Origin of the sequence: Micromonospora sp. NPDC049900, assembly GCF_044461025.1 — a bacterium.
Lineage (GTDB): Bacteria > Actinomycetota > Actinomycetes > Mycobacteriales > Micromonosporaceae > Micromonospora.
Map to the genome: position 1 here is coordinate 271,408 of NZ_JBITKM010000007.1, position 57,671 is coordinate 329,078.

The window sequence follows — 57,671 nt, forward strand, 5'->3', positions numbered from 1 at the left end:
CTGACCGGTCTGCTGGCCGCCGCCTCGCTCGGCCTGTGGGGCGCGATCACCTGTGTCGGCGCGCTCCTGCTGGTCTGGGTGCTGTGGGCGCTGAACGCCCGGGTCTCCCGCGACTGGTTCGGTCGACGCGGGCGACTGCGTTGAGCACGACGCGCCGCCCGCTGCCATCGGCGAGGGCGCGCCGCGTCACCACGGGGGCGGGTCGTCCCGCCCACGCCGGTCACGGCGGCCCTCCCCGACCGGGATCGGCGTGCCGTCAGGCGGTCGCCGAGGACTCCGTCTCCGGCTCCTCGTCCGCCTCGGTCGCCGCCGCCTTCTCGGCGTCGGTCTTCTCCGCGTCGGCCTTCAACTTCTCCGCCTCGGCGGCCGGGTTGACCCAGGAGAACTCGATCTCGATCGAGTACTCGTCCTTGCCCTCCTGCTCGATCTCCAGCTCGCAGCGCACCTGGTCGGCGACGGCGATGGTGCCGGCGGCACCGTAGAAGACCTGCCCGCTCTCCACCTGGCTCGCCACCTGCCGCAGCCATGCGGCCAGGTCCGCCCGCGACACGGTCCGCTCGTCCTCGTAGATATCCATGCCGTCATGCTGGCATTGCGGTGTCGACCGACCACGCCCAGGGTTACCCGGTCGGCGGGACCGCAGGTGGCGTCGCCGGAGCGTCGGGCGGGCGGGGTTCAGGCGGCCGGACCGGCAGCCGCCGCGGCGGCGATCTCCCGGCGGCGGACCGCCGCGATCATCGCCGTGCCGACCGCCATGACCACACCGGCGGTCAGCAGCGCCCAGGATCCGTCGACCCGCAGGGTCAGGAGCGCCGCGACCAGGGCACCGAGGCCCATCGCGACGACCGCGGCGCACCGCCGGGCCCACGCCGCGCCGTCCCCCCCGGCGGCCCGGCTGTCCGCCGAGAGGTTGACCATCGCCATCGTCACCACCACCGTGGACAGGTCGCGGACACCGGTGTGGCGGACCGCTGCGGCCTGGGCGCCGAGCACCAGCGCCAGCAACCCGGTGACGACGAACATCGCGATCCCGTCCGGCGCCCCGGCGCCGGACCAGAGCGCGGCCAGCGTCAGCGTCACCGCGCTGCCGACGACCAGCACGAGCAGGCCCGACCGGGGCAGCTTCGCCGGGCCGGCCGCCCGGCGGGTCAGCCGGGCGGCGAGCAGCGCGCCGAGCATGAACGCCAGCAGCGCCAGCAGGTTGTTGAGCACCGGCAGACCGGAGACCCCGGCCAGGCCGAAGCCGATGAAGAGCACGTTGCCGGTCATGTTGCCGGTGAAGACCCGGTCCAGGGCGAGGTAGCTGACGCCGTCGATCGCCCCGGTCGCCACGGTGAGCACCAGCAGCGGTACGTCGTACGTCTTGGTCATGGGCCTCTTCCGCAGCTCGCCGGCACCGCTGTGCGGCACGTCGAGAGCGGCCGTGAGCAGGGCGATCGTCCGGATCGGAGTCTACGCACCGCCCACGACCGCGCCCGACGCAGCCGCGTCACGGCCCGGCGGCGGCCTCCAGCAGGTCGTCGTAGTACTGCAACCCGCGATCCGGCGACACGTCCGCGATGGACCAGCTCTGGTAGCCGGTCTTCGTCCTGGGCAGTTCCACGGCGTTCGCCCCGTGGGTGAGGGCGAGTTCCAGGGTCTGGTTCCAGGTCGACGCCGGGCAGGGGTCCTGGTCGGCGCAGACCAGGTCGGCGGTCGCGGTCTGGTAGCTGATCGGGCCGCCCTTGCCCGCGATGTACGCCCACATCGCGTAGTAGTTGTTCGGGCGGCCGGGGTACATCGAGTTGTTGCCCAGCACACACCGGGCGCCCAGCGAGGTCCGGCAGTAGTCGATCATCTGCCGGGTGTACGGCATGTCCACCGACCCGGTCCAGGTCACCTCGTCGATCCGCTGGTACGGGTTGAACGCCAGGTAGGAGCGGGTCTGCTCCCACACGTCGTGCGCGTCGATCTCGTCACGGTGGCACTGGTCGTCGGCCGCCCCGGTGTAGCCGGCCGCCTCCAGGCCGGGCCGGTTCAGGCTGAGCTGCCCGGTCTGCCGGATGTACGGCTCGGCGAACTCGGTGGTGCAGCGGGCGATCACCACGTCCCGGATCCGTGGCTCGTCGTCGTAGCGGGCGGCGAGCCGGTCCTGGAGGTTCTGGTACGCGGTGCCGTACGCGCTGCTCCAGAAGCGGCCGATCGTGCCGGTCAGGCTGCCGGTGGTGTACCACGGGATCGGACTGGTCCCGCCGAGCGACTTCACCCAGTCCGGCGCGTGGATACCGCCGACGACCCGCAGCCGGGCGTACATCCCGGCCGCGTTCGCGGCGGCGACCGCCTGGTCGATCGCGGTGGTGTCGAGCGCGCCGCCGTGGTCGGTGCCGGGCTGCTGCTGCGGTTGCAGGTCGCTCCAGTTGACCCGGATGACGAAGCTGTCCACCACCGGGGCGTACGCGCCGGTGGCCGGCTCGGCCCGGTCGACCAGGCCGCTCAGCGGCGGTTTGAGGGTGACCGCCGTCGGGGTCGACGTCTGCGCCTGTGCCGGTACGGCGACCGCCGTGGCCGCCGTCAACGCGGTGACGATTACCGCGAACCTTCTCACCCGGGAACCTCCTCGTCGCAGGGGGAGCCCGCGTGTCCGGAGGGACCCGCCTCGGGCGGCACCGCCCGGACACCCGGGCACGAAGCGCCAGAATAGGGCCCGCCCCGCCGGACGTCACCGGCCGAGATCGGCGGCGGCATCCGGGCCGGCGCGATTCTCCGCTGGTCACCGTGTCGGTGCGTGCCCCGACCCGTTACGGTGTACCGACCGATCTTCACCTGGGGGTTCCCTTGAGCCGGTTCGAGCAGCTACGGCAACGACTGCGCCGGGCGTACGACGGGGGACGCGAGTCGGTGCGCGCGGCCCGGGACCGGGACCGGACCCGACGGGCCGACCGCGCGGAGGAGTTCGTCCCCCCCATTCCCGAGCCCCGCTCCGGCGACTCCGACGAGGGCGGCCACCCCTCGACGATCAGCCGGGACGACGCCGGGGTGCCGCACTCGTTGCGGATCGCCGCCGCCTGGTCGTGGCGGATCATCGTCATCGGCATCGTCGGCTGGGCGATGCTGCGGTTCATGGGCACCATCCGCGTCGTGATCGTGCCGCTGCTGGTGGCGCTGCTGCTCTCCGCCCTGCTGGCGCCCGCCGTCGGCTGGCTCTTGCGGGCCCGCTTCCCCCGTACGCTGGCCACCGCCGTGGTGCTGATCGGTGGACTGGCCGCCGTGGTCGGCACGCTGACCATGGTGGTCAACGAGTTCATCACCGGTCTGCCCGACCTCAGCCGCAACGCGGCCGACGGCATCGGCCAGATCCAGGACTGGCTGCGCGACGGGCCGCTGAACCTCTCCGACGGGACGTTGGACCAGTACATCCAGGCCGGACAGAACTGGATCAACGAGAACACCCAGGCGCTGACCACCGGGGCGCTCTCCACCGCCGGCACGGTGGTGGAGATCTTCACCGGCGCGCTGCTGGTCCTCTTCGCCATGTTCTTCTTCCTCCGCGACGGGCAGCGCATCTGGCGGTTCATCGTCGGGATGTTCCCGGCCGCCGCCCGCTGGCGGCTCGACGACGCGGGCAACGCCTCGTGGCAGACGCTGGTCGCCTACGTGCGGGCCACCGTGCTGGTGGCGTTCATCGACGCGGTCGGCATCGGCATCGCGCTGGTGCTGTTCGACGTGCCGTTCGCGTTCGCCCTGGCCGCGCTGGTATTCCTCGGCGCGTTCATCCCGATCGTCGGTGCCACGCTCTCCGGCGCGGTGGCGGTGCTGGTCGCGCTGGTCGACGGCGGCTGGGTCACCGCGCTGTGCATCCTCGGCGCGGTGATCGTGGTGCAGCAGGTCGAGGGGAACGTCCTCCAACCGTGGATCATGGGCAAGGCGGTGGCGCTGCACCCGCTGCCGGTGGTGCTGGCGGTCACCGCCGGTGTGGTGCTCGACGGCATCTTCGGCGCACTCATCGCGGTACCGCTGATCGCCGTGCTCAACACCGCGGTCCGGCGGTTGGCCCGGCGCATTCCGCCGACCGAACAGCCACCGCCCCCGGAGGCGGTCGTGGTCAAGGCCACCGCGCCCTGACGCTCCGGGCCCCGGCGAGAATCTATGTCGGGTCTCCGGCGCCGTCGAGCAGGGCCCGCCGCAACGTGAGTCGGTGCTCGCGTCGGATCTCCGCCTCGCGGTAGCGTCCCCGGTCGCCGTCGGTCTCCAGCAGCAGCGGGGGCACCGCACGCGGCTGCCCGGCGTCGTCGACGGCGACCATCACCAGGTGCGCGGTGGCCACCGTGGTCGGTGGCACGGCCCGGTCCCACCGGTCGGCGGTCACCTTCACCGCCACCTCCATCGAGCTGCGACCGGCCCAGGTGATCCGGGCGTCGACGTGCACCACGTCGCCGACGCGTACGGCGCGGAGGAAGGCGGTCTCGTCGATGGCGGCGGTGACCGCCGGGCCGTCGGAGTGCCGGGCGGCGACCACCCCGGCCACCGAGTCGATGAGGTTGAGGATCCGGCCGCCGTGGACCGTACCCATGAGGTTGGTGTGGTGCTGGTCCATGATCTGCGACAGGGTCAGGTGGGACGCCGACGGCGTCCGACCGGGGGCGGAAAGTGTGTCCTGCATGGCGGTTCGTCCGTCCTCGCGCGCGGTCTCGGTGGTGCGGTCTGCCGACGGCGTCCGCCGGCGGGAGGTCCCCACCGGCGGACGTCACCGGGTCAGGAGTCGCTCGTCGACCCGTCGGCGGCGGCCAGTTCGGCGCGGACCGAGGCGGCGGCGCGGACCAGCGCGGTCAGGGCCGGACGGACCTCGTCGTAGCCCCGGGTCTTGAGCCCGCAGTCCGGGTTGACCCAGAGCCGCTCCGGCCCGACGACCGCCGCCGCCCGGCGCAGCGCGGTGACCACCTCGGCCGCGTCGGGCACCCGGGGCGAGTGGATGTCGTAGACACCCGGCCCGATCCCCCGGGTGTAGCCGACGGTGGCCAGGTCGTCGAGGATCTCCATCCGGGAACGGGACGCCTCGATGCTGGTCACGTCGGCGTCCAGGGCGTCGATGGCGGGCAGCACCTCGCCGAACTCCGAGTAGCACAGGTGGGTGTGGATCGCCGTGGCGTCGGCGACGCCGCTGGTCGCCAACCGGAACGACGCCACCGACCAGTCCAGGTAGGCGGCGTGGTCCCGGCGGCGCGGCGGCAGCAGTTCCCGCAACGCGGGTTCGTCGACCTGGATGATCCGGATGCCCGCCGCCTCCAGGTCCCGCGCCTCGTCGCGCAGGGCCAGCGCGACCTGGCGGGCGGTCTCCGCCAGCGGCTGGTCCACCCGGACGAACGACCAGGCCAGGATGGTCACCGGGCCGGTGAGCATGCCCTTGACCGGCCGGTCGGTGAGCGACTGGGCGTAGCGGGACCAGGCCACCGTGATGGGTTCCCGCCGGGTCACGTCGCCGTACAGGATCGGCGGACGCACACACCGGGAGCCGTACGACTGGACCCATCCGTGGGCGGTGGCGGCGAAGCCGTCCAGGTGCTCGGCGAAGTACTGCACCATGTCGTTGCGCTCCGGCTCGCCGTGCACCAGCACGTCCAGTCCGAGCCGCTCCTGCTCGGCCACCACCTCGGCGATCTCGGCCCGCATCCGCTCGGCGTAGCCGGCCGCGTCGAGGCGACCGGCGCGGTGCTCGGCCCGGGCCCGGCGCAGCGCCTCGGTCTGCGGGAACGACCCGATGGTGGTGGTCGCCAGCGCGGGCAGCCCGAGGCGGCGCCGCTGGGCGTCGGCGCGCTGCGGATACGGCCCGCGCCGGGTGTGCTCGGGCCGCAGCGCCTCCAGTCGGGCGCGGACCGGGTCGTCGCGCCACTGCGCCGGGACCGGCGGGGGCGCGGTGGGCAGCTCGCCCACCCCGTCGCGCAGCACCCGGCCGAGTGCGACCACCTCGTCGACCTTCTGCCGGGCGAACGCCAACCGTTCCCGCAGTAGCGGGTCGAGGTCGGTCTCGGCGGCCAGGTCGACGGGCACGTGCAGCAGCGAGCAGGAGGTCGACACGGCGACGGTGTCGGCGAGCCCGGTGAGGGTGGCGCCGACGGCTGCGGCAGCCCGCAGGTCGGTCCGCCACACGTTGCGGCCGTCGACCAGCCCGGCGACCACGGTCCGGCCCGGTTGCGCGCCGTGGCCGGCGAGTCGGCCGAGATCGCCCGGCCCGGCCACCAGGTCCAGCCCGATCGCCTCGATCGGCGTGTCCAGCAGCGCGGGTAGCGCGTCGCCCAGTTCCCCGAAGTACGCGGCGACGAACAGGCGGGGTCGGTGGGTCAGCGCGCCGAGCCTGGCGTACGCGGCACCGAGGGCGCGGATCTCGGCGTCGGACCGGTCGCCGACGTACGCCGGTTCGTCGAGCTGCACCCACGGCACCCCGACGTCGGCGAGTGCGGACAGCAGGTCGGCGTAGACGTCGACCAGGTCGGCGAGCCGGTCGAACGGGCGGAACCCGTCGGGCGCGTCGGCGGTGGGCTTGGCGAGCAGCAGCAGGGTCGCCGGGCCGACCAGGACCGGACGGGTGGTGATGCCGAGCTGCCGCGCCCGCCCGTACTCGGCCAGCGGCTTGTCGGGGCGGGCGGCGAAGGCGGTGTCCGGACCGATCTCGGGCACCAGGTAGTGGTAGTTGGTGTCGAACCACTTCGTCATCTCCAGCGGCGGCTCCTGCGCGGTGCCGCGTGCCATGGCGAAGTAGGTGTCCAGCTCACCGAGGCCCAGCCGGCGGAACCGGTCGGGCACGGCGTCGACCGTGACGGCCGCGTCGAGCACGTGGTCGTAGAGCGAGAACGTGTTGGACGGTACGGCGGACAGGCCGGCGTCGTGCAACGTACGCCAGGTCTGCTCGCGCACCTGCGCGGCGGCGGCCCGCAGGGTCGGCTCGTCGATGCGGCCGGCCCAGTAGCCCTCGACCGCGGTCTTGAGCTCACGACGCGGGCCGATGCGCGGGTAGCCGAGCACGGTGCTCGTGCCGAACGGAGTGGTCATGTCGCCAGGGTTCCCTTCCCTCGAGGTCCGGCGGTACGGCTCCGGAGGAGGGCTGGGGAGGGCACGGTGCGACGACCGACCTCGCCCTGGCCCTCCCGCGGGGCCGACGGCGGCGTGCGCGGTTGCGCACGCGGCACGGGCAGGTCTTCGGACTCGTGGGCGCGACCGGCTGGGCCGGTCCCCTACTGGCCGTCGCTTCCCGGACAGGTGTCCAGTGCGTGTGACGGCGGTCGTTCCCACTCACCGCTGCGGGGCAGTCCCGGATTCACACCGGGTTCCCTCTTACGACGCTCCGACCGAACGGCCGGGGCGAACCAGTACCGCCACGGATCCTAGCGTCCGGATCACGCGCGGCGACCGTCGCGCGGGTGTGATGTCCGCACCGCCACGGCGTGTCGGGCGGTGGGTGAACAACGACTCATCCGGCTTCCGCTCGCATGATCATGGTGTTAGTTTTTGCAAAGACTTGGCAAGAACAACGACTTTGCGTGGGAGTGCGGTGAGCGTCACCACCCTGCCGACGAGCCGGACGGACGTGCTCGGCGTGGCGGCGCAGCGTCGCCGCACCGGCCTCTGGCTGCTCGCGCTGACCCTCGGGCTGGTCCTGACCGGGCTGGTCGCGGTCGGGGCCGGGGCGATCGGCATCCCCCCGCTGACGGTGGCCCGGATCATCGGGCACCACCTCGTCGGGCTGCCGGGCGAGGTCACCTGGACCGGGCCGCAGCAGGCGATCGTCTGGCAGGTCCGACTGCCCCGCGTCCTGCTCGGCATGCTGGTCGGCGCCGGCCTGGCGGTCTGCGGCGTGGCGTTGCAGGCCATGGTCCGCAACGTGCTCGCCGACCCGTACCTGCTCGGCATCAACTCCGGCGCCTCCAGCGGCGCGGCTGCCGCGATCCTGTTCGGCGCCGGTGCCGGCTTCGGCCAGTACGCGCTCTCCACCAGCGCGTTCGTCGGCGCGCTCGGCGCGTCGCTGCTGGTCTTCCTGATCGCGCGCAGCGGCGGCCGGGTCACCTCCCTCCGGCTGCTGCTGGCCGGCGTCGCCGTCGGGTACGCGCTGTACGCCACCACCAGCTTCCTGATCTTCGCCTCCGGGTCGGCCGAGGGCGCCCGCTCGGTGATGTTCTGGCTCCTCGGGTCGCTGGGCCTGGCCCGCTGGAACGCCCTGCTGCTGATCGCCGCGGTGGTGCTGATCGGCACCATCGCCTACCTGACCGTCGTCGGGCGGCGGCTCGACGTGCTGGCCATCGGCGACGAGACCGCGCACACGCTGGGCGTCTCGCCGGACCGGTTCCGACTCCGGCTGCTGGTGCTGGTCTCGCTGAGCGTCGGCATCCTGGTCTCCGCCGCCGGCAGCATCGGGTTCGTCGGTCTGGTCGTGCCACACCTGGCCCGGCGCATCGTCGGCGCACCGCACGTCCGCGTGGTGCCGGTGGCCGCGCTGCTCGGGGCGATCCTGCTGGTCTGGGCCGACGTGCTGGCCCGGGTGCTGCTGGCCCCCCAGGAGATCCCGATCGGCATCATCACCTCCCTGCTCGGCGCGCCCTTCCTGCTGGTCCTGATCCGCCGCCTGCACGCCTCCGGCGCCTGAACGCCCACCCGTCAAGGAGAACCGATGTTGAAGGCAACCCGCCTCGCCACCGCCGCCGCCTCCGCGTGCGTGCTGCTCGTCGCCGGGTGCGGCGGCGGCGCCGACGGGCCGGCCGAGGCCGGTCCCGGTTACCCGGTCACCGTGACCAACTGCGGCGTGGACGTCACCTTCGACGCCGCTCCGGAGCGGGTCGTGCTGCTCAAGAGCGCCGCCGTGCCGTACCTGCACGCGCTCGGCGTCCTGGACCGGGTCACCGCCCGCGCCGGGCAGTACCCGAAGGAGTACTACGACGCGCCGACCCAGGCCGGGTTGGACCGGATCCCGCTGCTGACCGACAGGACCGACACCAGCGGGCACCTGCAGATCTCCAAGGAGGTGGTGATCAGCCAGGAGCCCGACCTGGTCCTCGGCGAGGTCGACAACCTCTCCCGCGACACCCTCGCGGCGGTGGACATCCCGCTGCTGGAGGAGCCGGCGATGTGCCCGGACAGCACCGCCGTGCCGAGCTTCGACGACATCTACGCGCAGATGGAGACGTACGGCCGGGTGTTCGGCCGCCAGACCGAGGCGGCAGGTGCGGTCACCGCGCTCAGGGAGCGGATGACGAAGGTACGGGCCGAGTCGGGCGACGCGTCCGGACGCACCGCGGCGGTGCTCTACCCCACCGTGGGCGGCGGCACCACGTACGCGTACGGCACCGGCAGCATGGCCCACCCGCAGTTGGAGGCCGCCGGCTTCCGCAACGTCTTCGGTGACGTCAAGGACCGGGTCTTCGAGGTCACCGTCGAGGAGTTGCTCGGCCGCAACCCGGACGTGCTGATCCTGCTCTACGGCGACGGCGACCCCCGCGCCGTCGAGCAGGGGCTGACCGGGCTGCCGGGCGCGCAGCAGCTCGACGCGGTCCGCAACGGCCAGGTCATGACACAACTGTTCAACTTCACCGAGCCGCCGACGCCGCTGTCGATCGACGGTCTGGAGCGGATCGTGCAGCGGTTCCGGGAGCAACCGTGATCGAGGCCACCGGTGTCACCTGGCACTACGGCGTCAACCCGGTCATCGACGGGGTCAGTGTCACCGCCCGACCGGGACGGGTCCTCGGCCTGATCGGGCCCAACGGCAGCGGCAAGACCACGCTGCTGCGGTTGCTCTACGGCGCGCTGCGCAGCCGCAGTGGACAGGTCGAGGTGGACGGCGATGCGCTGTCCGCCCTACCCGCCCGGGAGGCCGCGCGGCGGCTGGCCGTGGTCGTGCAGGAGACCGGCGGGGAGACCGCCCTGACCGTGGCGGAGTTGGTGCTGCTCGGCCGGGGGCCGCACCTGTCGACGTTCCAGCGGGCCGGGCGGGCCGACCACGAGATCGCCGCCCGCTGCCTGAGTCGGGTCGGTGCCACGCACCTGAGTGGTCGGGCGTTCGCCCAGCTCTCCGGTGGGGAACGGCAACGGGTGCTGATCGCCCGCGCGCTCGCCCAGCAGGCCACCCACCTGCTGCTCGACGAGCCCACCAACCACCTCGACATCCGCTACCAGCACGAGATCCTGCATCTGGTCCGCACGCTGGACACCTGCTCCGTCGTCGTGCTGCACGACCTCAATCTGGCCGCCCGGTACTGCGACGACCTGGTGCTGCTCGGCGCGGGTGGGGTGGCCGCCGCCGGCACCGTCGACGAGGTCCTCGACCCCGCCGTGCTGGAGCCGGTCTACGGCATCGGCATCCGACGCCTGGACCTCGACGGCGCCGTCCACCTGCTGTTCCACCCGATCCACCAGAGCACCGACGAGAGGACCGCCGCATGACCACGCAGGAACGCATCAACGCCTACTGGACCGGTCGCGCGCCTGACTACGACGCGTACCAGCAGCGCCCGGACCGGCTCGCCGACGACCAGCGGGCCTGGTCGGAGATCTGGTCGAAGGCTCTGCCCCCGGCACCGGTGGACGTGCTCGACGTCGGCACCGGCACCGGCCAGGTCGCGATGATCCTGGCCGGTCTCGGGCACCGGGTCACCGGTGTCGACCTGTCCGAGGGCATGCTCGCCGAGGCCCGACGGCACGCCGCCGCCGTCCCCGGCGGTCCGGTCATCCAGCTCGGCGACGCCGTGGCCCCGGACTTCCCGGCGGGCAGCTTCGACGCCGTGACCAGCCGGTACCTGATGTGGACGCTGCGCGAGCCGCAGACCGCCGTGGCCAACTGGATCCGCCTGCTGCGTCCCGGCGGCGTCGTCGCGGTGGTGGACAGCACCTGGTTCCCGGACGGTCTCGACAACGCCTCGGAGAACTTCACCGGCCACTACGACAGCCAGGTGCAGGCCGAGTTGCCGCTGGCCACCGCGACCTCGATCGACAAGACCGTGGCGGTGCTGGAGGAGGCGGGCCTGGCCGACGTCACGGCCGTCCCGCTGACGTCGATCTACGAGCTGGACCGCCGGTACGGCGTGGCACCGAACCACGAGCACCAGATGCAGTACCTGGTCACCGGCCGGGTCTGAGACCGGCCGGGACCGCCTCCGGTCGCGTCCGCAGCAACCAGTCACGCTCCGTGCAGCTCTCCGTGGACAGCGGGGAGCTACACGGCGTTGGGATAGGCGCTAATACGCATTAGCGATGTCGGGTTCTTGAATACTGTGCCCCCGGGACCACGCTGTCAAGACCCGACGGCGAGGGCACCCCCAGCGCTCCACGTCGCCTGCACGAGTCCGCTGTAGGCACTTGATAATCCGCATTAGTTCAGGCAGTTCATCGGCCGGAAATCTGGCGTCACCCTCTTGACATCGATCGGGCTCAACCGCGAAGCTCCTTCCCAACCCGAACGCTAATACGCATTAGCGGCAGTGGAAGGACTCCCCCGTGCCCCCTGCACCCCGACGAGTCACGCAACGTGACATCGCCCGGATGGCCGGTGTCAGCCAGGCGACCGTGTCGCTGGTGCTCAACAACCGCGTCGACGCGGAGGTACGCATCGCACCGGAGACCCGGGAGCGGGTGCTGCGGGTGATCGCCGAGACCGGGTACGCCGCCGACCCGGTCGCCCGCCGGCTCGCGTCCCGGTTCAACCGGATCATCGGCGTCTTCACCTACGAGCCCGCGTTCCCCAGCGGCAGCCGGGACTTCTTCCACCCCTTCCTGCTCGGCATCGAGGAGTACGCCGAACGGGTCGGCTGCGACCTGCTGCTGTTCACCAGCGCCCCGGTGGTCGACGGGCGTCGGCGGATCTTCCACCGGGACAACCGGCTGCGCCTGGCCGACGGCTGCATCCTGCTCGGCCGCGAGATCGACGCCGCCGAGTTGCTCCGACTCAACCGCGACGGATACCCGTACGTCGCGGTGGGCCGCCGCGACGACGCCGGTGGACCGGTCCCCTACGTCGGCACCGACTACGCCGCGGCGGTACGCCAACTCGTCGAGCTGGCCCTCGGACACGGTCACCGGCGCCTGGCCTACCTGGGTGTGGACGCCACCGCCGAGTCGTCGGCCGACCGCTGGCGCGGGTTCGACGCCGCCGCACCGGCCGCCGAGGCGGCCCGTCGCCTGACCGGCCCGACCCACGACGCCGAGGCCGTCCTGGACGACCTCGTCGCCGACGGCAGCACCGTCGTCTTCGTCGAGGACTTCGCCACCGCCGTGGCGCTGGAGTCCGCCGCCCGCCGACGCGGCCTGCGTGTCCCCGGTGACCTGTCGATCCTGACCCTCGGCGACCCGACGGTGCCGGTGCCCACCGACACCGCCTTCACCGGATTCCACATCCCCCGCGAGGAGATGGGCCGGCAGTCGGTCGAGGTGCTGACCTCGGTCATCGACGGCAGCGCCGACGGCGTCCAGCAACGACTCCTGGCCTGCGAGTTCGTCGAGGGCGACACCCTCGGCGCCCCCGATCCGGCGGTCGACCGCCGATAGGCGGCCCGCACGACTGGAAGGATGCAAGTGGCACAGATGCGTGCGGACGTGCTCATCGTCGGCGGCGGGCTGGGCGGGGTCGCCGCCGCGCTCGCCGCGGCCCGGGCCGGCCGGTCGGTGATCCTGACCGAGGAGTTCGACTGGCTCGGCGGGCAGCTCACCAGCCAGGCCGTCCCGCCCGACGAGCATTCCTGGATCGAGCAGTTCGGGACCACCGCCAGCTACCGGGCGCTGCGCACCGGCATCCGCGACTACTACCGACGGCACTACCCGCTGACCGAACGGTCCCGCTCCTGGACCGACCTCAACCCGGGCGCGGGCTGGGTCAGCCGGCTCTGCCACGAGCCACGGGTGGCGGTCGCCGTGCTGGAACAGATGCTCGCGCCGTACCGGGGCTCGGGTCGGTTGACCGTGCTCCAGCCGTACCGGCCGGTGGCGGCGGACACCGACGGGGACCGGGTCACCGGGGTCACGCTGGCGCACCGGGACCGCGAGGACCGGATCGACGTCACCGCGCCGTACGTGCTGGACGCCACCGAGACCGGGGAGCTGCTGCCGCTGACCGGCACCGAGTACGTCACCGGCTTCGAGTCGCGGGAGCAGACCGGCGAGCCGAGCGCCCCGGCCGAGGCGCAGCCGATGAACATGCAGGCCGTGTCGGTCTGCTTCGCCATCGACCACGTCGACGGGGACCACACCATCGACCGGCCCGCCGGGTACGACTTCTGGCGCGACTACAAGCCCGACTTCTGGGGTGACCGGCTGCTGTCCTGGCGCTCGCCGAACCCGCGCACCCTGGAGCCCCTGGAGCGCAGCTTCACCCCGAACCCGGACGACGAGCCGTGGCTGGTCGACGCCGACCAGCGCGTCAACCCCGGTGACGGCAACCTCTGGACGTTCCGCCGGATCGCCGCCCGGCGCAACTTCGTCGACGGCGCGTACGCCAGCGACATCACCCTGGTCAACTGGCCGATGATCGACTACTTCGAGGGACCGGTCATCGACGTGCCCAACGCGTCGTGGCACCTGGCCAAGGCGCGCGAGCTGTCGTACTCGCTCTTCTACTGGATGCAGACCGAGGCTCCGCGGCCCGACGGCGGCACCGGTTTCCCCGGGCTGCGGCTGCGCGGCGACGTGACCGGCAACCCGGCCGGGCTGGCCCAGGCGCCCTACATCCGGGAGTCGCGCCGGATCCGGGCCGAGTACACCGTGGTGGAGCAGGACCTCTCCCTCGCGGTACGCGGCGAGCACGGCGCCGTGCGGTACCCCGACTCGATCGGGGTCGGGATGTACCGGATCGACCTGCACCCGTCGACCGGCGGCGACAACTACATCGACGTCGGGTCCTGCCCGTTCGAGATCCCCCTCGGCGCGCTGATCCCGCAGCGGATGGAGAACCTGCTGCCGGCCGGCAAGAACATCGGCACCACGCACATCACCAACGGCAGCTACCGGCTGCACCCGGTCGAGTGGAACGTCGGCGAGGTCGCCGGTCTGCTCGCCGACTTCTGTCTGGCGCGGGGCGAGTCCCCGCGCGCGGTCCGCGGCACCCCCCGGCTGCTGGCCGAGTTCACCGACCGCGTCACGGCCGCCGGCGTCGAACGCCGGTGGCCGGAGATCGCGGGCTACTGACCCCCCGGTGAGGAGAGACGATGAGATCAGGAAAGGGAATACGCGTAGTCGCCACGGCGCTGACCGGCGTTCTCGCCATGTCCGCCTGCGGCGGCGGTGAGGCGCAGGACAGCGGCCCGGCCACCCTGCGGGTCACCGTCTGGTCGGCCAACGAGGCGCATCTGGCCCTGTTCAACGAGATCGCCGACGAGTACCGCCAGAACAACCCCGACGTCACGCAGATCACCTTCGATCCGCTGCCGTTCGACACGTACACCACGGCGCTGACCACGCAGATCGCCGGTGGCAACGCGCCCGACCTGGCCTGGGTGTTCGAAAGCTCGGCACCGGACTTCGTCGCCTCCGGCGCGCTGCTGCCGCTCGACGAGACCCTCGGCAAGGCCGACGGCTACCAGTACGACGACATCCTGCCGGCCACGCTCAAGCTCTGGCAGGACGACGGCAAGCTGTACGCCTACCCCTTCTCCACCTCGCCGTTCGGCGTCTTCGTCAACACCGACCTGCTCAAGCAGGCAAACCAGCGGACCCCGGCCGAGCTGATCGAGGCGGGGCAGTGGACCTGGGAGAACGCCTTCGCCGCGGCCGGTGCCACCCAGGCCGCGACCGGCAAGGCCGGGCTGGTGGTCCGCGACTTCGACTACAAGGACTGGAGCAACCTGTCCACCGTCTGGACCGGGTGGGGCGCCCGGGCGTGGAGCGAGGACGGCAGGACCTGCGGCTTCGCCGAACCCGAGATGGTCGAGGCGATGACGCGGCTGCACCGCGCCGTCTTCACCGACAAGGCGTTGCCCGGCCCGGGCACCACCGCGGACTTCTTCGCCGGTGACGCCGCCATGACCATCACCCAGATCTCCCGCGCCTCGCTGCTCGAGGACGACGGGTTCGCCTGGGACCTGGTCCCGCTGCCCGCCGGGCCGAAGGGGCCGTACGCGGTGGTCGGGCAGGCCGGCATCGGGGTGCTCAAGCGCAGCCCGAACGCCGAGGCCGCCGCCGACTTCCTCGCCTTCCTCACCAACCCCACCAACTCCGCCAAGCTCGCCCAGTTCTTCCCGCCGCCGCGCCAGTCCCAGTTGACCGCCGACACGCTGGCCAAGACGAACCCGAAGCTCAAGCCGGAGCAGTTGCAGAAGGTCGTCATCGACGGGATCACCAACGGTGTCGTCAAGCCCAGCCACGCCGGGCAGGCCGAGATCAGCCAGCAGGTCCGGGCCGGTCTGGACCCGCTGTGGAAGGCCGACGCGGACGTCAAGGCCGTCCTGGACGGGGTCTGCGGCAAGATCCAGCCGTTGCTGGCGAAGTAAGGCGACCGATGACCCGTACGGACACCAGGGTGGACCCGGCCACGGCCGGGTCCACCCCGGACCGGGCCCGGCCGTTCTGGACCGGCCGCCGCCGTGACCACCTCACCGGCTACCTGTTCATCGCCCCGCAGTTGCTCGGCAGCGCCGTCTTCGTGATCCTGCCGCTGGTCCTCGTCGTCTGGTACAGCCTGCACGAGTGGAACGTGCTCGCCGGTACGTTCGACTTCGTCGGCACCGACAACTACGCGGCGCTCGCCGACGACCCGAACCTCGGCTCGGTGCTGCGGGCCACCGGGCTGTTCTCCGTCGGCCTGGTGGTGTTCAACCTGGCCCTGGCGTTGCTGTTGGCCGTTCTGCTCAACCAGAGGCTGCGCGGCACGATCGTGTTCCGCACGCTGTTCTTCTCCCCCGTGGTGGTGTCGCTGGTCGCCTGGACGATCGTCTGGGGCTTCCTGTTGCAGGACAACGGCGGCGTCAACGGCCTGTTGGACACGATCGGCGTGGACGGACCGAACTGGCTGCGCGGCGAGGCCACCGCCATGCTCTCGGTCGTCGTCGTGCAGGTGTTCAAGAACGTCGGCCTGAACATGGTGCTGTTCCTGGCCGCGCTCCAGGGCGTACCCGCCGAGCTGTACGAGGCGGCCGAGGTGGACGGCGCCAGCCGGCTGCGTCAGTTCTGGCGGATCACCGTGCCACTGATCAGCCCGACGATCCTGCTCACCTCGATCATCACGGTGGTCGGCTCGCTCCAGGTCTTCGCGCAGATCGCGGTGCTCACCCAGGGCGGTCCGGGAACCTCGACCACGGTGCTCGTCTACTACCTGTACCAGCAGGCGTTCCAGTTCCACCACTTCGGCTACGGCGCCACCCTGTCGATCGTGCTGTTCGGCATCGTCCTCGCGCTGACCGTGGCGCAGTGGCAGATGCGCAAGAGGTGGGTCTTCCATGAGTCGTGACCTGTCGCCCCGGACCAAGCTCGTGCTCTACGGGGCGCTGCTGGTGCTGGCCGTACCCTTCGTCTTCCCGACCTGGTGGATGGTCACCTCGTCGCTGAAGCCGGTGGCGGACATCTTCGCCTTCCCGCCGCAGTTGCTGCCGGTCGATCCCCGGCTGGACGCCTACCAGCGGGTGTTCGATCTGCAACCGTTCGGCCAGCAGTACCTCAACAGCCTCTACATCGCGCTGGTGGTCACCGTCGGCACGCTGGCGGTGGCGGCCCTGGCCGGGTACGCCTTCGCGCGGATCCGGTTCCGTGGCCAGAACGTGCTGTTCCTGGTCGTCCTCGCCGGATTGCTCATCCCGAGCGAGGTGACCATCGTGCCGCTGTTCCAGATGTTCTTCCGGCTCGGGCTGATCGACACGCACTGGCCGCTGATCCTGGTGCCGATCCTCGGTGCGCCCAGCGTGCTGGCGACGTTCATCATGCGGCAGTTCTTCCTCGCCCTGCCCGGGGAGTTGGAGGAGGCGGCCCGGGTCGACGGGCTGGGCCGGTTCGCCACGTTCTGGCGGATCGCGCTGCCGCTGTCCCGGCCCGCGCTGGGCGCGGTCGCCATCTTCACCTTCCTGCACAGTTGGAACCTCTACCTGGAACCGATCGTGTTCCTGTCCACCCCGGAGAAGTTCACGCTGCCGCAGGCGTTGACGCAGTTCGTCGACGCGTACGGCGGTCCGATGTGGGACGTGCAGCTCGCGGCGGCGTCGATGACGGCGCTGCCGGTGCTGGTGGTCTTCGTGATCGCGCAGAAGCAGTTCGTCGAGGGTCTGGCGCACACCGGCCTCAAGGGCTGACGGAGGCGTCGCCCGGTCCGGTCCCCGCACCGGACCGGGCGACGCCGTGCCTAGACCGCGCGGGCCACGCAGATGCGGGCGTTCAGCCGGGGACCGGCCTCGTAGAGCATGTACGACACACCGCCGTCGGTGCCGAACGCCGGTGACGCCACCCGGCCGTTGTCCGAGGCGATCGGCCGGTGGAAGACGCCGAGGTGCACCTCGCGGTCGAAGTTGTTGCCGACCTCGGTGAGGTACATGTTGCCGTTGTTGCCGTGGTAGGCCAGGTATGCGGTGCCGTTGCGCTTGAGCAGGTGCGGCGCGGAGATGTCGGTGAGGCCGTCACCGGCGGGCGACACCAGCGGGTTCGGCGCGAACTGCCATCCGCTCCAGCCGTTCGGCGACCAGCCCCAGAAGATCTTCCGGGTGCCGGGTCCGATGGTGTGGGCGCCCATGAAGACCATCACGTAGCGGTTGCCCTTGCCGGCCACCGAGTGCTCGAAGACGCGCGCGTACGAGGTCTCGGTGGTGTTCGGGACCAGCCGGGTGGACAGGATCGGGGTCTCGTCGGTGAACCGGACTCCGTCGGTGGAGCGGGCCACCCGGGTGGTGAAGTTCTCGCCGTGGAAGTACAGGTAGAACTGCCGCGTCGGGGCGTCCCAGACGACGTGCGGCGACGACACGTGGCTCACCGTCGTGGTCGGCAGCACCCGGTCGACGACCGGGTTGCCGGAGTACTCGGTGTAGGGGCCTTCGAGCCGGTTGGCGTAGGCGAGGCAGATGCCGCCCGGCGCGTCGTGCGGCGCGTAGTAGAGGTAGTAGCGGCCGAGGTAGTTGCTGACCTTGTCGTAGACGCCACGGACACACGGGAAGATGAACTCGCGGGTCGGGTTGTAGCGCAGCGACGACGGCAGCGCGTCCCGGACGTACCGGTAGTTGGGGAAGCCGGCGGGGGCGGCGGTGGCCGGTGCGGACGTGACGGCGAGGCCGACGCCGGTGGTCGCGGTCGCGACTCCGGCCGCCGCCACACCGCGCAGCAGCGTGCGTCGGGTGAAGGGGCTCTCGGGGGTACGGGTCATCGTTCCCTCCGTTCAGGATGGACGACGGGGGCAGGGGGACGGGACCGGGCGGGACGGGTCAGCGGACGCCAGTCACCCACGGCGAGCAGCCGTTACGCTGCGAACACTCGCCCCGAAACCGGTTCATTTGATCGATGAGTCTGCGCGTGTGGCCGCCCGACGGTCAAGACGCTAATACGAATTAGCACAGCGAACCCACCCTCCACCCGCCCTCTCGGCCACCCACCCGCCGCGCCGCTCTGCGCCCACCCACGCCACGACCGTCCTGCACCCCTGGCCCACTGCCCCCATTACAGCTTTTCTGCTGTTTTGTCCATTTTGGGGAGGATAATTACTGGCGGAGCGGTCCGTTCACGGGCAGCCGCCGGGAAGGTCGGCCGACGGTCGAGCACCCGCCCGGCGTGCGCCCCGGACCAGAGACGAGAGAGCGCTGATCGACATGACCAACGACATCGCACCGACGAGCATCCGACGACGGCTGGCGGGGTGGCAGAAGGCCACCATCGCCCTGGTCGCGCTGCTCGGCGTCGCCTGCGCCGGCCTGGTGACGCTCGGCGTCGGCCTCAAGCACCGGTACGAGGGCCGGGTGCAGCGGGAGGACATCCTCGGCCGGGGCACCGCGCCCCGCGACGACGAGCGGTGGGCCGACGGGCCGTTGAACCTGCTGCTGCTCGGCTCGGACTCCCGGGAGGGCGAACCGGACCAGGGCCTCTACCCGGGCCAGCGGTCGGACACCATCATGCTGGTGCACCTGAACGCCGCGCGGGACGCCGCCACGGTGGTGTCGATCCCCCGGGACAGCTACGTGGACGTGCCGGCGCGCGAGGGAAGCTGGGCCGGAGGCAAGAACAAGATCAATGCGGCGCTGGCGTTCGGTGGGGCCTCGCTGGCCGCCGAGACCGTGCACCGGCTCACCGGCGTGACGATCGACGGCGTCCTGGTGGCCAACTTCGCCGCCGTGCGGCAGATCGTCGACGCGATCGGCGGCATCACCGTCTGCCTGCCGTACGAGGTGCTCTCCACCGACACCGGGACCCGGTGGCCGATCGGCTGCCACCCACTCGACGGGCGCCACACCGACGACCTGATGCGGCAGCGGCACCACGTGCCCGGCGGCGACTTCGGTCGGATCCAGAACCAGCAGTTCGTGGTGCGGGCCATCGTGGAGAAGGTCACCTCGGAGAACCTGCTCACCGACCCGGCCCGACTGGACCGGGTGCTGACCACCACGGCGGAGTCGTTGACCGTGGACCAGGAACTCGACCTCACCGAGCTGGTGCTGGCGGTCCGGCGGATCTCGGCGGAGTCGCTGCGGTTCGTCACGGTTCCCGCCGCCGACACCGACCTGACCACCCCGGCGGGCTCGTCGGTGCTGCTGGACGAGGAGTTGTCCGCCGCCCTGTTCACGGCGGTACGCGAGGACCGGCTCGACGAATGGTTCGCGAGCCGGTCCACCACGTCAGTGCCGAACTGAGCGGGTCACCTCGTCCGCTGCCAGTACCGGCAGGTCCAGTCGACCTGGTGCAGTTCGTCGGTGATGCCGTGCTCGGCCCGGAAGTCGTCGACCGCCTGCTTGCAGCCGCGGACCGCGTGGTAGTCGTCCACGATGACGTACCCGCCGACGGAGAGCTTCGGGTAGAGGCTGCGGAGCGCGTCCATGGTCGAGTCGTACAGGTCGCCGTCGAGCCGGATCAGCGACAGCCGCTCGACCGGGGCGGTGGGCAGGGTGTCCTTGAACCATCCGGGCAGGAAGTGCACCCGGTCGTCGAGGAGCCCGTACCGGCGGAAGTTGTTCTTGACCTGGTCGAGCGAGACGGCGAGGAACGGCTGCGCCCAGAGCGCGTCCTCGACGTCCTCGGTGCGGTGCGCCTCCGGCTTGGGCAGGCCACGGAACGAGTCCGCCACCCAGACCGAGCGGCTCTGGTCGCCGTACGCCTGCAACATGCCGCGCATGAAGATCACCGCGCCGCCGCGCCACACCCCGGTCTCGATCAGGTCACCCGGGACGTCCTGTGCCAGCACGTCGCGCAGGCACCGCTCCAGGTTGTCGAGCCGACGCAGGCCGATCATCGTGTCCGCCTCCGGCGGCCAGTCCCGGCCGTTGGCCCGCGCGTCGGCGTCGAACGGGAACTTCAACACCAGTTCCAGGCCGCGCCGTTGCAGCAGGTGCTTGTACCGGGCGTAGACCCGGCCGTGCAACGACCTCGCCCGTGGCTGGTACGGCATCCACGTCTCCTGGAAGACGTACCGGGTCAGCGCCTTCTTCAGCAGGTCGCAGTACATCGCCCGCGGGTCGCTGAGAGTGGACGGCAGGTGGTGGGTGAGCGTCTCGCTCATCGGTTACTCCTTGATCGGTACTCGGTGCGGTTCAGTTGGACGGCCAACGGGGACCGTCGGGTGTGGTGTGTCGGTGCTGGTCGAAGTCGGTGACCGGCTCACCACGGACGTACTGCGGGGCGACCGGTGCGTCCGCCGGGCGACGCAGCGGCGCCGGCTCGATCGGGGCCGCCGAGGCGGACCGGTGGACCCGTCCGGACGCCTCCGCGCGCGGTGCCAACGGGCGGCCCAGGGCCGAACCCACCGCCTCGCGACCACCCGCGACCAGCGGGGTGGACCAGGGCTTCACGTCGTCGATCGGCGAGGGCGGCCCCGACCGCCAGCGGGCCGTGACCTTGACGTCCTGGTGGGACTGCCGGGGCGGCGCCGGGGTGAGGTGGTCCACCCGGGGCGGCGCGGGCGTGAGGTGGTCGACGCGGGCGGGCGTCGGCCGCACGTCGGCGACCACCTCGACCGGTACGGTCTGGTCGCCGGTGGACGTCGGTCCGGGCCGGGCCGGTTCGGGCGCGGCCGGCGGAGCGGCCGGCGACACCGGCGGTAGTTCCCGGGCCCGGTGCAGCCCGCCCGAGCCCACCTCGCGGACCCGGTGCACGCCCGACGGCACCCGCCGCGGCGGTCGCACGCTCGTGCCGCCCGGCAGGCCCGCGGCCGGCACCTCGTCGGCACCGTGCTGCCCGGCCCGGTCGATCGCGCCGACCGCGACGATGCCGGCCAGCGGCAGGTTCAGCCGGCGCACCAGCCGCGCCGCCCGGGTCGCCTCGGTCAGGTTGGTGAGCCCCGCCGCCACCACGAGCAGCACCCCGTCGACGTGTTCGGCCAGGGTCGCGGTGTCGCATCCGGCCAGCACCGGTGGCGCGTGCACGATCACGCAGTCCTCGGTGTCGGCCAGGGCGTCGAGCAACTGGCCGAGTTCCCGCGCGTGCACGGTGGTCAGGCTCTCCCGGGGCTCGGTCGGCAGCACGGTCAGCGTCGGCAGGTCGGGCAGCGGCGCCGGGGAGTGCTGCCCGGTGCGCACCTGCTGCCAGGTGAACGAGGCGTCCGGGAAGTGCCCGGCCAGGGCGGGGTCCCGGACCGCCGCGTCGATGACGGTGACCTTGCGCCGCTCCGCCGCCATGGCCAGCCCGAGCAGGGCACTGACCAGAGTGGCCCCGTCGTCGCCGTGCACGCTGGTGACCAGCAGCCGACGCCGGGACGAGCTGGTGAGCACACTGAGCGCCGAGACGGTGGACCGGGTCGACGTCGCGATCTCCCGCCGGGCGAACAACGCGGCGCCGTGGTGCCGGGCGAACCGCTTCGGCAGGTGCGGGAGGGTGCCGACGACCGGCAGGCCGAGGCGGGACTCCATCTGCCCGATGTCGCGCAGGCGGCGGTCGAAACGGTCGCGGAGCACCGTCGCACCCCAGCCGGCGAGCATGCCGACGAGCGCGCCGAGGGCGCTGTTCAACAGCGGCTTGGGGAACGCGGGCCGGGTGGGCACGCTCGCGGTGTCCACCACCCGGGTGGTGACCACCGTGTCACCGCCGAGCCGGAGGCGTTCCAACTGGTCGCCCATGGCCTGGCTGACGGCGTTCGCGATCGCGGCGGCCCGACCGGCGGAGGCCGCGTCGGCCCGCACCGTGACGATCTGGAGGCCGGGTTCGAAAGTGCCGTGCACGTTGCCGGCGACCGCCCGCTCGGACAGGCCCAGCCGACCGGCGGCGGCCACCGCCACCTCCCGCGAGCCGATCAGCTTGGCGACGGTGGGTGCCAGGTTCTGGGCGAGCGCGAGGCTCATCTCCGCCGGACGGTCACCCTCGGGCGTGTCGGCCACCACCAGGACGGAGGCGTGCGCCTCGTACCGGGCCGGCAGCAGCGGCGTCACCGCCTGCGCCGCCGCCAGCCCGGCGAGCAGACCGAGCAGCGGCAGGGCGACCCGCCGCCGACTGGTGTCCAGCAGATCGTTGAAGTCGACGGTACGCATCACGCGGCCACCTCTCGGTCCGCGTCGTCGCGGGCCTTCTCACCGGCTCGCGCCGGGACGGGTACGGACATTCGTTCCTCGTGCAGTTGTCGCCAGACCCGGTCCAGCCGGGCGGCGATCCGGTCCCAGGCGAACTCCTCGGTCGCCCGGCGCAGCCCGGCCTCGGACAGTTCGCGGGCGGTCGCCGGGTCGTCGCGCAGCCGGCCGAGCCGGTCGGCGAGCGCGGCCACGTCCCCGGCGGGGAAGATCAGCCCGGCGTCGCCGACGACGTACGGGATCTCCCCGACGTCGCTGCCGACCACCGGGACGCCGCAGGCCATCGCCTCGACCAGCACCCGGCCGAACTGTTCGCGCAGCGGGATGCCGACCCACGGCAGCACGTTGCGCTGCACGATCTCCAGCGCGGGCAGCACCAGCACGCTCATCTGCGCCAGCACGTCGGGCAGGTCGGTGTGGCCGGTCCAGCCGTACCGGCGGACCCGCCCGGGACGGCGTCGCGCAGCCCGGTCGACGTCGTCGTCCAGGCTGCCCTCGCCGACCAGCACCACGTCGCAGTCGACGAGTTCGGCCGCGCGCAGCAGGTCCAGCACACCCTTGTGCGCCTCGAACCGGCCCACGAACCCGACCGTGAACGGCCGCCCGCGCTCCGGCTCGGGGCGGGGGCGGAAGATCCTGGTGTCCACACCCAGGGGAACGGTCGTGGCCGCGCCCCGGTAACCCTTGACCCGCAGCACCTGCCGGGCCGCCGGGGTGATCGGCAGGACCATGTCCACCCGGCGGTACGCGTACCTCTCCAGCAGCGGGAACGGCATCGGGAAGCGGATCACCACGTTCTGCGCGGCGTACAGCGTGGTCGGCACCGTCGGCCAGTGCCGCCGGCACATCCGCAGGACCTGCCAGGTCGACAGGTACGCGGCCTCGCCGATCATGTGCACCACGTCGGGTGGCGGCGACACCGGCGGTGCGCTCCGCCCGCCGAAGCGCACCATGACCGACGCCATGTGGCCGGTCCGGCCCTCCCCCAGCCGGTGCGGCAGCAGGTGGGCCCGGAAACCGGGATGGCGCCGACCGAGCCGGTCGAACTCCAGGCGCGTGGTCGGTGACACGTCAGCCGCCAGCACGGTGAGCCGGAGGTCGGGTCGCTCGCAGAGCGAGTCGAACAGGTCGATCCAGTGCTCGGTGCGCGCCCCGACGACCGTGATCAGTACATGCATCAGTGGTTTCCTCCGGTGTGGAGACGGGTGACCGCGATCCGGCCCACCCGGGTCCAGGCCCGCATCCGCGCGATGCCGGCCCGTGGTTGCAGGGACAGCCGTACGGTGGCCAGGGCCACTCCCAGCAGCGCCCGGAGCAGCACGACGGCCCGCACGGCCCGTCGCGACCGGGGTCGGTGACGGCTGAAGAACACCAGCATGCTGCGGTAGAGGTGGGGCCAGATCCAGGCCGGGTCGCTGCTGCTCGCCCCGCCGCTGTGGGTCGCGGCCACCGACGGCAGATAGAGCACCTCGGCACCCCGACGGCGGGCCTGGAGGCAGAGTTCCTCGTCCTCGTAGTACATGAAGTACGCCTCGTCGAGCCCGCCGACGGCGGTGAAGAGACTGGTGCGTACGGCGAGGCAGGCGCCCGAGACCCAGTCGACCGGGGTGGGTTCGGCCCCGCGCAGGCACGCCTCGTACGCCACCCGCCGGTGTCGTCCGCCCAGCCACCGGCGGACCGGCACCGGCACCAGCGGTCCGCCGAACCGGCTGGCCACCACCGTGCCGAGCGTCTCGAACGGGTGGGCGCTGACCGCCACCCGGCCGGTGTCGTCGTGCAGGCGTGGCCCCGCGACGCCGACGTCCGGACGGCCGAGCACGGTCCCGACCAGCGCCCGCGCGGTCTCCGGCGGCACCACGCAGTCCGGGTTGACCAGCAGCAGCACCTCGCTGCGCACCCCTGCGGCGGCCCGGTTGACGGCGGCGGCGAAGCCCACGTTGCCCGTGCCGGACACGACGGTGACCTCGGGGAAGTTGGAGCGGACCAGCGCCACCGTCCCGTCGGTGGAGCCGTTGTCGACCAACCGGACCGGCAGGCCGGCACGCCGCAGCGCGGTGAGCGCGGCGCCGATCTGCCGCTGCGAGTTGTACGTCACCACGATCGCCGTCGCGTCGACCATCACGACACCGCCTCGGGGATCCGGACGGGCGAGGGCAGTCGTCCGGGATCTCGGCCACGGTGCGCGCGTACGGTCAGCAACGCCAGCGCGGGCAGCAGCCCGAGTTCCCAGTGCCCGTCGGTGGGGGCGGCGAACACGGCCGCGCCGAGGAAACCGCAGCACAGGGCCGCGAACGGCAGCGCCGCGCCGTCCCGGTCGGCGATGCCGGCCCGGATGCCGCGCAGCACCGGCCAGAGCACCAGGGCCAGGCCGAGCAGCCCGACGTTGGCCAGCAACGTCACGTAGAAGGCGTGGTAGACCGGGCCGACGTCGGTGAGGGCGAAGTCGGCCAGGTAGACGTCGGCGGTGGACTGTCCGAGGCCGGCGCCGATGACCGGCCGCTGGGCGAAGACGTCCAGCCCGACGACGGACTCCGAGGCGCGGTAGCCGGCGGACTGTTCGAGCCCGGTGGCGATCTCCTGCGCGCGCTCGCGTACACCGGGGTCGAGGGCCAGCAGGGCGGCGACGACGCAGCCGGTGGCGGCGGTCGCGGCCAGCCCGGTGCGGACCGCCCGGCCGCCGAAGACCAGCATGATCAGCAGGGTCACCCCGGCGGCGAGCCAGATCCCCCGGTAGGAGGCGAGCACCACGTCGATGGCGAAGAAGCCGGCGAGCAGCACCGAGGCGACCCGACGCCAGCCTCGGGCCCGTCCGGCGTACCAGATCAGGGGCGGGACGGCGAGCAGCGTGAGCAGCCCGCCGTGCCGGCCGGGGACGGTCATCGAGATCGCGGCCAGGATCGTCACGACGCCGACGTAGAGCAGCCCGGCGGCGATCAGCCGGCGGTCCGTGGTGAGGGTGTGCGTGGCCAGGAAGAAGTAGAGCGGCAGGATGGCGATCTGGTATCCGGCGACGACGACCTCGGTGGGCAGGTTCCCGATGGCGAGGCCGTAGCAGGCGGCGGCGACGGTCAGTCCGATCACCACCAGCATGCCGGTGTCGGCGGCGGTGCGTCGGCCGCCCCGGCCGACGCCGAGGGCGTAGCGGATCAGCAGGGCGGTCGCGCCGACGGCCAGCAGCAGCAGGTGCGCCGCCACGTACGTGCGGACGTCTCCCCCGCCGACCAGGCTGCCGGCCACCGCGCCGCCGACGATGCCGACCGGCAGGACGGTCCACGGCCAGAGCAGGAAGACGGCGAGGAAGACCAGTCCGCCGGTGGCGGCCAGCGCCATGACCCCGGGCAGCATGGCCGCCAGTGAGACGGCGGTGCCGAGCGCGGCGCCGGCGGTCGCCACGCCCACCCCGACCACGACCCGGCTCACCGGGCCAGCCCCGCGAGCAGTCGGTGCAGGTGCTCTCCCCGGGCGGCCCAACTGTTGGCGGCGGCCACCGCGCGGCGGCGGGCGATGTGTGCCGGGACGGTCGCCTCGGTCAGCGCCGCGGCGACTGCCGAGGCGAAGGCGTCGGGGCCCGCGGCGAGGCGGACCACGTCGGTCAGCGCGGTCAGCGCCGGCAGCGGCGTCGCGACCACCGGCTTGCCGAGCGCCAGGTACTCGTAGCACTTCTTCGGGTGCACGTAGTCGACCAGACCGCCGATCCGGTACGGGATCACCGCCACGTCGCAGGCGCGCAGCGTCGCCGGCAGGTCGACGTACGGGATCGGGCCGGTGAGCAGCACGTTGGTCAGCCCGGCCAGGGGTGCCCGGCCGGCGGGGGTGCTCGGGCCGACCAGCAGGAACGTCCAGTCGGGGCGGGCCCGCGCCACCCGGGCGACCAGATCGGCGTCGAAGGCGCGGGTGTCGACGGCCCCGCAGTACCCGATCAGCGGTCGGGTCGGCGCGACCGGGCGCGACACGGTCGGTCCGTGCGGGGCGAAGTGCTCCGGGTCGCAGGCGTTGGGCAACACCACCGGGGCGTGCCGGCCGGCCGGCATCCGGGTCGGCAACGCGGCCGAGGACGCCAGCACCAGGTCGGCGACGGCGACCGCCCGGTCCAGGCTGCGGCGCAGGTGGCGGCGGTTCCACCGGCGGGTGAAGGTCCAGTCCAGGTCGGTGGCGTCGTAGACCACGGCGGCGGCGTCGAGTCGGCCGGCGCAGGGCGCGGCCAGGTCCTCGTCCAGCCAGACCAGGCGTACGCCCGCCGCGTCGTGGCGCAGCCAGCGGCGCAGCGCGGCCACCGCCGCGCGCCGGTTGACCGCGTTGGCCGTCGGCAGGTGCCGACCGAACGGGACCGGGGTGGGCGGTACGACGTGCCAGACGGCGGGCTCGACCCGACGCACGGTGGTGCCGGTCCGGACCCGCAGCCCCGGGGGGTCGACGAACAGCACCCGGTATCCGGTGGCGAGCTGCCGGGCCAGGGCGTGTTGCCGGTGCGCTCCCCCGTGCCACGGGGTGGCGCTGAAGTAGACCACCCACTCTGCGGCGTTCCCCGCCGCGTCGGGCGGGGCGGTCCGGGACTCCCGGCTGCCCAGGTCAGTCACGGCCGGCCCGCTGTCTGACCGGTGCCCGGTGCACGGCCGGCAGCACCTCGTCCTCGCCGACGCGGCCGAGCACCGGTCGGGCGGTGTCGTCGTCGAGCCGGAGCAGCCGGGCACCGGCCTGGCGGTCCAGCCAGCGCCGGACGGCGGCGGCGGCGAAGCGCCGGTTGACCGTGTCGGCGGTCCGCAGCCGCGCGCCGAAGGGCAGCGGAGTCGGCGGGCTGAGATGCCAGGCGGTGTCGTCGATGTGGGTGATCCGGCTTCGCCAGCGTGGACGGGGTGCCGGCGGGTCGACCAGCAGCAGGCGTCGGTCCGGGTCGTCGAGCAGCGACTCGGTGACCACCGGCTGGTCGGCCTGCGGGACGGAGGGGGTCCGGGTGAACACGATCAGCCAGTCCCGGATGTCGCCGTCGGGCAGCGGGCCGACGTCGCCGCGCAGGGCGGCCCGCAGGTCGGCGAGGGTGAGCTGTACGTTTCGCCCACAGATCCGCTTGACCGCGTGGTCGATCAGGACGATCAGCCGGAACAGCGCGATCCGGTGACCGGGTTGGGTCAGCCGCAGGTAGCCGACCATGCTGCCGAGCAGGTGACGGAAGCGGATCGCCGGGCCGAGCAGCCGGCAGGAGGCACCTCGGACGTGGGTCACCACGGCGTCCGGGGTCATCCAGAGCTGCTGACCGGCCCGGTCGAGTTGCCGGGCGAGGATGGCGTCGTTCCAGTAGACCGGGAACCGCTCGTCGAAGATGTGGTGCGCGGGCAGCGCCGCGCGGCGCAGCAGCATGCAACTACCCGAGGCCAGCCGTCGGGGCCGGTCGAAGTCCTGTCCGCGCATCTGGAAGGTGTGCAGCGCCTGCCGGAAGCCGGGGACCCGACGCAGCGCGGTGACCAGGGCCAGTGCCGCGGCGAAGCTGGGCTGCTGCACGTAGTGCTGCTGGAAGGTGCCGTCCGGGTTGAGATAGAGCGGGCTGACGCCGGCCGCCTCGGGTCGATCCCGCAGGAACGTCACCATTGTGGACAGTGCGCCGGGGTGGAAGGCGACGTCGCTGTTGAGCAGCAGGATCAGGTCACCGCGCGCCTCGCGGTACGCCTGGTTCACGGCGGCGGCGAAGCCGACGTTGCGGGCGTTGCGGATCAGGCGTACCCGGGGTGCGCGGGCGAGCAGGTCGGCCGAGCCGTCACGGGAGGCGTTGTCCACCGCCACCACCTCGTAGTCGAGGTCGGGTGGCACGGTCGCGGCCAGCGACTCCAGGCACTGCCGGGTCTGCTCGCGGGTGTTCCAACTGGTCAGCAGGATGGACACCGACGGCGGGGCGTCCTCGTGCCGGGGCTCGGGGTTCATCGGGTCACCGCCGTGGCGTCCCGGCGGGCGAAGACGCGCAGCAGGTCACCGAGGAGTGGATGGCGCATCCGGGGCGACCGGCTGGCGGCGACGTCGGCGACGAGCAGGTCCCGGGCCTGCCGCAGGCGGGCCATCGGTCGCCAGTAGAACCGGGAGAAGACGGTGTCGTACGAGACCACCTCGAAGCCGGTCTGGCGCAGCATCCGGGTCAGCGTGGTCGGGGTGAAGTGCCAGCGGTGGTATTCGGGCGCGACCGCCGGCCACTGGTGACCGAGACGGGTGGCGGCGGCCGAGGCGATGTTCGGCACCTCCAACGCCAACCACCCACCCGGCGTCAACACCTCCCGCGCCGCCTGCAGGAACCGACGCGGATCGTCCACGTGCTCCAACACATGCCACGCACACACCACATCCGCCCGCAACGACGGCGCGACCTGCTCGAAATACCCCTGCCGCACCGGCACACCCAGGTGCTCCACGGCGAACGCCGCCGCCACCCGAGACACCTCCACCCCGGTCACCGTGAAACCGGCACCCCGCGCCGCCTCCAGGAAATAACCCCCCGCACACCCCGCCTCCACCAACACCGACGGCCGCACCACCGACGACAACCACCGCAACCGCCGCCCCGCCTCGAACCGGCGCTGCCGGCTGGACGCGAAGTAGTCCTGGTAGCCGTCGGTCAGGTAGTACGCCTCGTCGTACAGCTCGTCCGGGGGCACGGCGGGGCCGGCGGTCCACAGGAAGCCGCAGTCGGTGCAGCGGCGCAGCACGCCGTCGAGCGCCGGGGCGGCCCGGCCGTCCCGGCCGCACAACGCGCAGGTGGTCAGTTCGTCGTCTCTGAGCTTCATCAGCCGTTCCGTCCGTCTCGCGGCCTGCGGGCGATCACCCGCAGGAGGTCTCCCCGCCACCGATGGGTCAGGCGTGGCGAGCGCAGGTTGATCAGGTCCGGCGGCAGCAGCCGCCGCGCGTGTCGCATCCGGTATGCGACGGGCATGTAGAACCGGAAGACCGTGGTGTCCTGCCGGACCACCTCGAAGCCGGTGGCGGCCAACAGCCGGGTCAACGAGGTCGGGGTGAAGTGCCAGGGGTGGTACTCCGGCTGGAGTCCCGGCCAGCGGCGGCCGAGGCGGCGTGCGGCGGGTGCGGCGATGTTCGGCACCTCCAACGCCAACCACCCACCCGGCGTCAACACCTCCCGCGCCGCCTGCAGGAACCGACGCGGATCGTCCACGTGCTCCAACACATGCCACGCACACACCACATCCGCCCGCAACGACGGCGCGACCTGCTCGAAATACCCCTGCCGCACCGGCACACCCAGGTGCTCCACGGCGAACGCCGCCGCCACCCGAGACACCTCCACCCCGGTCACCGTGAAACCGGCACCCCGCGCCGCCTCCAGGAAATAACCCCCCGCACACCCCGCCTCCACCAACACCGACGGCCGCACCACCGACGACAACCACCGCAACCGCCGCCCCGCCTCGAACCGGCGGGGCGCGGCCAGGAAGTAGTCCTCGTAGCCGCCGCCGGTGAAGTAGTCCAGGTCGTAGCGGGCCGGGGCGGCGTGCGGATCGGGCACGGTCCAGCCGAGTCCGCAGCAGGTGCAGCGGCGCACGACGCCGTCGAGGTCGGCCCGGTGCGGTTGGCCCTCGCCGCAGTTGAGGCAGGTGGTGGGTCGGACGTCGAGGCTCATCGGCGTACCCCGGTCAGCGTGCGGGTCCGTCGGGCGAGCGAACGCAGCCGGGCCCGCTCGTCGGTGTTCAGGTATCCGCATCCGACCAGCAGCGCGGCGGCGAGCGTCAGGGTCAGGCCGGCGCGGGTGGTCACGGCCAGTGCCGCCCCGAGCCGTCCCGGGCCGTCCGGCAGGTGCCCGACGACGGCGGCGCTGGCGAGTCCCGCCACGGTCGCGGCGGCGATCGGTGGCCAGAGCGTACGCAGCACCGGCCGGATCGGACGCCCCGTGGCCTGGTGGAAGTGGGCCAGGAAGTACCCGGTGGCGAGCACCACCGCGAGCGCCGTCGCGGACGGCACGCCGAGCGGTCCGGCGAGCATCAGCAGCGGTACGGTCAGCGCCACGTTGAGGGCGACCGACAGCAGCACGTAGCGGGTTTCGAGACCGGGCCGGCCCTCGACGCGGGCGACGATGGTGGCGGCACCCATGATCAGGTTGAGCGCGTAGGCGGGGGCGAGGATGGCGATGGTCGCCCCGGCCCAGGAGACCGGGTGTCCGAGCCAGAGCCGCACCAGCGGGTCGGCGCTGACCATCAGCGCCGCCGCGGCCGGTGCGAGGAAGACGGCCAGGTGCCGCACCGTGCTCAGGTAGAAGGCGTCGAGCCAGGCCCGGCCGCCGGTGACCGTCCGGCGCACCGCGGCGGGAAAGAGCACCAGCAACGCGAAGCCGGGTGGCAGGCGCAGCAGGTTGAGCAGGCGGGTGCCGAGGTCGGCGTCGCCGGCCACCGCCGGTCCGAAGAATCCGCCGAGCACCAGCCGGTCGAGTTCCACGTTCACCGCGGCGGCACCGCTGGACACCTGGACCCGCAGGCCGTACCCGCCGACCCGGCGCAGGTCGGGCCCGGCCAGGCGGCCCCAGCGGGGTGTCAGGTCGCGGTGCCGGTGGTACGCCGCGGCGGCGAGCAGGATCGTCCGGATCGCACCGGTGGACGCGGCAGCCGCAGCGAGCGCGACCAGTCCGCCGCCGAGCCGGACCACCGCGATCGTGAGCACCGCGCCGAGGACCGCTGTCACCGCGTTGACCAGGGCGAGTGCGCCGTAACGCTGGACGCCTTCGAGGACCGCGCGCCAGGGCAGTTCCACCCCGCCGGCCACCACGCCGAGCAACAGCCACAGGGTGGCGTGCCACGCGTCGCGGGTCAGTTCGCCGAGTCGCAGCAGTTGGGCGATCCAGGGCCAGCCGGCGGCGAGGACGGAGAAGGTGAGTCCGCCCAGCACGAGGCCCCAGGCCAGGCCGAGCCCGAGCAGTCGCCGCAGGACGTCGGCCGGACCGGCCTGGCTGTCCACCGCCGCCACCTCCCGGACCAGCGCCGAGCCGAGCCCGAGGTCGAAGAGGGCGGCGATGGCGAGCAACCCGGTCAGCAGCACCCAGACGCCGAACGCCTCCGGCCCGAGGTGCTGGTAGACGACGGGCAGCGAGACCAGGCCGGCCAGCGCCATGACGATGCGGGCGCCCAGCATGCTCAACGTGTTGCGGGTCAGCCGGGCGCCGACCGTGCCGGTCGGGCTAGCCACGAGGGAACCCCCGGATCAACTCCAGCGCGGTCAGCGCCAGCAGGGTCAGGTCCATCCGCAGCGATCGGCAGTTCAGGTAGAGCAGGTCGCAGCGCAGCTTCTCCTCGACCGTGGCGGCGTAACCCCCGGTGAGCTGGGCGAGCCCGGTGAGTCCGGGCCGGACCAGGTGGCGCAGGTCGTAGTCGGGCAACTGCCGGAACTCGGCGATGAACTCGGGCCGTTCCGGACGGGGACCGACCAGACTCATGTCCCCGCGTACGACGTTCCACAGTTGCGGGAGTTCGTCCAGACGGCTACGTCGCAGCAGGCGGCCGACGCGGGTGATCCGGGGGTCGTCCGGTTGGGCGAGCACCGGCCCGGTCTCGCGTTCCGCGCCGGGTCGCATGGTGCGGAACTTGACCATGAAGAACAGTCGTCCGCCCGCGCCGACGCGTTGCTGGCGATAGAACGGCGGCCCGGTGAACGACACGACCACGGTGATGGCGAGGATCAGCGGGAGCACCAGGATCGCGCTGAGCGCGATGACGCCGAGGTCGAGGTAGCGCTTGACGCGTTCGCCGGTGCGCCGGTGCGGTCCTGACCGGAGCCGGATCCAGGGCAGCCCGCCGAAGCGTCGGAGGCTGGGCGTGGGCAGCAGCCCGTAGACCGGCCGCGCCAGCACCAGGATCTCCACGTCCAGTTGCCGGCAGGCGGCCACGATCGGTGCGTCGATGCTGTCCAGCGAGTTCTTGAGCAGCAGGAGCTTGGGCCGCAGGCGTCGGAGCACCGCGGTGAGCTGGTCGACGTCGGCGGGTACGGGCAGCCGGAGGACGACGTCGAACTCGTCGTTGAGCCGGTCCGGTCGTGCCGGTGTCTCCACCGGTTCGATCACCAACGCGCGGACGCGACCGCGTGCCGGTTCCCCCGTCTGCTGCCCCGAGCCGCGTCGATGACCGTTGAGCAGGAACTCACGGCCGTGTCGACGTACCGGCTCCGGGGCCGTCGTGCGCAGGTCCTCGTGGAACGGGACGGCGACCGACGGTTTCTCCATGTGGCTTACCTCCTCGCCACGCGGCGGAGCGCTCCCCTGAATGCTCTCGACAGCACTATGAACGATTCAGCGGCATAAACAGTTCATTTGCCGCAAAACAAAGCTTTTTCGTTTATGGTATTTGACATCCGTTTGAGGGCGATATGTCAGAATGATCCTGCTCATAGCGGAGAATTGGCTGGTCACACCGCCGATGCCCGCAGAACTGACCACCCCGCCGCCAAGGAGTTCACGATGGAAGTTCCGCCGAACGGAGCCGAGCCATCCGCGCAAGGCAGCTCGGTTCCCAATCGCGTACTGGTGACCGGCGGAGCCGGATTCATCGGAAGTCACGTCGTCGCGCGTCTGATGCTGATGGGGATTCACGTCAAAGTGCTCGACGACTTCTCGACCGGCCGGGTCGAGAACCTCGCCGACGCCGCATACGGCGGGCTGTCACAGTCGGATGTCCTGCGGGGTGACATCCGCACCGCCGAGGCAGTCGACGTGATCCACGAATGGAGGCCCGAGGTCGTGGTGCACCTCGCCGGCCAGGGCAGCCTCCAGGCCGCCCGGGAATCGCCCCTGTTCGACGCCGACGTGAACACCTTCGGCACGATCAACGTGCTGGACGCCTGCGCGCGCAGCGGAGTCCGGTTGTTCGTGCACGCGGCGAGCAGTGCGATCTACGGCAACGTCGCCTCCGACGCCCTGCCCATCCGGGAGGACCGGCCGCTGGCGGCCACCAGCCCGTACGGCATCAGCAAGGCGGTCGGGGTCTGCTACCTGGACTGGTACCGGCGCGAACACGGCATGTCGTACACCGCCCTGGCCTTCGGCAACGTCTACGGTCCGCGCCCGACCGGAGGCGGCACCAGCGTGGTCGCCCTGATGACCGAGGCCCTGCTGAACGGCCAGCCGCCCACCATCTACGGCGACGGCCAGCAGACCCGCGACTACGTGCACATCGTGGACGTGGCCGACGCGGTGGCCCGCGCCTGCCACTACCCGGGCGCCGGGCTGGTCAACATCGCCACCGGCCGGGAGACCACCGTCAACGACCTCTTCGAGCTGGTCTGCTCGGTGGTCGGGGTGGACTGCGACCCGCACTACGCGCCGCATCCGCACCCGCAGGAGGTACGCCGGATGGCGCTGGACAGCAGCAAGGCCCTCGCCCAACTGGGCTGGCGCCCGACCATCGGCCTCACCGAGGGCGTGCAGTTGACCGTGCGGGAGGCACGACGGCGGCGTACCGGCGCCCAGCGCGCCTACCAGCCACGCCAGGGCCAGCCGGTGGGCGTCGGCCACTGACCTTCCGCACCACTCCACCGAGCACCGTCACCTCGTAGCGCCCGGCATCCGGCCGGGCCGGTCGACCCGCGTCCGCGCGGCCCGACCGGCAGGCCGGCGGCCGGGCGCTCGTGCTGCGCCCGCGCGCCCCGGGGTGGCGCGTCGCGCACCCCGCCGACGCGGACCCGCACGACCGTTTCGCGAACCTCCGTCACGTTAGAGGAAAATCCGCTACGTGGGCTTATGTCCTATATGTTCGCTTTGGCCGCTTGACAGGCGGCGTTCACAACGGAGAGGTGAGGACGGATGTACCCGACGAAAGGTCCGGCGATCGGCGGAGGGCTCGCGACGACCGGAGTGGCGATTCAGTCCTGGCTGCTCGTAGGGATCGGGCTGGTCCTGCTCGGCGCCGCCCTGTGGCTCGCCACCTTCGTGAGCCGACCCAGATGAGCGACCGGCCGAGCACCCGGTCCACCGTGGCGAGCTGGTTCCAGGCGTCGCTCGGCGCGGTCTGTGGCATCGCCCTGGGCACCCTGCTGTTCAACCGGTGGCACGACGTGGCGGTGGTCGAGGCGTGGCTCAACGCACGCCTCGTCGCCGCCACCGGGCTGGCCGACACCGACTCCATCGGCGCCGCCGTGATCTTCCCGCTGGGCGAGCGCTGGGTCGGCTTCCTGGTCTCCACCGGATGCTCGGTGGCACTGCTGCTGATCCCGCCGTTCGTACTGGCCGCGCTGCTGGTCGGCTTCCGGCGGGTGACGCTGGCCCGGGGCCTGGTCGCGGTGGCGCTCGCCGTCGGGCTGCTCGTGGTGGTCAACCAGATGCGCCTCGCCGCCGTCGTCGCGTCGATGCGGCTGTGGGGCTTCGAGGTCGGCTACCAGCGCAGCCACGTCCTGATCGGCTCGGCGATCAGCACCGTCGGACTGATCGCCGTCGCCATCGTCTTCCTCCTCCTGATGGGACGCGGAAACCGGGTACGGAGGTCCGCAGGTGCCCGTTGAGCTTCAGTCCCTGGCCGTCCTGAACACGGCGGCGTTCCTGCTCTGCGTCTACTTCTGCGCGTACGTGCTGAGCATCCTGGTGCTGCACCTGCGTACCCAACGCTCCCGCGGCGGGGACCACACCGGCTTCGACTGGCACATCGTCATCCCGTGCCGCAACGAGGCCAGCGTCATCGCGGACACCCTGCACCGGCTGCTGCGTGACCTGCCGGACGTCACCGTCTGGTGCGTCGACGACGCGTCCGACGACGGCACCGACGCGGTCCTGCACTCCTTCGCCGCCGACCCCCGGATCCGAATCATCTCCCGCCGGCTGCCGGACGCCGTGCAGGGCAAGGGAGCGGCCCTGAACGCCGCCTGGCAGACGATCGAACGTCACCTGCCGGCGGACGCCGACCCGGAACGGATCATCCTCGGGGTCCTCGACGCCGACAGCTACCTCGACCCCCGGTGCCGTTCCGCACTCGCCGGCCCGCGCTACTTCGGCACCGCCACGGTCGCCGCCGTCCAGGTCGAGGTCCGCATGACCCAGTGCGCCCGACCGACCCACGGACTGGGTCGGCTGGCCCGGCTGCTGGTCCGGTTGCAGGACATGGAGTTCCGGGCGCCGATCGCCGCCATGCAGTCGCTGCGCCGCCACACCGCGAGCGTGGCGATGGGCGGAAACGGCCAGTTCACCCGGGTGTCGCTGCTCCAGCAGCTCGCCGCCGAGCACGGCACGCCCTGGCACGGCGCCCTGCTGGAGGACTTCGAACTCGGCCTGCACATCCTGCTCCAGGGCAGCCGCACCGAATACTGCGCGGAGAGCTGGGTCGCCCAGGAGGCATTGACCAAGATCCGTCCCCTGATCCGCCAGCGGACCCGCTGGGCCCAGGGCTCGATGCAGTGCGGGCGCTACCTCGCCGCGGTGCTCCAGTCCCGGCGGATCAGCAACTCCGCCACCCTGGAGATCACGCACTTCCTCGCCGCACCGTGGTTCCAGCTCTTCGGCACCCCGGTCTACCTCGGCTGCCTCGCCGTCCTCGCCTGGTACGTGTCCCGCACGCCGGGCGGCCTGATCGGCTGGTGGACGGCAGGTGGTTGGGGCGTACTGCCGCTGATCGTGGTCTTCGGTGTGCTGCCCTTCGCGATCTGGGGCCTGGTCTACCGCAACCGGTGCGAGCCGCACCTGGCCGTCTCCCATGCGCTCGGCCTCGGCGTCAGTCACTGGATCTACAGCTACGTGCAGTCGGTGGCCGTCTGGTTCGCCTTCGCCCGGATGCTCACCTCCCGCTCGGAGTGGCAGAAGACCGCCCGGGGCGCCGATCAGCCTGCGGCCCCCGACGAGGTGCCCGCACCACCGGCCTCCCTCCCCACCACCACCGGCACCGGCACCACGGCCACGGCCACCGGCACGACCGCTGCCACCGGCAGGGCCACCGGCACCGCGACCGGCAGGGCCACGACCATCGGCAGGACCGCGACCATCGGCAGGGCCACCGTGACAGGCAGGTCCACTGTCTCCGAAGCCTCGGCTGTCCGTGGCACCGCCACTGTCCCCGGCACCGCCACGGTGACCGGCGTCGCCCCGGCCACCGGCACGGAAACGGCCACCGGCACGGCCGCTGTTCCTGGCGCCGCCCCGGCGAGCGGCACCGCCGCCGTTCGGCGCCCGCACTACCGCCCGCGCGGCACGGTCTCCGTGCCGCAACCCCCGGTACAGCCCACCCCGTTCGACCGCCCCGACGTCACCGTCAGATACAGAAAGAGAGATCTCACATGCACAAGGTAAGGTCCGGCGTCGCCCGGGCTGCGACGGCGATCGCCGGCGGTCTGGTGATGGCCCTGGCCGTCGCGTCGCCAGCGATGGCCGACACCTCGCAGTCCAGCGCCTCCGCACTCCAGATCAGCCTCGTCGGGGGTGGTCTGGCGAGCTCCGGCACCGCGAGCGCCACCAACGACGGCACCACCGAGTCGATCTCGGGCAACACGAGCCCGCCGCTGTCCGTGCTCGGCGGCCAGACGGTGATCACCGCCGGTGTGCTCGGGCAGTCCGTCCGCGCCTACAACGACGGCACCTCCGCCGCCTGTGCCGGCGTACTCGGTGCCGGTGGCGCCATCACCATCGGGACCGGTGGCTCGTGCATCGTGACCCCCGGCTCCGAGGTGACCCTCACGCTGGGGGCCAACGGGCTCGCCACCATCACCCTGGTCGCGGACGCCATCTACTCCGAGTGCACCGCGACCAGCAGCCCGTCGGCGACCGGTTCGGCGACCCTGGTCAACGCCCGCATCGTCTCGACCCTGCTGGGCATCCCGACGACGCTGCTCAGCCTGCCGGTCAACCCGGCGCCCAACACCGGGCTGAGCGTTCCGGGGCTGCTGAACCTGACCCTCAACGGGCAGAGCAGCTCCGCCACCGGGCAACTGACGGTCACCGCCCTGGACCTGTCCGCGCTGGGCGGCGCGCTCGCGTCGGTGGTCATCGGCTCATCGAGCTGCGGCGTCAACGCCGTGGCACCGCCCATCCCGGTGATCCCGCTGGCCGGCGCACCGGTCGCCCTCGGTCTCGGCGCGGTCGTCGCCGGCACCGGTGGCTTCTTCCTGCACCGTCGCCGCGCCGCGCGCCGGAGCTGACCGATGGGTCGTGACAGAATGGGCCTCCGCCAGATCATGGTCCTGGCCGGTACCCGTCCCGAGGGTGTCAAGATCGCGCCAGTGGTGCGCCTGCTCTGTCACGACCCACGCCTGGCGGTGACGGTGGTCGACACCGGCCAGCAACCTGGCCGGGTGGAGGAGGCGTTGGCGCCGTTCCGACTCCACGCCGCAGCCACCCTGAGCGTCGCCCGGGACACCGGCACGCTCGCCGAACTCGCCGCCGGGTTGAGCACCGCCGTGGAGGAGCTGTTCACCCTCCACCGGCCGGACGCGGTGGTGGTGCACGGGGACACCACCACCGCGTTGGTCGGCGGGCTCGTCGCCTTCTGGAACCGGATCCCGGTGATCCACCTGGAAGCCGGATTGCGCAGCCACGACCTCGCACAGCCCTTCCCCGAAGAGGCCAACCGGGCCATGCTCGCCCGGATCGCCGCGCTGCACCTCGCCCCGACCACCACCGCACGGGACAACCTGCTCGCCGAGGCAGTCCCCGCCGACCGGGTCGTGGTCACCGGCAACACCGTGGTGGACGCGGTGCACACGCTGCTCCGCGAGGGCCTGGCCCGCGTACCGTCCTGGGTGGACCCCGGCCGTCGGCTGATCGTGGCCACCGCGCACCGACGGGAGAACTGGGGCACCGGCATCAGCCAGGTGCTGCGCGCGCTCACCCGGGTCACCGCGACCCACGCCGACGTCGAGCTGGCCCTCATCACGCATCCGAACCCGCGCCTGGCCGCCCAGGTCCGGGCCGGGGTCGAGGACGCGTCGAACGTCCGTTTGCTGCACCCGCTCCCCTACCCCGACATGATCGGTCTGCTCCGCGCCGCCCGGGTGGTCGTCACCGACTCCGGGGGCCTCCAGGAGGAGGCCGCCAGCCTCGGCGTACCGGTGGTGGTGACCCGCGCCGCGACCGAACGACCGGAGATCGTCGCGCAGCACCTGGGCGACCTCGTCGGCACCGACCCGGACCGGATCGTCCGCGCGGTGTGCGACCGGCTCGACCACCCGACGCCGACCGTGGAGAGCCTCGCCTTCGGCGACGGCCACGCGGCCCGACGCTGCGGACGCGCGATCACCGCCCTGCTGGGCCTGCCGGACGCCCCGTACCCCCGCCGCCGGCCCGCAGCCGCCGTACCGCACACCACCCGGGTCTGAGCCGCCCGGCGCGCCGCCCCGACGACAGCGTCGATGCGGGTCGGTCGGGCTCGGTGGGAGGGCCGGGGCGACGCCGGGCAGATGGCCGACGCGGACGCCCGAGCTCGACCCGGTACGCCTGCGCCCACCCCACACGAGTTCGCCATGTACTTCGACTGCGCTGACACCCGTCTACGTCGTTCGGGTCGGCTCCGCCGTCGGGGGGCCTGCCCGAACAACACCGTCCCGGGCCGACCCCGCTTCCGCCGCGCCGACCCCGACCGACACCGTTCCGGGCACGCTCCGCCTTCGCGGGGCTGAACCCGACCGGCACCGTCCCCGACCGACACCGTCCCCGGCTGGCACCGCGGGGCGGAGCCGGCCCCAGCGCGTATGGCGGGGATCAAGGCGCGCCCAGGGGACAGGTGGGTAGATCTGTTGTCGCTGGAGCGACAACAGATCTACCCACCTGCCAGCGAGCCGCACGGGTTACCGATGCACGCGGGTCGACGGCAGACCGCACCGGCCGGAGCAGCGGCACGCGCAACAGATCGGCCGCCCGCTCCGACCGGCCCGACAGCGGACGCGCCCTCGCTGCGGCCAGCCGAGCCGGGGCCGTCAGCACGAGGGCGACCGAGGACGACACGAGGGTGGCCGAGACCGGCGCGAGTGACGGTACGAGCACGGTCCGGGTTTGTATCGGTGAGCAGCGGGTATGCGGGCCGCCCACCCGACTCGGCGGGCACCGCGCGGCGCACCGCCACGACCTGCCACCGAAGACAGGAGTCGTCCCGGTGCCGTCCGCTCCGACCGGAACCAGGATCCACTGACGTGTGCGGCATCGGCGGTGAGGCACGGTTCGACGGCGCGACGCCGGACACCGACGCGGTGGCCCGGATGAGCGCGGCGATGCGGTCCCGGGGGCCGGACGGCGACGGGTTGTGGAGCGACGACTGGTTTGCCCTCGGGCACCGACGGCTGACCATCATCGACCTCTCCGACGCCGGCGCCCAGCCGATGGTGCGCGAGGATCTCGGGCTCGGCCTGGTCTTCAACGGCTGCGTCTACAACTATCCGGAGTTGCGCGAGGAGCTACGCGCCGCCGGGTACCACTTCCGGTCCACCAGCGACACCGAGGTCGTCCTCGTCGCGTACGCACACTGGGGTGAAGCGTTCGTCGACCACCTGGTCGGCATGTTCGCCATCGGGCTGGTCGACCGGACGCGGCGGCGGCTGGTGCTGGCCCGCGACCGCCTCGGCATCAAGCCGCTCTATCTGAGCGAGACGCCGGGACGGCTACGGTTCGCCTCGACCCTGCCCGCGCTGCTGCGCGGCGGTGACGTCGACACCGCCATCGACCCGGTGGCCCTGCACCACTACCTCTCCTGGCACTCCATCGTCCCGGCACCCCGCACGGTGTTGCGCGGCGTGCGCAAGCTGCCACCGGCGACGCTACGGGTGATCGAGGCGGACGGGCGCAGCCGCGACCGCGTCTACTGGCGACCCGAGTACGCCCGCGACCCCGCCCACTCCGGTATGGACGCCCGGGAGTGGCGGGCGGCCCTCGGCGGGGCGCTGCGCACGGCCGTACGTCGGCGGTTGGTGGCCGACGTACCGGTCGGGGTGTTGCTCTCCGGCGGACTGGACTCCAGTCTCATCGTGGCGCTGCTCGCCGAGGCCGGGCAGCAGCAGTTGCGGACCTTCAGCATCGGGTTCGACAGTCGTGGCGGTGAGGCCGGCGACGAGTTCGGCTTCTCCGATCTGGTCGCCCGTACGTTCGATACCGACCACCGGCGGATCCGGCTCGCCGACGACGATCTGGTGCCGGCCGTACGCGCCACCGTCGCCGCGATGACCGAGCCGATGGGCAGCCACGACGTGGTCGCCTTCCACCTGCTGTCCGAGCAGGTGGCTCGGCATGTCAAGGTGACCCAGTCGGGGCAGGGCGCCGACGAGGTGTTCGCCGGGTACGGCTACCACCAGCCGCTCGCCCAGGTGCCGCGTGACGGGGCGGCGGAGACGTTCGCGTCGGCGTTCTTCGACCGCGATCACGCCGAACTGTGCCGGGTGGTGTCCCCCGCGTACGTGTACGACCACGATGCCAGCCGGGAGCTGCTGCTCGCCGAGTTGGCCGCGCCGGGTGCGCAGACCGCGTTGGACGCCGTCCTGCGGCTGGACACCCACCGGATGCTTCCCGACGATCCGGTCAAGCGGGTCGACAGCATGAGCATGGCCTGGGGGCTGGAGGTCCGTACCCCGTTCCTGGACCAGGATCTGGTGGCGCTGGCGGCGGCGTGCCCGCCGGAGCACAAGGTGGCCCAGGGCGGCAAGGGTGTGCTCAAGGAGGTCGCCCGGGAGGTGCTGCCCGCCGACGTGATCGACCGCCCCAAGGGCTACTTCCCGGTTCCCGCGCTGCGCAACGTGGACGGCGCGGTGCGGGACCTGGTCGTCGACGCCCTGCGGGCACCGGCCGCCCGGCAGCGGGGCCTGTTCCGTCCGGAGTACGTCGCGCACCTGCTCGACGACCCCGAGGCGGCGCAGGCGGCGGCCGGCAGCAACAAGCTCTGGCAGCTCGGCCTGCTCGAACTCTGGCTCCAGACCCACGACATCCACTGACCGACCTACACCGGTGCGCCCGGAACCCAGCGCCCCCGCCCGGCTGTGGCGGCCCCCGAGACCCGTCGGCGCTTGTCGAGGCGGTGCGGGCCGGTGCCGGTCAGCCGGTGGTGGTCTGGGTGGCGAGGTGGTGCAGCAACGCGGGGATGTCACCGTCGGTGTCGTCGAGCAGGAGCCGCTGCCGGGCGGCGCCGGTGCCGATCCGACGGAGCCGGTCGAGTTGCCGCACCACGTAGTCGAGGTCGCCGTGGGCGGTCAACGCCGGGCTGACCGTGGTCAGCAGGTCGGCGACCAGGTCCCAGGCGGGCCGGGGCCGGGTGGTCCGCAGGTCGACGAGGTCACCGTCGAGGCCGTGGTGGGCGGCCCGCCAGTGGGCGGCGGCGACCAGGCAACTGCGCAGCCTGGGTGCCGGAGTGCCGCGCCGGATGTCGTCGACCATGGTCGCGACCAGGGCACGGACCAGCGCCGCGTGCAGCACGGTGTCGTCGACGCTCGGACAGACGTCACCGACCCGGATCTCGATCGTCGGATAGTTCGACGAGGGACGGGCGTACCAGTAGACCATCGCGGGATCGAGCATGATCCCGGCCTCCACGAGGTCGGCGACGGTGGCGTCGTACTCGGCGGCCGAGGCGAAGTAGGGGGTGGGCCCGAGGCTCGGCCAGCGTTCCAGTTGCATGGAACGCCAGCTCGCGTGCCCGGTGTCGGACCCGTCGTGCAGGGGTGAGTTCACCGTGACGGCGTGGAGGACCGGCAACCACACCCGCAGGTGGTTGCCGACCTGGACGGCCAGTTCCCGGTCGGGTAGGCCCACGTGCACGTGACAGCCGCAGACGGCCGGATCGTGCGCGACCGGGCCGAAGCGTCGGGACATCGCGTGGTAGCGCGGTTCGTCCGGTACCGATCGGTGCCCGTCCCGCACCGGGGTGGCGCCCAGGGCGACCAGGCTCGCGCCGGCCGCACGGGCGGCGTCCGCGGCGGCGCGCCGCAGCGTCAGCAGGTGCTCCCGCAACTCGGTCAACTCGGTACAGACCGGGGTGACCATCTCCACCATGCTGTGCCGGAACTCCTGCCGGCTCTGCCGCCGGGCGTCACCGTGCAACGCGGCCCGCACCTGCCCGGCCACCGGCAGGCTCTCCCCGGTCGCCGGGTCCAACAGCAGGAACTCCTCCTCGACGCCCACCGTCAGGGGCGGAGACACCTCGAACTCCGGCGCCGACACCCCGCGATCACCCATCCTCGACGTCCCATCCGCCAGGGGCGACGATGCCCGCCGCCGCAGACCCCGCTTTCCCGAGCACGTCACCGGCAAACGACGTGCCGACCCGACCCCGGTCAGGCCGCGCGACACGGCGATCCCGGCGGGGCCGACCCCCTCCGACGCCACGCACCTGCTGACCCGACCTACCGGCTACCGAGACCAGTCCTCGACCGGGGTCAACGGGACAGGTGCGGGACGTTCCACCGTCGTCGTCAACTCGATCCGTCGGCCCTCGGCCGCCGACCGGAGCAGAGCGGTCATCACGTCGAGGACGTGCAGCCCCACCGCACCGCTGGCCCGTGGCCCACGCGCCTCGTCGGCCCCGACGAGATCGATCAGGCCGACCCCCCGCGCGGCGCCGACGTAGCCCGCCGCCGGTTCGAGGACACCCCACCCGGGGCCGCCGAGCGCGAGATGACGGACCTCGCCGTCGAAGTTGTTCGGATCGGGTACGGCGAGCGTGCCGCTCTCCCCGTGCACCTCGATCGGCGCAGCCGTCGTCGCGACACCGTCGAAACTGGTGGTCAGAGTGGACAGGACACCATCCGCGTGTTCCAGCACCCCGCTCACGTGGGTCGGCACCTCGACCGGGATCCGCTGCCCGAGGCGGGGCCCCGCACCGATGACCCGGGAGTCACGCAGCCGACTCGCCGCCCCGATCACCGTTCGGACCGGCCCGAGCAGATGGACCAGCGCCGAGACGTAGTACGGCCCCATGTCCAGCAACGGACCGCCGCCCGGGGCGTAGTAGAAGTCAGGGTTGGGGTGCCAACGCTCGTGACCCGCGGTCACCATGACAGCCGATGCGGAGAGCGGCCGACCGATCAGTCCACCGTCGATCGCCGCCCGGGCGGTCTGCGTACCGGTGCCCAGAACGGTGTCCGGCGCGCAACCCACCCGGACACCGGCCGACGCCGCCCGACCGATGAGCGACCGGGCGTCCGGAAGCGCGACCGTGAGCGGCTTCTCGACGTAGACGTTGCGCCCGGCGTCGACCGCCGCACCCGAGACCTCGGCGTGCGCCGCCGGGATCGTCAGGTTGAGCACCGTCGCCACCTCGGGGTGGTGGAGCAGTCGCTCCACACTCGTCGCCTCGACGCCGGGAGTCGTCGCGGCGACGGCGACGGCCCGCGCCTCGTCCAGGTCGGCCACCGCGACGACGCGCACCCTGGGATGGCCGACGAGCGTGTTCAGGTACGCGCGGGAGATGACCCCGAGTCCGACGATGCCGACGCCGTGCGGCTCGCCCACAGCATTCCCCTCTCGATCACGGTACGGACACCCGCCTGCTCCAGCACGTCGAGGCTGTGTCCCGGAGTCGTCACGACGATCCGCCCCGCTCCCCAGTTGCGGGTCCAGATCGCCGGTGAGGTCACCGGCCGGTGCCACGGGTGCCACCCCTGAGTCGGGTGGGTGGTGGTGGCCAGCACGTCGATCAGGTCGTCGTGCAACACCCAGTACTGCTCGGTGACCAGGTCGAAGTCCTCGATCCCGGCGGTGATCGGATGCTCCCGGCCGAGGTCGGTGATCGTGACCGAGTGCGGCAGGAAGCTGTCCTTCTCCCCGCCGCTACGGGCACACGGCTCGATGCCGGGGTGCACGGCGAACTGGCCGCCCACCAGGTGCAGGTAGTCCGAGCAGGCCCGGAACGAGTCGACGATCCCGCCGTGCCAGCCGGTGAAACCCGTACCGGCGACGACCGCCGCAGCCAGACCCGCCACCTGCTCCCCGGTGATCTGCGACATCGTCACGCACTGCACGATGAGGTCGGTCGCGGCCAGTTCGGCGGCGTCGGCGTAGACCTCCGTCGACTCCTCCACCCGCACCGCGAATCCATTGTGTTCGAGGAACGGGATGAACAGCTCCGTCGCCTCGACCGGCCGGTGCCCCTCCCACCCGCCCCGGACCACGAGGGCTCTCCGCTGCACCACACCCGCTCCTCCCCGATCCGTCGCCCCGGCCCGCCGCGCGCACCCGACCGACGCCCGAACCGTGACGACCATCGATTACCGTACCCGTACCTTCGCCCACGCCGCCCTCGTCGATCAAGGCGTACCTACCCAGTGGCAGGCATATGTGTGCCGCCACGCCTGGGCGACGACCTGCCTTGACCTGCGCAGCCACGGTAGCTGTCGCATCGAACTGACCGCCGTTGACCGACCGCACCCACCTGCATCCGAAAGGCTGCGGCGCGGCACCCGACAGAATCTGAGTGGAGCATGGCAGTTGCACGACATCACTTCGAGGTGCGGCGTACCGGATCGGTGATCCGATTCTCGATGCCGTCAAGCCGATCTCGCGCCGTGATCACACCGTTCGTTTGACAGACCCACCAACGATCAGACCCACCGGGCGGAACGAGCCAGCGTCAGGCGCGAATCATCGAGGTTAGTACTCTGCTCCTCTTTCAAACATGTCTCGGTCCAATGCTCTGCTCGAACATGGGTTGGTCCAGACGGACGTTGACACTCGGCTAGACACCTCGGGATGCTCGACTAGCAGCACGTCGAGAGAGGATCGTTTATGCCGAACTGGCGCGTCGTCCCCCGCCTCAGCGATTTGACGCTCTCCGCCGGTGCCGCCTCCGTACTGCTCACTGATGTCACGAACGTCGATGAGGGCGACGCACGGCTGACTCTCACGGCGGACCTCGACAGCTCCGAGATGGTGGTTGCCTCGGTACGACCCTCATCGATTACGGTCGCGGGTCGGTCTTCCGTCATGCTGGTGGTCACCGTGTCGGCTGATGAGGATGCGCCCTCGGTGCGCCGGACGCTGCGGCTCGAACCGGTGGGCGCCCCCGACGCTGCGGTCACGGTCGGGGTGAACGTCAACGCGACACAACCGTGGTCAATCACCGCCGCTGGCCTCAGCTACCAGGGCGGTATTGCGGAATGGATGGAGATCCGTTTCTCCGTGACCGGCCCGGCCGGTGTCCGGGTCCGGGCGGCTGTCGAGTTCGTTACCGAAGATCGCAACAATCTTGACGGGTTCGGCAAGTTCCCACCATTGGCCCGGACGGAGTCGGGGTCCCGGATCATCGGTGTCGACGGCACGACGGAGGTACCGGTCTATGTATCGATGGGCGACACCTCGTCCGCCGCCGTAGGGATCCTCTTCGACGAGGAGACCGGCACCGTCCGGGCGCGTAGTGACGCTGTTTACCCCGAAGCCCCGTACGAGATCGGTTCCGAGCTGTGAGCGATGAGCACCGAATGCAGGCCGAGAACACTGCCGGCGAGATCGACTGCGGATGGTACGAACACCGATACGGTGTCGTTCCGCAGGGGTGTCGCGGCTCGGCGCATGGCGGCCGGACCGTCATCTACACGGATGCCGCGACGAGCCCGGCCGAGGCGGCCCTCGTCGCACGTCTGAGTCACGGCCGCGGCACCGCCCGCGAGGCGCTGCACTACTTCCGTACCCACGGCTTCCCCGGCCTGCACTCAACGCCAACCTACGATATGGGCAACCACCTGTGGCACTTCACCGATGCCGCACCCACTGTCGGGACGGGTGCCGACTCCGGCCACGGAAGCTCGACCACTGCCACCGGCGCGGTCGACCGAGGTTCGACCGGCCTGGCCGGATCGACCGATCCGTGGATCGGTGTGAACGGGGGAACTCACCACGGCGCGTCCGTCTGGATCGGATCCCGTCTCAACCGCCGCCCCGGCGACCTCCACGGTGGGCACTCCGACAGAGGGCCGACGAACTCCCGCAGTTCCGGTGGCGTTACGACCCATCCGGGTGCGTCTGCACCCGATACGCACGGCTCGGGTGCCGCCGACTCAGGCGGAACCGGGCCGGGCCGCACGGACCCGGTTTCCGGCGACCCGAGCGAAACCGACACCACCGAGCCGGGCGCCACCAGCCCGGATGCGACCACCCACGGCAGCACCGGCACGACCGGACCTGGGAACACCGACGATGCCGGCGTAACCACCTGGCCGCCGCCCGATCTGACCAAGGAGGATTGGTGGCGGTTGTGCTGGGGTTCGGAGTCGTTGCTGCTGGCCAGCGGCAGCGGAACCACCGGGGATCCGCTGGTGTTTCCTCCCGATACCATCGTCGTCCCGCCACGACCGCTCGTGCCTGCTCACGACCCGACACGACCGGCCGAACGTGAGTACGCGACCGCTGAGGAGGAGTGGGAAGTAGCAAAACAGTCCGCCTGGAACTGGCTGTTCGACCAGGCGGCCGGGATCTCCCCGGTGGTCGGATTCGTAGCTGCAGACTGGCGCTATCCGGAGCCACCCGAGTCGGAGATCGGACGTGCCTACGAGCTGCGGCGCGCGTACGACACCATGCAGAACTTCCTCAATGTCGCCTCGTTTGCGATGGGCCTGGTGACACCGATAATCGTCGAGTCGGCGATCACCTCGGGTATCAGCTCCCGGCTGCTGCAATGGCTCAAGGTGTTCATCGCCGACGAGACCGGCAGCCTGGTAATCGGCGGGACGCTCAACGAGTTGCGGGAGGCCAGAGCGGCCCTGATGCTACGCGGTGCGGAGGTCACCGATGAGGCAATCAGCCTGTACGTGAGATACAAGCGGGCATACGAGCGGGAGCGCCATTTCATGGCGATCGACGGGGCCCCCTTCGAAGGCTTCGAGGATCACATCTTCCCCGGTGGGGACGTGCACATCGGCTGGCTCACCGGCTACCGGGCCCGGGACGTCGAACTCGCCAACAAGCTCGCCGGTATCTCCCGCCTCCCACCGAGCTGGGTGTGGCATCACCATCCGGACTTTGGCCGGATGGTGCTCATTCCCCGACAGATCCACGAACAGGTCAGGCACTGGGGCGGCGTCTCCATCTGGTCGCGCCTGTTCGGCATCAGATACCGCTGATCACGCCGGCCACTGCTCGGCCCGGGCCTCGCTCTTCGCGGAATGGAAGCGTCCGGCGGCGTTGGGCGTTGACGCTGGCTCTACGCGGCTTGGAACGCAAAACGCTTGATCCGTACCTGGCAGGGTGGCGCAAGCGGGTGGTGCCGACGCTCGGTCACATTCCCGTCCGGATGATCACCAACGGTGCCGTGGATCGCGCGGTGCATTCCTGGATCGCTGACGAATACAGCCGATCCACGGTGAAGAACAGCCTCGCCGTACTGGTCCGCGTGATGGAACAGGCCGTACGCGACGGAATCACTCAACGCAATCCCGCACAAGTGACCGGGTGGCAGCGCGAATACCAGCGGGCCGAAGACGAGTTGGACGATCCTCGCTCGCTGGCGCTACCCGATTGGGGAACGCTGACCAAGCTTGCCGATGCAGTGGTCAACCGGTCCGCCAACCACTTCACCGGATGGGCCGACGTGGTGATATTCGCCGCCTGTACCGCCGCACGGATCGGCGAGGTGTCCGGCGTCCGCGCCGAGGACATCGACCGGGAAGCGTGGATGTGGACGGTGCGCCGCCAGACCACGCCCGGCCCCGGTGGGCTCATCGACAAGGGCACCAAGGGAAAGCGCGCACGGACCGTGCCGCTGATCGAAGAGGTACGGCCGATCGTCGCTCACCGCCTGGACTCCGCATCCAAGCCAGAATCCCGGCTGTTCACCGGTCCACGCGGGGGCCGGATCAGTACCGCCGTACTCCGTGACGCGACGCATTGGGACGAGGTGGTGACCAAACTCGGATTCGAGCACCTACGCCGCCACGACCTGCGGCACACCGGCCTCACCTGGATGGCCGACGCAGGCGTACCGGTGCACGTCCTACGGAAGATCGCTGGACACGGATCGCTGACCACGACGCAGCGCTACCTACACCCCGACCGGCAGTCATTCGTTGACGCGGGAACGGCGCTCAGCGCCCACCTGAAGGCCCGCCGGTCCCCAAGTGGTCCCCAGCTACGCGCCGTCTAGATCAGGAAACCCCTACTATCCCAGTACGAATTAGAGGCCGTTGACCAGGGAGAATATCCCGGTCGACGGCCTCTTTTCGTGCTGTCGGGACGGCCGGATTCGAACCGACGACCCCTTGACCCCCAGTAGTCCAGTGGCCCAGCGGCATGCTCACGCACGTTTGCCCAGGTCGCCTAAAGCATAAACCGGCCGAGTAAAGGAGTCGTCGCACCACTCCCCCGCTACCATCGACTCCCCTGCCGACAAGAACCATTACCCCACACCTGCCGCTTGTGGACATGGGCGTCCTATTGGCGTCGCCCCGCCGCAGCTGTCGGGTCTACCTCACTGACGTAGACCAACATGCGCATCGCCTTCACCAGCCTACTCAACTTCGACCTCATCGAGGATTCGCCGTCGCCCACAAACGACAGGCGACCCAAGCGGTGGGTGTCGTCTGCCGTCTGGGAGCGCAGACGGGCCTTCTCCATTGCCGCGGCGAGAGCCTGGCGGGTGCCGGTGCGTCCAGTGTGGTGCGCCGCGCCAAGTCACTAGCATGAACCGACTGCCCTGGCCCGGCGTAGCGGCAGCAGAGCAGCGGGAAGGTCAGAAAGAGTATGTCTCGGTTTCCGGTGACGACGTTCGACACACTTCGCCCGTGGGAAGGTGAGCAGAGCCGGGCTTTCGAGGAGCTGTCGTACCAGTTGCTCAAGAGGCGGGTGCCGGCCGGGACGGTGGCGATCCGCACGGGCAACCCGGACGGCGGGGTCGAGTGGTACGCGGTCGAGCCGGACGGCACAGAGCACGGCTGGCAGGCCAAGCACGTGCGCGGTATCGAGGCGCTGTTGACGGCGATGACCGATTCGGTCAAGCGAGTCGCGAAGGAGCGCCCTGCGCTGCGCACGTTGACGTTCGCCATCTCGTGGAACCTGGGGACCAGCCGGCAGATCCGCAAGGGAACGCAGCTCAAGTCGCAGCGTGACAAGTTCAACGACAAGGTCGACGTCTGGAAGCAAACGATCCCGGGCGCAGACAGGATCACCTTCGAGCTGGTCCAGGGCAGCGATCTGCTTGACGAGCTGGCCAAGCCGGAGCACGAGGGCCGCTGTTGGTTCTGGTGGGGCGAAACTGTCCTCGGCCTCGACTGGCTGCGTGATCACCACACCGTGCAGGCGGAGGCGGCCGGCGAGAAGTACCGACCGGATTTGCAGGTCGACCTGCCCATCCAGGAGGATCTGCTGGCGCTCGGTTTCGACGCGAGCGTGCGCGAGCGGCTGCAGCGGCTGGTTCACGAGGTAGGCGCGGGTGTCGCCGAGTCGCGGCGCTACCCGTCGGCTAAGCCCAGCCCGTTGTATGTGGCGGTGGTGCAGGCCGCGGACCGACTCGCCAACGCGGCCACCGCGTTCGATCTGCAGGCCGGTGATCCCGCAACCGTTCTCGAGCGGCTCGACACCCTGCTGGAGGAGGTGCAGCGGGCGGCCGAGCCACTCATCGAGCGGGACCGGGCCACCGTCGGGGACGGGCATCAGGTTCGGCACAGCACCGATTTCCGTGACCTCCTCAAAGCCGTCCGCGAGCTGTCGTGGTGGCTCGACTCCTCCCCCGGGCAAACCCTGCGCCGCCGGGCCTACTTCCTCTCCGGCGTGGCCGGGTCCGGCAAGACGCACCTGCTCCTCGACGCGACCCGCCGCGCCCTCGAGCAGGGCCGGCCCGCCGTGTTCCTGGCCGGTGCGCAGCTCGGCCGGGGCGAGTTGTGGGCGAGCATCTGCGACCAGCTGGGCCTGGAGAACCTCGGCGCCGACGGCCTGCTCAAGGCCATGGACACCGCCGGGGAAGCCGCCGCCAAGCACGGCAGCCGCTTTCTCCTCATCATCGACGCGGTCAACGAAACCGCCCCGGCGGACTTCTGGGCCTCCCGCCTGCCGGCGATGCGCGCCAAGGTCGCCCAGTATCCACATGTCGCCCTGGTGGTGTCGTGCCGCGACACCTACCAAGACATCGTCTCGGACTACGCCGAGCGGGCACGATTTCACCAGCGCACGCACCCCGGCTTCGCCGGCCACGAGGTCGAGGTCACTCTCAAGTACTTCGCACACTTCAAGCTCGAAGCGCCAAAGATCCCGCTGTTGACGCCGGAGTTCACCCTGCCGCTGTTCCTGCGCATGTACTGCGAGAGCGTCACGCACGCCGGCCGGGCCGCCGGCCACGAAGGCCACCAGGGCCGGGTGGCAATCTTCGAGCAGTACCTCGCCGCGAAACTCGCCATCGTCGCACGCCGACTCACCCGAGACGCGGTCTCCAACTACGAACGTGACGCCGCCCGCGCCCAGGTCCGCTCAGCCTTGGACGCCCTGCTCGACGAGATGGCACTACTCGGGCGAGAAGGACTGACCATCACCGAGGCCGACACGGTCGTCCGGTCCGTGTTAGACGGCACTGCGGTGTCTCCGGCCAAGCTCCTCGGCCTGCTGCAGGACGAGGGTGTCCTCACCCGAGAGCATCTGTACCTTGGCTCCGACACGTTCGGCGACGGCATACGGATCGCCTTTCAGGCGTTCTCCGATTTCCTGCTGCTCACGCGCCGCCTGACCGCCTCGCCGAACCCGCTCACCGACACCGACCTGCACCGATGGCTGGCCCAGGACGCCAGCGGGGGCATCGTGGAAGCCGCCACCATCGTGTTTCCCGAGGTCTACAACACCGAGCTACCTGACCTGCTCAACCTGGACCTCCGGCACGCCAGCCATGACGCGGATTCTCGGCAGCGGATCCGCGTCCGGCGCCTCTACCGCAGCCTGACGGCCATGCTGCCTTACAGGGCCACCACCGCGGTCACCGAACGAACCATCGAGCTGCTCAACGTTACCCCTGGGCTCTCGCCCACCGACGTCTACCGGGTGCTGTTCGCCATAGCCCCGCAGCCGGGCAACCTGCTCAACGCCGAACGCCTGCACACCCACCTCACCCGCATGCGCATGCCCGAACGCGACACCGTCTTCGGGTTCGCCACCTATCACGAGCTGCTCGACGACACCAGCCCGGTGCCCCGCCTCGCCCGATGGGCCGCCGCCGGCCCCTACCCCCATTACGACCCCAAGGTGATCGAACTCGCCTGCATCCCGCTGTGCTGGCTGCTGTCCTCGCCGAACAGGTACATGCGCGACTGGATCACCAAAGCCCTCGTCCAGCTGCTGCGCGGGCACCTCAACGTGATGCGCGCCCTCGTCGAGCGGTTCTGGAGCATCGACGACCCGTACGTGCTGCAACGCGTGATCGTCATCGCCTACGGCGCCCTGCTGCGCAGCACCGCCGCGCACGCCACCGACGCGGCGGCCCTGACCACCACCGTGCACACCCGCGTTTTCACCCGGCCAGTCCGCGCCGATGAACTGCTGCTGGACGCAGCCCGCGGCATCACCCGCTGGGCCATCGCCCACCAGTTCCTTCCCGACACCGCCGCGCGCGCAGCCGAGCGCCCCTACGGCCTCCCGATCCCAGGACCGGCGCCGACACAGGCGACCCTCGACGCCAAATACGGCCGGTACGACGACATGCCGCCCGAGGATGACTACCTGTCGGTCTTCATCTCGGTGCTCGGCATGGGCGACTTCGGCCGCTACGTCGTCGAGTCCGGCATGCACCACTTCTCGCGCTACCGCGTCGGACAGCCTCGCCCCGACCGCCGGACCGGCTACGCCCGACCGCGGCTAATCAAGTCCCGCTGGGCCGCGTTCCTCGCCTCCCTCAGCTCGGAGCAGAAAGCCGAGCACGCCGCCTTGCTGGCCAACCCCCAACCTCACGCCATCGCCCTACGACGCTACAAACTCAGGACAGGGCAAGACCCATTCACGGTCGAGCAGCAGGAGCTTCTCGACGCCGTCTGGAAATATCCGAAAGTCGTCAACCACGACTACCCAGCCGACCAGGCCCGCCGGTGGGTCTTCCACCGAACCCTGAGCCTCGGCTGGACCCCGGCACGCTTCCGCGCCGAGGACCGCAGGATTGGGCACGGCCGAGGTCGGGAAGGCCACAAAAGCGAACGATGGGGCAAGAAGTACCAGTGGATGGCCTATCACGAGCTCCTCGCCCGCGTAGCCGACAACTACCAGAGCGCCCACCGTTACGACGACTCCCCCAGCTACGACGGCCTGCACCGCCTCATCGGCGACCGCGAGATCGATCCCAGCCTGCCTCCGATCGACTTCCGCGCCTTCAGCGAACACGACGGCCAAGGCGCGACCGCGTGGCAGCCACCCATGATCAGCCTGGCCGGCTGGCCACCAGCCGACCTCGACTTCCGCCGTTACCACGGGAACATCCAGAAATTGTTGGCTGACACCGACACTGAACCCACCATCGACAACTCCGCGTTCCTGCACGACACCAACGGCACCGACTGGATCGTGCTGGAGAGCTTCACCAAAACGACCGACCCGGCCGCCCACAAGAGCTGGCGTGGCCTGCAGCAATCCTGTTCCGTCGACACCCTGCTCATCGCCAGCACGGACGCGAACCCGTTCCTGACCGCCCTCGCCGAGCAAACCCGGCACGCCACCCTCGACCTGGTCGACAGCCATGGCCATGTCGACTGCTGCTACGTCGGCGAAATCGGCCGCACGGGCCCACCCTGCTACCACCGCCACGCCGGCTTCGAGACGGTAACCGTGGCCGGCAAACAGTTCGCCATCGGCCGTACCGTCGAGCCGTACGCGTGGGAGGGCAGCATCTACGACTGCTCGATCGGTGAGACCGCGAGTACGCTGCTGCCGTCCGCACTGCTACAGCAGACGGCCGGGTTGACCTTCGACATGCGCGGGCCAAGCTGGCTCGACATTCAGGAGTCACCGGTATTCACGTTCTACCAGGAACCCGGAAGCAGCAACCGAGCCCTGTTGGTCCGGGCCTCTTACCTGCGCGAGGTCCTCGCCGAACGCGATCTCGCACTCATCGTGCTACACGCCTTTGAACGCATGGAACTCAAAGACGACTACGACCATGACGGCCCCTTCCCCTCGATCAGCGCATCCGTCGAAGCACGTCTGGGCTCGGACCTGACCGTGCACACCGGTCGTCCGCGCAGGGAGGAGCGCGACGTGCTTCTCCCTTGATGAGGCGATATCGCCGAATCCTCGAGAAGTCGACCATCGCTGTAACCAGTCGTGTGACCACGGCCAATCAGGTGCGGTGACTACCGTCGACAGGGCGTCTGGCCTCGATCGGGTGGATTCGTGTGTGCGGGCAGTTGGCAGCCGTGTCGGCTCGCTGGCAGGGCATAGTGATAGAGCAGTGTCTATATCGATCGAACCTGTCAGAACTCCGAGGGGTAGCGGCATACTCGTGCGTCACCGCGTCACGAACACCGACGCCAGCTGTCCCCACCGGGTACACAGATCCCACCTGCGAACCTTCTGACTGCTCCTCATTGCCAGCGTAGCGGGCCTCGTCCCCGCGCCCTCCGGACAAGAGCAATGTGCTCAACGAACTGAGCTACACGCTGCCGCGACGGCCCGACCGAGCCGCCAGCAGACCATAGAACACCGCCACGAACCTCTCCACGCGACGTGCCAAGATAGACCGCCCACACGCCCTCGGCCAGAAAGCACAGGTTCGGACCCTCGCCGGGGGCGGAGGAGTACAAGTGTCCAGCCCAACACGAACCAGTTTCCCATATCCGCCGGTGGCGGACGTGGACGCCATGTTGGCGTAGCCGGACGCGGAGCAAGGCGATCACGTGATCGGCGATTTCGCCGTGCTCCGAAACCACCCAATACCGAACCATTCAACCGAACTCAGACTGAACCGCGTCGGTGGATCGAGGCTGAGTCTGACCGTAGAACTTCCACAAAGCTGCCCTCCAATCGGTGTCGAGAACATCTACTCGAAGACCTCGCGATGCGGCGCGCCTACTCGTATGAGCAATTGCTGGGCGACCGGCGTCGGGGTGCTTGGCCCTCAACCACCCCGACGCCCTCACCACTCGGCACCACCTCGCGCTCCTGCGCGCCGACCAACATGTCGAGAATCCGCACGACGGGGGTGAGCGGTGCGGCTCAATATCGATTCAGACCTGCAGACAGCCCTTCGCGTGCTGGAGGGTGCAACCGACAGAGCCAAGCGAAGCTGGCTGTTCGAGAACCTCGTAACACACCTGTTCCGTGCCAACCACTTCGAAGTGCGCATGAACACAGGTGCGGCCGGGCCTCGGCAGATTGACCTGACCACCAGGCTATCCGAGGTGTAGGCGCCACCTGCCCGACATCTGAGCGAGAAGGGGTAGACGGGAGGACGCAAGCTAGCATCCTCCCGCTTCACCCCTCGCCTAATACTTAGCCGTGGCTTACTTAAGTCGGCGAGGTGGCCGGCTTTCGCGTTTCCTCCGAAGCATTCGGTCTCGGCGGAGAAGTAGCACAAAAACCGTCGCACTCGTCACCGACACCGCCGCCAAAAAGAATCCTCCCGACCACTTCTCTGTGCCAACAAAAACAAACACGGCAGCCACACCAGTGATGATCGATATACTTAGAGACATCCCTCGATCGACTCGACGATGATGTCGACGGTTTTGATCGATCATCATCTCACGCCGAGCGCTACCGAGATGGCCTCCACCTGGCCCGAAACGCGGCCAATAGGCCATCCATAGCACAAAAGCGAGACCCAAGACTATAGAGATGACCCCGAAGGACACCTGGAGAATCTTAGTAAGCTCCATTAAGGACCCACGTAGGTATCGTAGACGCTGCTAAACACATCGTGATTCGTTCCTATCGACCATCCACCGACCACCATCGTCGCCTTTGTGGGATCAATCGCATATCTCGCATTGTAAGCCCCACCCCACAAGTGTAGCGTCTTAGCGCCCGTAAAATCCTCCAACCTTCTACCGAGAGGGACGGAAGCCACTTCTCGAGGCGGTTTTCGCCCTGGCACACGGACCTTCGCAGTTGGAATCCTCGTCAGTGCTAAATCGGCGGTTACTCCCACCGCCAGCTTACCTGCGTCGGATGCATTCATGTCACTCTGGGTGAAATCGTACACCCGATATCCGGCACTAACGGTTGCCGCACCGATCGCAACAGGCGTACAAAGGCCGGCAGTGAAGGCAATGCATGCACCCATCGCTGCGATAGCTGCACCGTTTAGAATCGCGCCACGATTATCGAGAAGGAAGCTTCCCGTGCTGCACACCCATGCCCACGCCTTACACCCCTTCTTTGGCGGCTCTTGCACATGCGGCGCGGATGGCTGGGCAGGCTGAACCGACGGCTGGGGGACCGACTTTGAAGGCGGAACAAGATCCGGTGCGCCTTGCGGGCGCAGCATGGGCGGTACAGGATTGGGAACCAGACCGTTGCCCCTCGGCGGCTGAGGCGGCCGGCTAGTCATCTTTGCCGGCTTACCGGTAACCGTGATCTTGTTTTTTCCTGTGGAAGTCTTGGTGACATACCCACGCTGCCCGTTGCCGTTGATGCCCTCTTCGAAGTAGAGGCCACTGGGGTCGCTGTAGGTTGCCGGGGAATTGTTGGCATAGGCATACCCGTGCATCTGCTGAGGGTCAGCGAGGTCCATGACGGGGTCAACCGAGATGAACCGGCCGATAAATGGGTCGTATTCTCGGGCACCGATATGAGTGAGGCCAGTGGGGTCTTTGGTGCCGCCGACGAAGCCTTTGTCCATGGCAGTTGGCCACGTGCCGGTTCCATTTCCGCGAGTGTCGCCGTAGGGCAGGGTCCGCCGCTTCGCCACCGCCAGTGTGGTGGCGTTGATGGCCACCTCGGCGGTGCCGTGGTGGTCTGCAATGATCCAGTGCAGGGCGCTGCTGGTGCGTACAGCAACTGTGATGCCGGAGTGGCTGTAGTAGCGGGTGGCGGTTTTAGCTGCGGTGGAGTTCGTGTAGCGGACCTCCAGGCCGCCGGGCAAGTACAGGGTTTCGCCGGTGGTATCGGTTCGGGTGAGACGGTTGCCGTCTGCGTCGTAGCGGGAGCTGGTGGTGCTGCCGCCCTCCGTGATGCTGTCGACCCGTCCCTCCGGGTTCCACGTCAGGGTCTGGGTAGCACCGCTGGGTGTGGGCCGGGTGATGGTGTTACCGGCGTTGTCGTAACTGTAGTTTCGGCTCCAGTTAGCGCCGCCTGTGGCAGTGATGTTGGTGACGGCGTGCGGCCTGGCCGAGCCTGCTGGCGGGTGGGTGTAGATATAAGTGGTGTTGGTCGTCGCGTGCCGGGTTTCGGTTAGCCGGTTGCCGGTGACATCGAAGGTCCAGGAGTGCCAGTAAGGCGCTGCTCCACCGAGTCCGGCCACCGTCGGACTCGCCTCGCAGTCGCCCGAATTGGGCGTCCATGCCCGGTTCAGCCGACGTAGATAGTCATAGCTGTAGCATTGCGTGTCTGCAGTCTGCCCCTGCGGCGTTTCCTTGATCTCGGTCACGTTGCCGGCATGGTCGTGATCGTAGGTCCAGTTTGCCGCTTCCGGTTTCAGCTCTGGCACCACGTTGGTGGCTTTGAGTCGGCGGGTTGGCTCGTCGAAGTCCGAGGTCACCGCGACCCGGTAGCCGTAGGCACCGAACTCCCGTCCGGTCAGCTGACCCAGCTTGTTGTAGGTGACCGCTCCGACGTAGATCTGCCCCGCAGAGAGAAGACTGCCAGCGTCATCAACGTCGTTGTAGCCGACGATCACCCGCTCCGAGGGCAGGTCTGCCGCAGACGGGAGGTTGATCTGGTGGACTTTGCCATTGACCCGGTAGCTGGTGGTGGTGGTGTAGGTGCAGGAATTCGGCGCTGCCGCCGCACACAGCTGCGACTCCGACGAAGGCACCACCACCGACACGGACGTCGGGCGGCCGAACGCGTCGAAGGCGTCCGTCCGGTTGATCCAAGCCTGCCCGTCAACGTAGCGGGTCGCGGAGGTGAGCTTGCCCTTGCCATTCGGCAAGCTGTCGTAGACCCACTCGGCTCGCTTCGCACCGGCTGCGCTGCCATCACGCAAGGTGGTCTTACGACCCAGCTCGTCATAGGTATAAGCGAGAGTCATGGTCCCGGTACCGATGCCTGACGGCGCCGTGGTGGTTAGTACATTGCCTCCCGCGTCATACGTGGAG

The 57,671-nt window shown here is 70.6% G+C and carries 44 protein-coding genes, 1 pseudogene and 1 riboswitch (2 of these 46 only partly in view); of the genes and pseudogenes, 24 read left to right on the plus strand and 21 right to left on the minus strand.

From position 1 onward, the window contains the following. Window positions 1-144 carry the 3' end of a hypothetical protein gene (locus ACIBMZ_RS18530; protein ID WP_396695264.1) on the plus strand. 255 nt of this gene lie to the left of the window's left edge, so only the last 144 of its 399 coding nucleotides appear in the window; the start codon falls outside the window, past its left edge; its stop codon occupies window positions 142-144. 112 nt (window positions 145-256) lie between these two features. Here the strand turns inward: ACIBMZ_RS18530 and ACIBMZ_RS18535 are convergent, their stop codons facing one another. The 3 genes from ACIBMZ_RS18535 to ACIBMZ_RS18545 form a co-directional block, all read right to left on the minus strand. After that, window positions 257-577, minus strand: coding sequence for an amphi-Trp domain-containing protein (locus tag ACIBMZ_RS18535; protein WP_396695266.1), 321 nt, complete (start codon window positions 575-577; stop codon window positions 257-259). Between the two features lie 98 nt (window positions 578-675). After that, a complete protein-coding gene (locus ACIBMZ_RS18540) occupies window positions 676-1,371 on the minus strand; it encodes a YoaK family protein (protein ID WP_396695269.1) in 696 nt (231 codons plus the stop codon). Between the two features lie 118 nt (window positions 1,372-1,489). Continuing rightward, window positions 1,490-2,584 (minus strand): hypothetical protein, encoded by a 1,095-nt coding sequence (locus ACIBMZ_RS18545; protein WP_396695271.1) that lies wholly within the window; start codon window positions 2,582-2,584, stop codon window positions 1,490-1,492. A 230-nt stretch (window positions 2,585-2,814) separates the two neighbouring features. Here ACIBMZ_RS18545 and ACIBMZ_RS18550 point away from each other — a divergent pair, with 230 nt between their 5' ends. Next, window positions 2,815-4,101: an AI-2E family transporter gene (locus tag ACIBMZ_RS18550; protein WP_396695273.1), complete on the plus strand. Its 1,287-nt coding sequence runs from the start codon at window positions 2,815-2,817 to the stop codon at window positions 4,099-4,101. 22 nt (window positions 4,102-4,123) lie between these two features. On the opposite strand, the gene ACIBMZ_RS18555 is transcribed toward ACIBMZ_RS18550, so the two are convergent. Together ACIBMZ_RS18555 and metE are read right to left on the minus strand one after the other, a co-directional pair. Further along, window positions 4,124-4,639 (minus strand): acyl-CoA thioesterase, encoded by a 516-nt coding sequence (locus tag ACIBMZ_RS18555; RefSeq protein WP_396695275.1) that lies wholly within the window; start codon window positions 4,637-4,639, stop codon window positions 4,124-4,126. Between the two features lie 92 nt (window positions 4,640-4,731). After that, window positions 4,732-7,023 (minus strand): 5-methyltetrahydropteroyltriglutamate--homocysteine S-methyltransferase, encoded by a 2,292-nt coding sequence (gene metE, locus ACIBMZ_RS18560; RefSeq protein ID WP_396695277.1) that lies wholly within the window; start codon window positions 7,021-7,023, stop codon window positions 4,732-4,734. A 120-nt stretch (window positions 7,024-7,143) separates the two neighbouring features. Beyond that, window positions 7,144-7,357, minus strand: a riboswitch (cobalamin riboswitch). A gap of 165 nt (window positions 7,358-7,522) precedes the next feature. On the opposite strand from metE, the gene ACIBMZ_RS18565 reads away from it, so the two are divergent. From ACIBMZ_RS18565 to ACIBMZ_RS18605, 9 genes are all read left to right on the plus strand, one after another. Next, a complete protein-coding gene (locus ACIBMZ_RS18565; RefSeq protein ID WP_396695279.1) occupies window positions 7,523-8,611 on the plus strand; it encodes a FecCD family ABC transporter permease in 1,089 nt (362 codons plus the stop codon). Window positions 8,612-8,635: 24 nt separating this feature from the next. Continuing rightward, on the plus strand, window positions 8,636-9,622 hold the full coding sequence (locus ACIBMZ_RS18570) for an ABC transporter substrate-binding protein (protein WP_396695281.1): 987 nt from the start codon (window positions 8,636-8,638) through the stop codon (window positions 9,620-9,622). After that, window positions 9,619-10,404 carry an ABC transporter ATP-binding protein gene (locus tag ACIBMZ_RS18575; protein ID WP_396695283.1) on the plus strand — a complete coding sequence of 262 codons (786 nt, stop codon included), beginning with the start codon at window positions 9,619-9,621 and terminating at the stop codon, window positions 10,402-10,404. The genes ACIBMZ_RS18570 and ACIBMZ_RS18575 overlap by 4 nt, the downstream gene beginning before the upstream one ends. After that, window positions 10,401-11,096: a class I SAM-dependent methyltransferase gene (locus tag ACIBMZ_RS18580; protein WP_396695285.1), complete on the plus strand. Its 696-nt coding sequence runs from the start codon at window positions 10,401-10,403 to the stop codon at window positions 11,094-11,096. The genes ACIBMZ_RS18575 and ACIBMZ_RS18580 overlap by 4 nt, the downstream gene beginning before the upstream one ends. A gap of 358 nt (window positions 11,097-11,454) precedes the next feature. Further along, window positions 11,455-12,501 (plus strand): LacI family DNA-binding transcriptional regulator, encoded by a 1,047-nt coding sequence (locus ACIBMZ_RS18585; RefSeq protein WP_396695287.1) that lies wholly within the window; start codon window positions 11,455-11,457, stop codon window positions 12,499-12,501. A 21-nt stretch (window positions 12,502-12,522) separates the two neighbouring features. Further along, window positions 12,523-14,133, plus strand: a complete 1,611-nt coding sequence (locus tag ACIBMZ_RS18590; RefSeq protein ID WP_396695289.1) for an FAD-dependent oxidoreductase — start codon at window positions 12,523-12,525, stop codon at window positions 14,131-14,133. Window positions 14,134-14,153: 20 nt separating this feature from the next. After that, window positions 14,154-15,434: an ABC transporter substrate-binding protein gene (locus ACIBMZ_RS18595; protein WP_396695291.1), complete on the plus strand. Its 1,281-nt coding sequence runs from the start codon at window positions 14,154-14,156 to the stop codon at window positions 15,432-15,434. Window positions 15,435-15,442: 8 nt separating this feature from the next. Continuing rightward, a complete protein-coding gene (locus ACIBMZ_RS18600; protein ID WP_396695293.1) occupies window positions 15,443-16,390 on the plus strand; it encodes a carbohydrate ABC transporter permease in 948 nt (315 codons plus the stop codon). Further along, on the plus strand, window positions 16,380-17,222 hold the full coding sequence (locus ACIBMZ_RS18605; RefSeq protein ID WP_131052930.1) for a carbohydrate ABC transporter permease: 843 nt from the start codon (window positions 16,380-16,382) through the stop codon (window positions 17,220-17,222). Before ACIBMZ_RS18600 ends, ACIBMZ_RS18605 begins: the two co-directional genes overlap by 11 nt. Before the next feature lie 50 nt (window positions 17,223-17,272). On the opposite strand, the gene ACIBMZ_RS18610 is transcribed toward ACIBMZ_RS18605, so the two are convergent. After that, window positions 17,273-18,280: a hypothetical protein gene (locus ACIBMZ_RS18610; protein ID WP_396695295.1), complete on the minus strand. Its 1,008-nt coding sequence runs from the start codon at window positions 18,278-18,280 to the stop codon at window positions 17,273-17,275. Window positions 18,281-18,719: 439 nt separating this feature from the next. Between ACIBMZ_RS18610 and ACIBMZ_RS18615 the strand changes: the two genes are divergently transcribed. Further along, window positions 18,720-19,754, plus strand: a complete 1,035-nt coding sequence (locus ACIBMZ_RS18615) for an LCP family protein (protein ID WP_396695297.1) — start codon at window positions 18,720-18,722, stop codon at window positions 19,752-19,754. 5 nt (window positions 19,755-19,759) lie between these two features. On the opposite strand, the gene ACIBMZ_RS18620 is transcribed toward ACIBMZ_RS18615, so the two are convergent. The 11 genes from ACIBMZ_RS18620 to ACIBMZ_RS18670 are packed head-to-tail and all read right to left on the minus strand — an operon-like array spanning window position 19,760 to window position 32,808. Next, window positions 19,760-20,617, minus strand: a complete 858-nt coding sequence (locus tag ACIBMZ_RS18620; protein ID WP_396695299.1) for a TylF/MycF family methyltransferase — start codon at window positions 20,615-20,617, stop codon at window positions 19,760-19,762. A 31-nt stretch (window positions 20,618-20,648) separates the two neighbouring features. Further along, entirely contained in the window at window positions 20,649-22,577 is a 1,929-nt protein-coding gene (locus tag ACIBMZ_RS18625) for a hypothetical protein (protein WP_396695301.1), read from the minus strand. After that, window positions 22,577-23,791, minus strand: a complete 1,215-nt coding sequence (locus ACIBMZ_RS18630; RefSeq protein WP_396695303.1) for a glycosyltransferase — start codon at window positions 23,789-23,791, stop codon at window positions 22,577-22,579. Before ACIBMZ_RS18630 ends, ACIBMZ_RS18625 begins: the two co-directional genes overlap by 1 nt. Further along, window positions 23,791-24,732, minus strand: coding sequence for a glycosyltransferase family 2 protein (locus ACIBMZ_RS18635; protein WP_396695305.1), 942 nt, complete (start codon window positions 24,730-24,732; stop codon window positions 23,791-23,793). Before ACIBMZ_RS18635 ends, ACIBMZ_RS18630 begins: the two co-directional genes overlap by 1 nt. Then, a complete protein-coding gene (locus tag ACIBMZ_RS18640; RefSeq protein WP_396695307.1) occupies window positions 24,732-26,033 on the minus strand; it encodes an O-antigen ligase family protein in 1,302 nt (433 codons plus the stop codon). Before ACIBMZ_RS18640 ends, ACIBMZ_RS18635 begins: the two co-directional genes overlap by 1 nt. Then, a complete protein-coding gene (locus tag ACIBMZ_RS18645) occupies window positions 26,030-27,190 on the minus strand; it encodes a glycosyltransferase (RefSeq protein ID WP_396695309.1) in 1,161 nt (386 codons plus the stop codon). The genes ACIBMZ_RS18640 and ACIBMZ_RS18645 overlap by 4 nt, the downstream gene beginning before the upstream one ends. Next, window positions 27,183-28,526, minus strand: coding sequence for a glycosyltransferase family 2 protein (locus ACIBMZ_RS18650; RefSeq protein WP_396695311.1), 1,344 nt, complete (start codon window positions 28,524-28,526; stop codon window positions 27,183-27,185). Before ACIBMZ_RS18650 ends, ACIBMZ_RS18645 begins: the two co-directional genes overlap by 8 nt. Next, window positions 28,523-29,377: a class I SAM-dependent methyltransferase gene (locus ACIBMZ_RS18655; protein WP_396695313.1), complete on the minus strand. Its 855-nt coding sequence runs from the start codon at window positions 29,375-29,377 to the stop codon at window positions 28,523-28,525. Before ACIBMZ_RS18655 ends, ACIBMZ_RS18650 begins: the two co-directional genes overlap by 4 nt. Continuing rightward, window positions 29,377-30,225 (minus strand): class I SAM-dependent methyltransferase, encoded by an 849-nt coding sequence (locus ACIBMZ_RS18660; RefSeq protein WP_396695315.1) that lies wholly within the window; start codon window positions 30,223-30,225, stop codon window positions 29,377-29,379. Before ACIBMZ_RS18660 ends, ACIBMZ_RS18655 begins: the two co-directional genes overlap by 1 nt. After that, a complete protein-coding gene (locus tag ACIBMZ_RS18665; RefSeq protein WP_396695317.1) occupies window positions 30,222-31,778 on the minus strand; it encodes a lipopolysaccharide biosynthesis protein in 1,557 nt (518 codons plus the stop codon). The genes ACIBMZ_RS18660 and ACIBMZ_RS18665 overlap by 4 nt, the downstream gene beginning before the upstream one ends. After that, window positions 31,771-32,808: a sugar transferase gene (locus ACIBMZ_RS18670; RefSeq protein ID WP_396695319.1), complete on the minus strand. Its 1,038-nt coding sequence runs from the start codon at window positions 32,806-32,808 to the stop codon at window positions 31,771-31,773. The genes ACIBMZ_RS18665 and ACIBMZ_RS18670 overlap by 8 nt, the downstream gene beginning before the upstream one ends. A 234-nt stretch (window positions 32,809-33,042) precedes the next feature. On the opposite strand from ACIBMZ_RS18670, the gene ACIBMZ_RS18675 reads away from it, so the two are divergent. From ACIBMZ_RS18675 to ACIBMZ_RS18705, 7 genes are all read left to right on the plus strand, one after another. Next, window positions 33,043-34,098: a GDP-mannose 4,6-dehydratase gene (locus tag ACIBMZ_RS18675; protein WP_396695321.1), complete on the plus strand. Its 1,056-nt coding sequence runs from the start codon at window positions 33,043-33,045 to the stop codon at window positions 34,096-34,098. Between the two features lie 285 nt (window positions 34,099-34,383). Further along, the gene (locus ACIBMZ_RS18680) at window positions 34,384-34,527 is read left to right on the plus strand and encodes a hypothetical protein (protein WP_161595048.1); all 144 of its coding nucleotides are present in this window, start codon (window positions 34,384-34,386) and stop codon (window positions 34,525-34,527) included. Beyond that, window positions 34,524-35,078, plus strand: a complete 555-nt coding sequence (locus ACIBMZ_RS18685) for a hypothetical protein (protein ID WP_396695323.1) — start codon at window positions 34,524-34,526, stop codon at window positions 35,076-35,078. Before ACIBMZ_RS18680 ends, ACIBMZ_RS18685 begins: the two co-directional genes overlap by 4 nt. Next, entirely contained in the window at window positions 35,068-36,849 is a 1,782-nt protein-coding gene (locus ACIBMZ_RS18690) for a glycosyltransferase (protein ID WP_396695325.1), read from the plus strand. Before ACIBMZ_RS18685 ends, ACIBMZ_RS18690 begins: the two co-directional genes overlap by 11 nt. Further along, window positions 36,837-37,694 carry a choice-of-anchor P family protein gene (locus ACIBMZ_RS18695; RefSeq protein ID WP_396695327.1) on the plus strand — a complete coding sequence of 286 codons (858 nt, stop codon included), beginning with the start codon at window positions 36,837-36,839 and terminating at the stop codon, window positions 37,692-37,694. The genes ACIBMZ_RS18690 and ACIBMZ_RS18695 overlap by 13 nt, the downstream gene beginning before the upstream one ends. Window positions 37,695-37,697: 3 nt before the next feature. Then, window positions 37,698-38,870, plus strand: coding sequence for a non-hydrolyzing UDP-N-acetylglucosamine 2-epimerase (gene wecB, locus ACIBMZ_RS18700; RefSeq protein ID WP_396695329.1), 1,173 nt, complete (start codon window positions 37,698-37,700; stop codon window positions 38,868-38,870). 810 nt (window positions 38,871-39,680) lie between these two features. Next, window positions 39,681-41,465 carry an N-acetylglutaminylglutamine amidotransferase gene (locus tag ACIBMZ_RS18705; protein WP_396695331.1) on the plus strand — a complete coding sequence of 595 codons (1,785 nt, stop codon included), beginning with the start codon at window positions 39,681-39,683 and terminating at the stop codon, window positions 41,463-41,465. Between the two features lie 100 nt (window positions 41,466-41,565). Here ACIBMZ_RS18705 and ACIBMZ_RS18710 read toward each other — a convergent pair whose 3' ends face one another. The 3 genes from ACIBMZ_RS18710 to ACIBMZ_RS18720 form a co-directional block, all read right to left on the minus strand. Further along, window positions 41,566-42,702, minus strand: coding sequence for a glutamate--cysteine ligase (locus ACIBMZ_RS18710; protein ID WP_396695333.1), 1,137 nt, complete (start codon window positions 42,700-42,702; stop codon window positions 41,566-41,568). A gap of 174 nt (window positions 42,703-42,876) precedes the next feature. Continuing rightward, window positions 42,877-43,977, minus strand: a complete 1,101-nt coding sequence (locus ACIBMZ_RS18715; RefSeq protein WP_396695335.1) for a Gfo/Idh/MocA family protein — start codon at window positions 43,975-43,977, stop codon at window positions 42,877-42,879. Further along, window positions 43,917-44,657: a ThuA domain-containing protein gene (locus ACIBMZ_RS18720; RefSeq protein ID WP_396695337.1), complete on the minus strand. Its 741-nt coding sequence runs from the start codon at window positions 44,655-44,657 to the stop codon at window positions 43,917-43,919. Before ACIBMZ_RS18720 ends, ACIBMZ_RS18715 begins: the two co-directional genes overlap by 61 nt. A 592-nt stretch (window positions 44,658-45,249) precedes the next feature. Here ACIBMZ_RS18720 and ACIBMZ_RS18725 point away from each other — a divergent pair. The 5 genes and pseudogenes from ACIBMZ_RS18725 to ACIBMZ_RS18745 all read left to right on the plus strand — a co-directional run bounded on the left by ACIBMZ_RS18725 (window position 45,250) and on the right by ACIBMZ_RS18745 (window position 53,685). Next, window positions 45,250-45,927, plus strand: a complete 678-nt coding sequence (locus ACIBMZ_RS18725) for a hypothetical protein (RefSeq protein WP_396695339.1) — start codon at window positions 45,250-45,252, stop codon at window positions 45,925-45,927. A gap of 14 nt (window positions 45,928-45,941) precedes the next feature. Next, complete coding sequence (locus ACIBMZ_RS18730; protein WP_396695341.1) at window positions 45,942-47,579, plus strand: HNH endonuclease; 1,638 nt, start codon at window positions 45,942-45,944, stop codon at window positions 47,577-47,579. A 68-nt stretch (window positions 47,580-47,647) separates the two neighbouring features. Then, window positions 47,648-48,598: a tyrosine-type recombinase/integrase gene (locus tag ACIBMZ_RS18735; RefSeq protein ID WP_396695343.1), complete on the plus strand. Its 951-nt coding sequence runs from the start codon at window positions 47,648-47,650 to the stop codon at window positions 48,596-48,598. Window positions 48,599-48,940: 342 nt separating this feature from the next. Beyond that, window positions 48,941-49,065, plus strand: a pseudogene (locus ACIBMZ_RS18740) (VOC family protein); the annotation flags it as partial. A 144-nt stretch (window positions 49,066-49,209) separates the two neighbouring features. Beyond that, on the plus strand, window positions 49,210-53,685 hold the full coding sequence (locus ACIBMZ_RS18745) for a hypothetical protein (RefSeq protein ID WP_396695344.1): 4,476 nt from the start codon (window positions 49,210-49,212) through the stop codon (window positions 53,683-53,685). Window positions 53,686-55,288: 1,603 nt separating this feature from the next. On the opposite strand, the gene ACIBMZ_RS18750 is transcribed toward ACIBMZ_RS18745, so the two are convergent. Beyond that, window positions 55,289-57,671, minus strand: the end of a protein-coding gene (locus tag ACIBMZ_RS18750) for an RHS repeat-associated core domain-containing protein (RefSeq protein WP_396695346.1). Its footprint extends 3,890 nt past the window's final position; the window shows 2,383 of its 6,273 coding nt (coding positions 3,891-6,273); its start codon lies off the right edge, out of view; its stop codon occupies window positions 55,289-55,291.

Excerpts from the sequence above, each read along its gene's own strand:
- ACIBMZ_RS18535 (WP_396695266.1), bottom strand. The coding sequence starts at position 577 with ATGGATATCTACGAGGACGAGCGGACCGTGTCGCGGGCGGACCTGGCC.
- ACIBMZ_RS18540 (WP_396695269.1), bottom strand. The coding sequence starts at position 1,371 with ATGACCAAGACGTACGACGTACCGCTGCTGGTGCTCACCGTGGCGACC.
- ACIBMZ_RS18555 (WP_396695275.1), bottom strand. The coding sequence starts at position 4,639 with ATGCAGGACACACTTTCCGCCCCCGGTCGGACGCCGTCGGCGTCCCAC.
- metE (WP_396695277.1), bottom strand. The coding sequence starts at position 7,023 with ATGACCACTCCGTTCGGCACGAGCACCGTGCTCGGCTACCCGCGCATC.
- ACIBMZ_RS18570 (WP_396695281.1), top strand. The coding sequence starts at position 8,636 with ATGTTGAAGGCAACCCGCCTCGCCACCGCCGCCGCCTCCGCGTGCGTG.
- ACIBMZ_RS18580 (WP_396695285.1), top strand. The coding sequence starts at position 10,401 with ATGACCACGCAGGAACGCATCAACGCCTACTGGACCGGTCGCGCGCCT.
- ACIBMZ_RS18590 (WP_396695289.1), top strand. The coding sequence starts at position 12,523 with ATGCAAGTGGCACAGATGCGTGCGGACGTGCTCATCGTCGGCGGCGGG.
- ACIBMZ_RS18595 (WP_396695291.1), top strand. The coding sequence starts at position 14,154 with ATGAGATCAGGAAAGGGAATACGCGTAGTCGCCACGGCGCTGACCGGC.
- ACIBMZ_RS18600 (WP_396695293.1), top strand. The coding sequence starts at position 15,443 with ATGACCCGTACGGACACCAGGGTGGACCCGGCCACGGCCGGGTCCACC.
- ACIBMZ_RS18605 (WP_131052930.1), top strand. The coding sequence starts at position 16,380 with ATGAGTCGTGACCTGTCGCCCCGGACCAAGCTCGTGCTCTACGGGGCG.
- ACIBMZ_RS18610 (WP_396695295.1), bottom strand. The coding sequence starts at position 18,280 with ATGACCCGTACCCCCGAGAGCCCCTTCACCCGACGCACGCTGCTGCGC.
- ACIBMZ_RS18615 (WP_396695297.1), top strand. The coding sequence starts at position 18,720 with ATGACCAACGACATCGCACCGACGAGCATCCGACGACGGCTGGCGGGG.
- ACIBMZ_RS18620 (WP_396695299.1), bottom strand. The coding sequence starts at position 20,617 with ATGAGCGAGACGCTCACCCACCACCTGCCGTCCACTCTCAGCGACCCG.
- ACIBMZ_RS18625 (WP_396695301.1), bottom strand. The coding sequence starts at position 22,577 with ATGCGTACCGTCGACTTCAACGATCTGCTGGACACCAGTCGGCGGCGG.
- ACIBMZ_RS18630 (WP_396695303.1), bottom strand. The coding sequence starts at position 23,791 with ATGCATGTACTGATCACGGTCGTCGGGGCGCGCACCGAGCACTGGATC.
- ACIBMZ_RS18635 (WP_396695305.1), bottom strand. The coding sequence starts at position 24,732 with ATGGTCGACGCGACGGCGATCGTGGTGACGTACAACTCGCAGCGGCAG.
- ACIBMZ_RS18650 (WP_396695311.1), bottom strand. The coding sequence starts at position 28,526 with ATGAACCCCGAGCCCCGGCACGAGGACGCCCCGCCGTCGGTGTCCATC.
- ACIBMZ_RS18655 (WP_396695313.1), bottom strand. The coding sequence starts at position 29,377 with ATGAAGCTCAGAGACGACGAACTGACCACCTGCGCGTTGTGCGGCCGG.
- ACIBMZ_RS18660 (WP_396695315.1), bottom strand. The coding sequence starts at position 30,225 with ATGAGCCTCGACGTCCGACCCACCACCTGCCTCAACTGCGGCGAGGGC.
- ACIBMZ_RS18670 (WP_396695319.1), bottom strand. The coding sequence starts at position 32,808 with ATGGAGAAACCGTCGGTCGCCGTCCCGTTCCACGAGGACCTGCGCACG.
- ACIBMZ_RS18675 (WP_396695321.1), top strand. The coding sequence starts at position 33,043 with ATGGAAGTTCCGCCGAACGGAGCCGAGCCATCCGCGCAAGGCAGCTCG.
- ACIBMZ_RS18680 (WP_161595048.1), top strand. The coding sequence starts at position 34,384 with ATGTACCCGACGAAAGGTCCGGCGATCGGCGGAGGGCTCGCGACGACC.
- ACIBMZ_RS18685 (WP_396695323.1), top strand. The coding sequence starts at position 34,524 with ATGAGCGACCGGCCGAGCACCCGGTCCACCGTGGCGAGCTGGTTCCAG.
- ACIBMZ_RS18695 (WP_396695327.1), top strand. The coding sequence starts at position 36,837 with ATGCACAAGGTAAGGTCCGGCGTCGCCCGGGCTGCGACGGCGATCGCC.
- wecB (WP_396695329.1), top strand. The coding sequence starts at position 37,698 with ATGGGTCGTGACAGAATGGGCCTCCGCCAGATCATGGTCCTGGCCGGT.
- ACIBMZ_RS18710 (WP_396695333.1), bottom strand. The coding sequence starts at position 42,702 with ATGGGTGATCGCGGGGTGTCGGCGCCGGAGTTCGAGGTGTCTCCGCCC.
- ACIBMZ_RS18725 (WP_396695339.1), top strand. The coding sequence starts at position 45,250 with ATGCCGAACTGGCGCGTCGTCCCCCGCCTCAGCGATTTGACGCTCTCC.
- ACIBMZ_RS18730 (WP_396695341.1), top strand. The coding sequence starts at position 45,942 with ATGCAGGCCGAGAACACTGCCGGCGAGATCGACTGCGGATGGTACGAA.